This is a genomic window from Lacrimispora brassicae (assembly GCF_054772055.1).
On sequence record NZ_BRYH01000053.1, the window covers coordinates 1 to 57,671 of the forward strand.

At 46.1% G+C, this 57,671-nt stretch carries 48 protein-coding genes and 9 tRNA genes (1 of these 57 running past the window's edge); 49 read left to right on the top strand and 8 right to left on the bottom strand.

All coding sequences use genetic code 11. The features are described 5' to 3' along the window. Positions 1-7 precede the first annotated feature (7 nt). The 8 genes from ACYVD3_RS23635 (at position 8) to ACYVD3_RS23670 (ending at position 943) form a co-directional block, all read left to right on the top strand. A tRNA-Asn gene (locus tag ACYVD3_RS23635) sits at positions 8-80 on the top strand. A gap of 49 nt (positions 81-129) precedes the next feature. Then, positions 130-201, top strand: a tRNA-Glu gene (locus ACYVD3_RS23640). A 6-nt stretch (positions 202-207) separates the two neighbouring features. Then, positions 208-280: transfer RNA gene (locus ACYVD3_RS23645), tRNA-Thr, on the top strand. A 38-nt stretch (positions 281-318) separates the two neighbouring features. After that, a tRNA-Ile gene (locus tag ACYVD3_RS23650) sits at positions 319-392 on the top strand. Positions 393-421: 29 nt separating this feature from the next. After that, positions 422-495 (top strand) — tRNA-Asp (locus ACYVD3_RS23655). Positions 496-565: 70 nt separating this feature from the next. Further along, positions 566-638 (top strand) — tRNA-Val (locus tag ACYVD3_RS23660). A gap of 116 nt (positions 639-754) precedes the next feature. Further along, positions 755-840, top strand: a tRNA-Leu gene (locus ACYVD3_RS23665). 29 nt (positions 841-869) lie between these two features. After that, a tRNA-Arg gene (locus ACYVD3_RS23670) sits at positions 870-943 on the top strand. A 301-nt stretch (positions 944-1,244) separates the two neighbouring features. On the opposite strand, the gene ACYVD3_RS23675 is transcribed toward ACYVD3_RS23670, so the two are convergent. Both ACYVD3_RS23675 and ACYVD3_RS23680 read right to left on the bottom strand, forming a co-directional pair. Beyond that, complete coding sequence (locus tag ACYVD3_RS23675; RefSeq protein WP_460644964.1) at positions 1,245-1,418, bottom strand: hypothetical protein; 174 nt, start codon at positions 1,416-1,418, stop codon at positions 1,245-1,247. Positions 1,419-1,447: 29 nt separating this feature from the next. Then, positions 1,448-1,684 (bottom strand): hypothetical protein, encoded by a 237-nt coding sequence (locus tag ACYVD3_RS23680; RefSeq protein WP_024345630.1) that lies wholly within the window; start codon positions 1,682-1,684, stop codon positions 1,448-1,450. An 859-nt stretch (positions 1,685-2,543) separates the two neighbouring features. Here ACYVD3_RS23680 and ACYVD3_RS23685 point away from each other — a divergent pair. The 16 genes from ACYVD3_RS23685 to ACYVD3_RS23760 all read left to right on the top strand — a co-directional run bounded on the left by ACYVD3_RS23685 (position 2,544) and on the right by ACYVD3_RS23760 (position 20,895). Beyond that, positions 2,544-2,617: transfer RNA gene (locus ACYVD3_RS23685), tRNA-Arg, on the top strand. 247 nt (positions 2,618-2,864) lie between these two features. Continuing rightward, entirely contained in the window at positions 2,865-3,644 is a 780-nt protein-coding gene (locus ACYVD3_RS23690; protein ID WP_460644965.1) for a serine hydrolase, read from the top strand. Between the two features lie 18 nt (positions 3,645-3,662). Next, positions 3,663-4,748 carry a dipeptide epimerase gene (locus ACYVD3_RS23695; RefSeq protein WP_460644966.1) on the top strand — a complete coding sequence of 362 codons (1,086 nt, stop codon included), beginning with the start codon at positions 3,663-3,665 and terminating at the stop codon, positions 4,746-4,748. Between the two features lie 61 nt (positions 4,749-4,809). Further along, complete coding sequence (locus ACYVD3_RS23700; RefSeq protein ID WP_460644967.1) at positions 4,810-6,744, top strand: peptide ABC transporter substrate-binding protein; 1,935 nt, start codon at positions 4,810-4,812, stop codon at positions 6,742-6,744. Positions 6,745-6,882: 138 nt separating this feature from the next. Further along, a complete protein-coding gene (locus tag ACYVD3_RS23705; RefSeq protein WP_460644968.1) occupies positions 6,883-7,824 on the top strand; it encodes an ABC transporter permease in 942 nt (313 codons plus the stop codon). Then, the gene (locus ACYVD3_RS23710; RefSeq protein WP_460644969.1) at positions 7,821-8,807 is read left to right on the top strand and encodes an ABC transporter permease; all 987 of its coding nucleotides are present in this window, start codon (positions 7,821-7,823) and stop codon (positions 8,805-8,807) included. The genes ACYVD3_RS23705 and ACYVD3_RS23710 overlap by 4 nt, the downstream gene beginning before the upstream one ends. A gap of 11 nt (positions 8,808-8,818) precedes the next feature. After that, positions 8,819-9,871 carry an ABC transporter ATP-binding protein gene (locus ACYVD3_RS23715; RefSeq protein WP_460644970.1) on the top strand — a complete coding sequence of 351 codons (1,053 nt, stop codon included), beginning with the start codon at positions 8,819-8,821 and terminating at the stop codon, positions 9,869-9,871. Further along, entirely contained in the window at positions 9,871-10,803 is a 933-nt protein-coding gene (locus tag ACYVD3_RS23720) for an ATP-binding cassette domain-containing protein (protein ID WP_460644971.1), read from the top strand. Before ACYVD3_RS23715 ends, ACYVD3_RS23720 begins: the two co-directional genes overlap by 1 nt. A gap of 392 nt (positions 10,804-11,195) precedes the next feature. Next, entirely contained in the window at positions 11,196-12,104 is a 909-nt protein-coding gene (locus tag ACYVD3_RS23725; RefSeq protein ID WP_460644972.1) for a C40 family peptidase, read from the top strand. Positions 12,105-12,214: 110 nt separating this feature from the next. Further along, positions 12,215-13,060, top strand: a complete 846-nt coding sequence (locus ACYVD3_RS23730; RefSeq protein ID WP_460644973.1) for a serine hydrolase — start codon at positions 12,215-12,217, stop codon at positions 13,058-13,060. Between the two features lie 138 nt (positions 13,061-13,198). Further along, on the top strand, positions 13,199-14,383 hold the full coding sequence (locus tag ACYVD3_RS23735; protein ID WP_460644974.1) for an ABC transporter substrate-binding protein: 1,185 nt from the start codon (positions 13,199-13,201) through the stop codon (positions 14,381-14,383). Positions 14,384-14,518: 135 nt separating this feature from the next. Continuing rightward, positions 14,519-16,231 (top strand): ABC transporter permease, encoded by a 1,713-nt coding sequence (locus tag ACYVD3_RS23740; protein ID WP_460644975.1) that lies wholly within the window; start codon positions 14,519-14,521, stop codon positions 16,229-16,231. A 23-nt stretch (positions 16,232-16,254) separates the two neighbouring features. Then, on the top strand, positions 16,255-17,331 hold the full coding sequence (locus ACYVD3_RS23745; RefSeq protein WP_460644976.1) for an ABC transporter ATP-binding protein: 1,077 nt from the start codon (positions 16,255-16,257) through the stop codon (positions 17,329-17,331). A gap of 50 nt (positions 17,332-17,381) precedes the next feature. After that, on the top strand, positions 17,382-18,410 hold the full coding sequence (locus ACYVD3_RS23750; protein WP_460644977.1) for an ABC transporter substrate-binding protein: 1,029 nt from the start codon (positions 17,382-17,384) through the stop codon (positions 18,408-18,410). 14 nt (positions 18,411-18,424) lie between these two features. Further along, positions 18,425-20,119: a sensor histidine kinase gene (locus tag ACYVD3_RS23755; protein ID WP_460644978.1), complete on the top strand. Its 1,695-nt coding sequence runs from the start codon at positions 18,425-18,427 to the stop codon at positions 20,117-20,119. Then, a complete protein-coding gene (locus ACYVD3_RS23760) occupies positions 20,119-20,895 on the top strand; it encodes a response regulator transcription factor (protein ID WP_460644979.1) in 777 nt (258 codons plus the stop codon). Before ACYVD3_RS23755 ends, ACYVD3_RS23760 begins: the two co-directional genes overlap by 1 nt. A 48-nt stretch (positions 20,896-20,943) precedes the next feature. Here the strand turns inward: ACYVD3_RS23760 and ACYVD3_RS23765 are convergent, their stop codons facing one another. Both ACYVD3_RS23765 and ACYVD3_RS23770 read right to left on the bottom strand, forming a co-directional pair. Continuing rightward, entirely contained in the window at positions 20,944-21,615 is a 672-nt protein-coding gene (locus ACYVD3_RS23765; protein ID WP_460644980.1) for a YjjG family noncanonical pyrimidine nucleotidase, read from the bottom strand. A gap of 4 nt (positions 21,616-21,619) precedes the next feature. Then, the gene (locus tag ACYVD3_RS23770; RefSeq protein ID WP_460644981.1) at positions 21,620-22,258 is read right to left on the bottom strand and encodes a YczE/YyaS/YitT family protein; all 639 of its coding nucleotides are present in this window, start codon (positions 22,256-22,258) and stop codon (positions 21,620-21,622) included. Between the two features lie 76 nt (positions 22,259-22,334). Between ACYVD3_RS23770 and ACYVD3_RS23775 the strand changes: the two genes are divergently transcribed. The 8 genes from ACYVD3_RS23775 (at position 22,335) to ACYVD3_RS23810 (ending at position 30,935) form a co-directional block, all read left to right on the top strand. Then, positions 22,335-22,958: a cyclic nucleotide-binding domain-containing protein gene (locus tag ACYVD3_RS23775; protein ID WP_460644982.1), complete on the top strand. Its 624-nt coding sequence runs from the start codon at positions 22,335-22,337 to the stop codon at positions 22,956-22,958. A gap of 177 nt (positions 22,959-23,135) precedes the next feature. Further along, a complete protein-coding gene (locus ACYVD3_RS23780) occupies positions 23,136-23,906 on the top strand; it encodes a M48 family metallopeptidase (RefSeq protein ID WP_460644983.1) in 771 nt (256 codons plus the stop codon). Next, entirely contained in the window at positions 23,878-24,948 is a 1,071-nt protein-coding gene (locus ACYVD3_RS23785) for an MCP four helix bundle domain-containing protein (protein ID WP_460644984.1), read from the top strand. The genes ACYVD3_RS23780 and ACYVD3_RS23785 overlap by 29 nt, the downstream gene beginning before the upstream one ends. Then, a complete protein-coding gene (recJ, locus tag ACYVD3_RS23790) occupies positions 24,908-26,626 on the top strand; it encodes a single-stranded-DNA-specific exonuclease RecJ (protein WP_460644985.1) in 1,719 nt (572 codons plus the stop codon). The genes ACYVD3_RS23785 and recJ overlap by 41 nt, the downstream gene beginning before the upstream one ends. Positions 26,627-26,645: 19 nt before the next feature. Continuing rightward, positions 26,646-27,770 carry a Gfo/Idh/MocA family protein gene (locus ACYVD3_RS23795; RefSeq protein ID WP_460644986.1) on the top strand — a complete coding sequence of 375 codons (1,125 nt, stop codon included), beginning with the start codon at positions 26,646-26,648 and terminating at the stop codon, positions 27,768-27,770. Positions 27,771-27,843: 73 nt separating this feature from the next. Next, a complete protein-coding gene (gene glyA, locus ACYVD3_RS23800; RefSeq protein WP_460644987.1) occupies positions 27,844-29,091 on the top strand; it encodes a serine hydroxymethyltransferase in 1,248 nt (415 codons plus the stop codon). 246 nt (positions 29,092-29,337) lie between these two features. Further along, a complete protein-coding gene (locus ACYVD3_RS23805) occupies positions 29,338-30,123 on the top strand; it encodes a MotA/TolQ/ExbB proton channel family protein (protein WP_460644988.1) in 786 nt (261 codons plus the stop codon). Positions 30,124-30,134: 11 nt separating this feature from the next. After that, positions 30,135-30,935, top strand: coding sequence for an OmpA/MotB family protein (locus ACYVD3_RS23810; protein ID WP_460644989.1), 801 nt, complete (start codon positions 30,135-30,137; stop codon positions 30,933-30,935). A gap of 94 nt (positions 30,936-31,029) precedes the next feature. Here ACYVD3_RS23810 and ACYVD3_RS23815 read toward each other — a convergent pair whose 3' ends face one another. Further along, on the bottom strand, positions 31,030-31,200 hold the full coding sequence (locus tag ACYVD3_RS23815) for a DUF1540 domain-containing protein (RefSeq protein ID WP_460644990.1): 171 nt from the start codon (positions 31,198-31,200) through the stop codon (positions 31,030-31,032). A 294-nt stretch (positions 31,201-31,494) separates the two neighbouring features. Between ACYVD3_RS23815 and ACYVD3_RS23820 the strand changes: the two genes are divergently transcribed. The 7 genes from ACYVD3_RS23820 (at position 31,495) to ACYVD3_RS23850 (ending at position 40,737) form a co-directional block, all read left to right on the top strand. After that, positions 31,495-32,397: an SDR family oxidoreductase gene (locus ACYVD3_RS23820; protein WP_460644991.1), complete on the top strand. Its 903-nt coding sequence runs from the start codon at positions 31,495-31,497 to the stop codon at positions 32,395-32,397. A gap of 192 nt (positions 32,398-32,589) precedes the next feature. Further along, entirely contained in the window at positions 32,590-33,354 is a 765-nt protein-coding gene (locus ACYVD3_RS23825) for an FAD binding domain-containing protein (protein ID WP_460644992.1), read from the top strand. 12 nt (positions 33,355-33,366) lie between these two features. After that, entirely contained in the window at positions 33,367-33,834 is a 468-nt protein-coding gene (locus ACYVD3_RS23830) for a (2Fe-2S)-binding protein (RefSeq protein WP_460644993.1), read from the top strand. A gap of 1 nt (position 33,835) precedes the next feature. Next, positions 33,836-36,109, top strand: a complete 2,274-nt coding sequence (locus tag ACYVD3_RS23835; protein WP_460645066.1) for a xanthine dehydrogenase family protein molybdopterin-binding subunit — start codon at positions 33,836-33,838, stop codon at positions 36,107-36,109. A gap of 242 nt (positions 36,110-36,351) precedes the next feature. Beyond that, on the top strand, positions 36,352-37,056 hold the full coding sequence (locus tag ACYVD3_RS23840) for an ABC transporter ATP-binding protein (RefSeq protein WP_460644994.1): 705 nt from the start codon (positions 36,352-36,354) through the stop codon (positions 37,054-37,056). Further along, positions 37,056-39,401 (top strand): ABC transporter permease, encoded by a 2,346-nt coding sequence (locus tag ACYVD3_RS23845; protein ID WP_460644995.1) that lies wholly within the window; start codon positions 37,056-37,058, stop codon positions 39,399-39,401. The genes ACYVD3_RS23840 and ACYVD3_RS23845 overlap by 1 nt, the downstream gene beginning before the upstream one ends. A 4-nt stretch (positions 39,402-39,405) precedes the next feature. Then, entirely contained in the window at positions 39,406-40,737 is a 1,332-nt protein-coding gene (locus ACYVD3_RS23850; protein ID WP_460644996.1) for an efflux RND transporter periplasmic adaptor subunit, read from the top strand. Positions 40,738-40,795: 58 nt separating this feature from the next. On the opposite strand, the gene ACYVD3_RS23855 is transcribed toward ACYVD3_RS23850, so the two are convergent. Further along, complete coding sequence (locus tag ACYVD3_RS23855; RefSeq protein ID WP_460644997.1) at positions 40,796-42,214, bottom strand: cell wall-binding protein; 1,419 nt, start codon at positions 42,212-42,214, stop codon at positions 40,796-40,798. A 362-nt stretch (positions 42,215-42,576) separates the two neighbouring features. Here ACYVD3_RS23855 and ACYVD3_RS23860 point away from each other — a divergent pair, with 362 nt between their 5' ends. Together ACYVD3_RS23860 and ACYVD3_RS23865 are read left to right on the top strand one after the other, a co-directional pair. Continuing rightward, on the top strand, positions 42,577-43,035 hold the full coding sequence (locus ACYVD3_RS23860) for a DUF6323 family protein (protein WP_460644998.1): 459 nt from the start codon (positions 42,577-42,579) through the stop codon (positions 43,033-43,035). After that, positions 43,025-43,873 (top strand): DUF6179 domain-containing protein, encoded by an 849-nt coding sequence (locus ACYVD3_RS23865; RefSeq protein WP_460644999.1) that lies wholly within the window; start codon positions 43,025-43,027, stop codon positions 43,871-43,873. Before ACYVD3_RS23860 ends, ACYVD3_RS23865 begins: the two co-directional genes overlap by 11 nt. An 81-nt stretch (positions 43,874-43,954) precedes the next feature. On the opposite strand, the gene ACYVD3_RS23870 is transcribed toward ACYVD3_RS23865, so the two are convergent. Next, positions 43,955-48,217 (bottom strand): acyl-CoA dehydratase activase-related protein, encoded by a 4,263-nt coding sequence (locus ACYVD3_RS23870; RefSeq protein WP_460645000.1) that lies wholly within the window; start codon positions 48,215-48,217, stop codon positions 43,955-43,957. A 254-nt stretch (positions 48,218-48,471) separates the two neighbouring features. Between ACYVD3_RS23870 and ACYVD3_RS23875 the strand changes: the two genes are divergently transcribed. The 5 genes from ACYVD3_RS23875 (at position 48,472) to ACYVD3_RS23895 (ending at position 55,486) form a co-directional block, all read left to right on the top strand. Continuing rightward, the gene (locus ACYVD3_RS23875; RefSeq protein WP_460645001.1) at positions 48,472-49,413 is read left to right on the top strand and encodes a magnesium transporter CorA family protein; all 942 of its coding nucleotides are present in this window, start codon (positions 48,472-48,474) and stop codon (positions 49,411-49,413) included. Between the two features lie 122 nt (positions 49,414-49,535). After that, positions 49,536-50,381: a rhomboid family protein gene (locus ACYVD3_RS23880; RefSeq protein WP_460645002.1), complete on the top strand. Its 846-nt coding sequence runs from the start codon at positions 49,536-49,538 to the stop codon at positions 50,379-50,381. Between the two features lie 15 nt (positions 50,382-50,396). Continuing rightward, complete coding sequence (gene pyk / locus ACYVD3_RS23885; protein WP_460645003.1) at positions 50,397-51,833, top strand: pyruvate kinase; 1,437 nt, start codon at positions 50,397-50,399, stop codon at positions 51,831-51,833. A 497-nt stretch (positions 51,834-52,330) separates the two neighbouring features. Next, positions 52,331-53,602 (top strand): diaminopimelate decarboxylase, encoded by a 1,272-nt coding sequence (locus ACYVD3_RS23890; RefSeq protein ID WP_460645004.1) that lies wholly within the window; start codon positions 52,331-52,333, stop codon positions 53,600-53,602. Between the two features lie 1,233 nt (positions 53,603-54,835). Next, on the top strand, positions 54,836-55,486 hold the full coding sequence (locus ACYVD3_RS23895) for a class I SAM-dependent methyltransferase (protein WP_460645005.1): 651 nt from the start codon (positions 54,836-54,838) through the stop codon (positions 55,484-55,486). 180 nt (positions 55,487-55,666) lie between these two features. On the opposite strand, the gene ACYVD3_RS23900 is transcribed toward ACYVD3_RS23895, so the two are convergent. Next, complete coding sequence (locus ACYVD3_RS23900; RefSeq protein ID WP_312441204.1) at positions 55,667-55,867, bottom strand: cold-shock protein; 201 nt, start codon at positions 55,865-55,867, stop codon at positions 55,667-55,669. 479 nt (positions 55,868-56,346) lie between these two features. Here ACYVD3_RS23900 and ACYVD3_RS23905 point away from each other — a divergent pair, with 479 nt between their 5' ends. From ACYVD3_RS23905 to ACYVD3_RS23915, 3 genes are all read left to right on the top strand, one after another. Next, entirely contained in the window at positions 56,347-56,673 is a 327-nt protein-coding gene (locus tag ACYVD3_RS23905; RefSeq protein ID WP_460645006.1) for a hypothetical protein, read from the top strand. A 190-nt stretch (positions 56,674-56,863) separates the two neighbouring features. Further along, on the top strand, positions 56,864-57,259 hold the full coding sequence (locus tag ACYVD3_RS23910) for a hypothetical protein (RefSeq protein ID WP_460645007.1): 396 nt from the start codon (positions 56,864-56,866) through the stop codon (positions 57,257-57,259). Positions 57,260-57,584: 325 nt separating this feature from the next. Beyond that, positions 57,585-57,671: the start of a hypothetical protein gene (locus ACYVD3_RS23915; RefSeq protein WP_460645008.1), read on the top strand. It continues 294 nt past the right edge of the window; 87 of the gene's 381 nt are visible here — the first part of the coding sequence; its start codon is at positions 57,585-57,587; its stop codon lies beyond the right edge, outside the window.

Below are 57,671 nucleotides of genomic sequence, written 5' to 3' on the forward strand. Positions count from 1 at the left end.
TCAGTAATCCTCGATAGCTCAGTTGGTAGAGCAAACGGCTGTTAACCGTTGGGTCGTAGGTTCAAGTCCTACTCGGGGAGTTCGTGATACTCAAGAGAAGACTATGAGGAGAACGAAATATAAGTGTATGGCCCCATGGTCAAGCGGTTAAGACATCGCCCTTTCACGGCGGTAACACGAGTTCGAATCTCGTTGGGGTCATTTAATGCCGATGTGGCTCAATTGGCAGAGCAGCTGATTTGTAATCAGCAGGTTATCGGTTCGAGTCCGATCATCGGCTTTTAAAAAGTTTAATACATTTGCAGATTATAATGTTTAGGACCTTTAGCTCAGTTGGTTAGAGCAACCGGCTCATAACCGGTCGGTCCTGGGTTCGAGTCCCCGAAGGTCCACTGACACTGAACTAAATATTTGATAATCTGGCCTGGTGGCTCAGCTGGTTAGAGCGCCGCCCTGTCACGGCGGAGGTCGTGGGTTCGAATCCCATCCGGGTCGTTCTGTGCTTTAAAAGTACAGGCTTTACAAACCAGCAGGTAAGTTGTATAATACTTACCACATCGTATATGGGATCTTAGCTCAGCTGGGAGAGCATCTGCCTTACAAGCAGAGGGTCATAGGTTCGAGCCCTATAGGTCCCATTTCCATGAGAACGATACGAAATACGCTTTGCGAATTTCGCTCGTTGTCGCGGCAGTCGTCAACTGAACATGCAAGCATGTTCGCTTGGTTCATTGCTCGCGCAAATCATGAGAATGCCGGCGTGGCGGAACTGGCAGACGCACAGGACTTAAAATCCTGCGGGACTAATCTCCCGTACCGGTTCGATTCCGGTCGCCGGCATTTGCCTAATGAGGCAAATAAGTGAATATGTGTGTGTAGCTCAGCTGGATAGAGCACTTGGCTACGGACCAAGGTGTCGGGAGTTCGAATCTTCTCACGCACGTACAGAAAACCCTTATTTTATAAGGGTTTTCATAATTTAAGGCATCCTGTGAAAGGTGCCTTTTTCGTATTTGATTAACGTTTGATTAGCATTTTTATTTTGCCAGTACGGTTTAGCTCCCGTCTGTTCCCCTCAAAAAGTCTGGTATTTACCGGTTTTTTTATTTTTGGTGTGCATTGATTCAAAATGCCGGATAATTTTATATTTGAATATTGTTATGGGTGATGTAAGCAATCCAAATGTATTTCGTGGAGGATTGTATCAGGGTTACGTTTGCATTATGATGCCCGATGTATTGGCGTTATATATCGCTTTGGGACATATTCTTTTTAGATGAATCGGTAAAAGAAGTAATAGGGTCATCATCTGTTATTTTAACATCATCATTTACGGCATTCATCATATTTGCCATAGCAATTGCTTCTTCATGTGGAAACCCCAAATCTATCCATGCTTGTACTTCATCGTTTAACATTCTTTCTACCTCCAATACAGCGTCTTGGATTATCTGTGACTCACAATCATTGCAGCGATATATCCTAATCCGAAGATCACTCCCGCAACCAACCATGATAAGGCACATTTAATTATTGTCATCGTTGTCATTGCGGCGGTCAGCATCCCTGCGTCTGCTGCCGAAACACAAACCATAATAGGTTTAATGAATAGAGTCCAATATCCGATGTATACAGCTAAAATTATTCCTGCAAAAAATATTCCGATGGACAAATAGCTCCTCATAAATTCCCCTCCTTGTTTTGCCCCTGTTATATATTATTCATATTATGCCCAAGGGTAACATTATTATAATTAAGCTGTGTTTTCAATCTTGTCGTTTTTAATAGAAAAACAGTCTTCTTTAAGACTTCCTTTTTATTTCTCATATACCCTTTCCTTTGTAAATACAACCCGTTCATTATGAGTTGAGTTGTAAGGCCAGAAGGAGAGGATCGATGAGATAAGTTTCATTCTATTGTTATGAAAGCTATGTTCCCTTTCCGTATATGGTTGCATCCTATTCAAACCGTTTCAGCGTGAAGAGCGTTTCAACGGCACATATGCGCAGGTTACCGTGCCTCCCACCTCTGCTTAGTTGCCTCATTGCTTTGTCGTTTTCATTGCGTTTGGAAGGTCATTAATTAGCAAAATAGGATTTGTTAAGTGACGGTAAAAGATGTAGTATCTATATATGAATACCAGAAGGATAATACCAGAACAGGAATACCAAAACAGGAATACCAAAACAGAAATACCAAAACAGTAATGCCAAAACAGTAATGCCAAAACAGGAGCACTAAAACAGGAATATCAGAAGACGAGCATTAAAACAGTATTACCAAACTAAAAATATCAAACTAGAAACACCAAAACAGAAACACCAAAACAGAAACACCAAAACAGATATACTAAAACAGAAACACCAAAACAGAAACACCAAAACAGAAACACCAAAACAGAAACACCAAAACAGAAACACTAAAACAGATACACCAAAACAGGTCAGGAATGCAGAATTGGAATCATCTCAGACCAGGGAAGAATGAATTCACCACTTTACAAATTTAATAAAAGGGTGTATATTAACCATGTACTAAAAAATGCGCCGGTAGCTCAGTTGGATAGAGCGTCTGGCTACGGACCAGAAGGCCGCGAGTTCAAATCTTGTCCGGCGCATAAGAAGAACAGTTTTATTTTATTATAGAAAAAACTGTTCTTTTTTTTATCTGTTTGGAGAATTTCATCGGAAGACAGTATTTATATAAATTATAGCTTGATTTTTTTTCAGAATTTATTATACTAAAGTTAGGGCTTTATGGGCGTTAGAATCAGGTGCGATGAGGTAGCTGTAGACAATAGGTGCAGTGCCTCTTTTTTTATATCAGATTATTAAATTTGGCCGGCAGGGAGTTTATTCATATTCATGAAGGATGAAATAGTAGAGAAGCTGGAACGGCTTCCTGGGAAAATCAGCTTTTTATATGAGAATTTAGAGACAGGAGATGGGCTTGCCTATCACCAACAAGAGCCGATGATGGCGGCCAGCGTTATTAAGCTGTTTGTCATGGCGGCCGCATTTGAAAAGGAAAAAAAGGGAACCTTTCACATGGATGAAATGTTTGCTGTGAAAAAGGAGGACCGGGTTCCTTCCTGCGGTGCCCTTACCTATCTTCATGATGGAATCCTGGTGACGGGAATGGATCTGGTCACTTTAATGATCATTTTCAGTGACAATACGGCGACAAACGTTCTGATTGATATCCTTGGAATGGAGGAGATCAATGAAATAATCAGAGGGCTTGGGTTCCGGCAGACTCTTCTTCAGAGAAAAATGTATGATATGGAAAGGTCAAGCAGGGGGATCCAGAATTACATAACTGCGTATGAAACAGGCAGGCTTTTAAAAATGATGTATGACGGGATCCTTATAGACCGGCAGTCCAGTGAAACAATGATTTCCATTTTGAAGAATCAGCAGCTTTGCAGCAAGATTCCATTTTATCTGCAGGCTCTCCCGGAAAGTCCGGAGATCGCTCACAAGACGGGCGAAGATACTGGTATTACTCATGATGTGGGCATTGTTTATGGAAAGGAACCTTTTTTGGTTTGCTTCTGCGGAAATGAGACGGATACTCCGGCCTTTGAAAGGGTTATGGCTGAGATATCTCTGGATTTGTATGAGAAGACCAATAAAGGAATTTAGGAAACAGAGGGAAAGTAAATGAAGATTGTAAAGATAGAGACGGCAAAGGTCAGCATTCCTCTTGTGACACCGTTTAAAACAGCCCTTAGAACGGTTGACAGCGTAAATGATATTGTGGTGAGGATCACAACGGATGACGGTCAGACAGGGTTTGGTGAGGCACCTCCTACTGCAGTAATCACAGGGGACACTCAGGGTTCTATCCTCACTGCTATTCAGGAATTTATCGCTCCGGCCCTCATTGGCATGGAGATCGAGAATCTGGACGGGATCATGAGGAAGCTTCATGGCTGCATATTAAAGAATAGTTCAGCAAAGGCAGCGGTGGATATGGCTGTTTACGACCTTTTTGCAAAGTCCTGTAAGAAACCTTTGTACAAGGTTCTGGGAGGCGGACAGAGGGAGATTGAAACAGATCTGACCATCAGCGTCAATGATGTTGAGGAAATGGTCAGTGACAGCTTAAGGGCAGCTTCGCAAGGCTTTCGCATCCTGAAAATTAAGGTAGGGAAAGAGAGCAGGAAGGATGTGGAGCGGATCAAGGCCATTCGCCAGGCGGTGGGACCGGATATTAAGCTGCGCATTGATGCCAACCAGGGCTGGTCTGCCAAGGAAGCGGTCCGGATCATCAGGACGTTGGAGGATATGGGAATTGATATGGATCTGGTGGAGCAGCCGGTAAATGCCCATGACTTTGAAGGGATGAAGTTTGTGACCAGTCAGGTATATACTCCCATTCTGGCAGATGAGAGCGTTTTTTCATCTGAGGATGCCATACATATTATCAGGGAACGGGCGGCGGATCTCATTAATATTAAGCTTATGAAGACAGGGGGCATTTATGAAGCTCTGAAAATCTGTGCCATTGCGGAGAGCTTTGGGATGGAGTGTATGATCGGATGTATGCTGGAGAGCAAGATCGCGGTCAGCGCGGCGGCCCATCTGGCGGCAGGAAAGGGGATCATTACCCGGGCTGACTTAGATGGACCATCTCTTTGCAGGGAGGATCCTTATACTGGAGGACCTATTTTTGACGGACCTAAGATTTTTATGAATGAAGATCCTGGTATGGGAATTATTAAGGTTCCTGCATTTGGTGAGTGATAGGATGATAGGATACTAATCCCCTATGGGTTAGAAATATTAGAAAAATGGAGGAGAATTTATGAAGAAAAGAAGATTAATGGCTGCGATGCTATGCGCAGTTCTTGCTGCTTCCACGGCACTAAGCGGCTGTGGCGGGAAAAAGAACACAGGAGATGGTTCCCAGGCGGCAGGAAATGAAAGTGGGGCGGCGGAGAGCGGAAAGGCGGCTGTGTATACCAGATTATATGGCTCAGAGGTTACAACTTTAAATTATCTTGTTTCCGCATCAACAGAAGACCAAAGACCTGGGGCAAACTGCGTTGACACCTTAATTGAGTATGACAATAAGGGGCAGATTAAACCCGGACTTTCTACGGAATGGAGTTATGATGAAGCTTCTTTGACATGGACCTTTAAGTTACGTGAGGCCAAGTGGGTGGACAATACCGGGGCCGAGGTTGCAGACGTGACGGCCCAGGATTTTGTTGATGCCATGAAATATGAGCTGACCCCTGAGTATGAAAGTGCAAACGTACAGAACCTCTTTGGAGTCATAGCGAATGCGGAGAAATATTATAATGGATTGGCATATAAAGGCGGGGCAGATGAGGACGGGAAGGTCTGGGATCCTATTGATTTTTCAGAGGTAGGAGTAAAGGCAGTTGATGACCATACCCTTACTTATACTTTGGAGAAAGAAGTTCCATATTTTCTTTCCTCCCTGGCCTATGTAGTATATATGCCGGCTTATGGCCCGCAGCTTACGGAACTGGGAAAAGATTTTGGTACAGGTGCAGATAAGATGTATTACAACGGTGCTTTCTATCTGGAAGAGTTTTCTCCCCAGGAAAAACAGGTCTATAAGAAGAACTCTTTAAATTATGATGCAAATATAGTTTATCTCGATGAAATTCAGAGGATCTATAATGCAGAATACAATACCATTGGGCCTGAGATGGTAAAACGCGGAGAGGTTGATTATGCAGAAATCTCTTCTGATATCCTGGATGATTGGTTAAAAGGAGAGGATACTAAGAATTTGATCAGTCGTGAGCGGCCAAAGACCAGTTATTCTTATTTCTACTGCTTTAATTTTAACCCGCAGTTTGATGCTCAGTATGAGCCGGATAACTGGAAAAAAGCTGTAAATAATGAAAATTTCCGCAAGGCGTTGTTTGCAGGTTTAAATAAGACAAAAGAGGTATCTGTTCTGGAACCGGGTACTCCTGACGATTTTGTAATCAATTCTATTACACCTGCCAACTTTACATTTAATGCAGACGGGGTGGATTACACCACCATCGGCGATATGGCCTCCCTTGGACAGACCTTTGATGAGACAAAGGCAAAGGAATACCGCGACCTGGCAAAGGAGGAGCTTGGGGCTGAGGGGGTTACCTTCCCGGTAAAGGTGCTCATGCCTTATAATCCTTCTGAAATCAACTGGGATAAAGAATGCCAGGTAGTGGAGCAGCAGATGGAAAGTCTGCTTGGCACGGATTTCATTGATATCATTGTGGAGGCCGGCCCTGCGGATGGATTCTTAACGGAAGTGCGCCGAAACGGCAAGTTTGCATTGATGAAATGTAACTGGGGCGCTGATTATGCGGACCCGGAAACCTGGACCGACCCGTTCTACCAGTCAAAGGGTGAGGAGGGATATGACCTTGGATATAAATACGGAAATATTGCAAAGGCCATTGAAGAAGGAACCCCTTCCGCAGATGCAGCAGTGGAGTACTTTTCTCTGGTGGAGGCAGGCAAGGATATAAAGGTAGATATCAATGCCCGTTATGAGGCATTTGCCAAAGCGGAAGCCAGCCTGATCAACCATGCATTTGTTCTGCCCCTTAGTATTTCAGTGAGCAGATATGTAGCTGACAAGCTGGATGTATTTGAAGGCCAGTATGCGCCCTTTGGTGTATCAAACTTAAGATATAAGGGTCAGCATCTTCAGGACCATTACGTTTCCATGGATGAGTTTAAGGCCAAAAGGGAAGCAAACGAGAAATAAACGGCAGGTATATACGCCGGACCATTGGCTCTAAAGCCATGGTCCGGCGGAAAAATACCGTCTGAAAAGGATGTGCCGGAGGACACGTCTTCTTCCGAGAGTATTTTTAATAGAAAACACAAAGGAGCCGAGAAACTGATGTTAAAGTATTTAGGTAAAAGAATCGCTCGTTCATTTCTTACGCTGATCATCATTCTGACCGTGGTGTTCTGTTTGCTTCGTCTGATGCCAATTGAAGGATATTTCCAGAATTTTGACAAGATGACGCCTCAGCAGATCCAGGTGGGCTTAAAGGAGATGGGGCTTACGGATCCTCTTCCGGTCCAGGTGATCCATTTCTTTAAAGACCTTCTTCACGGGGATTTAGGCGTGTCCAGAATCTACCGTTCCAATGTTCCCGTATCTGATATTTTAGCGGACAAGGTCCCTGTTTCTGTGAAGCTGGGTGTCTGGTCCATGGCCGTATCTCTTCTTGTGGGACTTCCTTTGGGAGCCTTGATGGCACGGTATAAATACAGGTGGTTTGACAGGATCGGAACCTTGTTCATTGTTTGTATCCAGGCGGTTCCTGCAGCCGTTTATTTTCTCTATATCCAGCTTTATGGAACCAGGCTGGTGGGAGTTGGGCTGCTCTTCCAGATTGATGATCCCAAATACTGGATTCTTCCGGTTGTGTCCATGTCCCTTGGAAACATGGCCTTTTACGGTATGTGGCTGAGGCGGTATATGGTGGATGAAAGCAATAAGGATTATGTGAAGTTAGCCAAGGCAAAGGGGATGTCAGAAGGGGGAGTCATGTTCAAACATATCTTCCGCAATGCCTTTGTTCCTTTGGCTCAGTATATTCCCACCGCATTTTTAAATACAGTGATCGGCTCCATTTATATTGAATCCCTGTACAGCATCCCGGGAATGGGAGGGCTTCTTGTTGCGGTGATCAAAAAGCATGATAATACCATGGTCCAGGGCATTGTTCTGCTCTATGCCTGTGTAGGCGTTCTGGGACTTTTGATGGGTGATTTGCTGATGGTAATGCTGGATCCAAGAATCAGTCTGGGAAAGAAGGAAGGTGACAGATGATGAAACAGTTTTCTTACCGCCATACAAAGGAAGCGGAATTCATGGAAAATATGGAGGAAGCAGAGCTGTTTTCCTTTGCAGGCTTTAACCAGGAGGAAGCGGAGAAGACCGGGTACAGCAATTATTCCTACTGGTACAGTACCTTTCGCGCCTTTTTAAAGAACCGGGGGGCCTTTGTCCTTCTGGTGCTTTTGATCCTTCTTTTGGCATTTACTTTTTTGCAGCCTTATCTGCCGGGGCAGTATGATCCAAACATGATCATCAACGATGCAAAGGGGATGCAGTTTCGCAACAGTCCTCCTGGAAAAGAATTTATTCTGGGGACCAATTCCATTGGACAGGATTTATGGGCGAGGATCTGGGCGGGAACCAGGACTTCTCTGATCATTGGACTGTCTGTGGCTCTTGCGGAAGCGGTCATTGGTATAACCGTTGGAGTGATCTGGGGATATGTGAGAAAGGCAGATTTCATCCTTACGGAAATTTACAATATCATTGACAACATTCCCAATACCATTGTTTTGATCCTTATTTCTTATATATTAAAGCCCAGTGTGAAAACTCTGGTATTTGCCATGTGCCTGACCGGATGGATCCAGATGGCCAGGTTTATCAGGAACCAGATTCTCATTATCAGGGACAGGGATTATAATGTTGCCAGCCGTTGTCTGGGGACACCTGTCAGCAGGATCATTGTAAAGAATCTTCTTCCTTATCTGGTGTCAGTCATTATGCTTCGCATGGCACTTACCATTCCGGCTGCCATCGGCAACGAGGTATTTATTACTTACATCGGTTTGGGGCTTCCGGTAAATATTCCAAGCTTGGGCAATTTAATCAACGAAGGGCGGGCCTTAATCACCAGCCCGGCTTTGCGCTACCAACTGGTTTACCCAACGATCATTCTTTCCTTTGTTACCATATCGTTTTATATCATTGGCAATGCCTTTTCGGATGCCGCTGATCCCAAGAATCACGTATAAGGAGGGAAAGTATGAACCAGGAAAAGATTTTAGAGGTAAACGAGCTGGATATTAAATTTGAACTGAGGGGAAAAATACTTCATGCCATACGCGGGATTTCCCTGGATTTATATAAGGGAGAGATTCTGGCTATTGTAGGGGAATCGGGAAGCGGAAAGTCTGTTTTTACCAAATCCTTTATGGGACTTTTGGAGAGGAACGGGCACGTGGATGGTGGAAAGGCTGTTTATTACGGGGCTGATGACAGGAAGGCAGTGGAGCTGACCGCCGTAAAAAGGGAAAAGGACTGGCTGAGTATACGGGGCCATGAGATCGCAATGATCATGCAGGATCCCATGACCAGTTTAAATCCCTTAAAGACCATTGGGGTTCAGATCATGGAAGCCGTGCTGCTTCACCAGAATGTGGGACGTTGGGAGGCAAAGAAGCGGACCCTGAAATATTTGACAGATGTGGGGATCCAGGACCCTGAAAAAAGGTTTGACCAGTATCCTCACGAATTTTCCGGGGGTATGCGCCAGCGGGTGGTGATCGCCATTGCCATTGCCTGCAATCCTCAGGTTCTCATTTGTGACGAACCTACCACGGCTCTTGATGTGACCATACAGGCCCAGATCCTGGATCTTTTAAAGGAACTGCGGCATAAATACAGGCTTTCAGTGATCCTGATCACCCATGACTTAGGAGTGGTGGCCAACATCGCGGACCGGGTGGCTGTTATGTATGCAGGAGATATTGTGGAGATCGGCACCTGCGAAGATATTTTCTATGATGCAAGGCATCCTTATACCTGGGCATTGCTTTCCTCTCTGCCTCAGGTAGGATTAAAGGGGACGGATTTGTTTTCCATTCCGGGAACTCCTCCCAATCTTTATACAGAGATAAAAGGAGATGCTTTTGCCCCCCGTAATCCTCAGGCTCTTAAGATTGATTTTGTGAAGAGGCCTCCTTATTTTCAAGTATCCCCCACCCATAAGGCAAAGACCTGGCTGTTGGATCCCAGGGCGCCGAAAGCAGACCCGCCGCCTGTGGTCAGCAAAATCAGAAATGGAGGTCTGTTTTAATGGAACGTGAAGTGTTATTGGATGTAAGGGATTTGGATGTGACCTTTGGAGAGCGCAGAAAGAGATATGAAGCGGTGAAAAAGGTAAACTTTAAAATATACAAAGGTGAAACCTTTGGGCTGGTGGGGGAATCCGGATCAGGGAAAACCACCATTGGCCGGGCGGTCATGAGGATCGTGCCAAGTTCCGGAGGAGATATCCTTTATAAAGGGGAGAAGATCAACGGAAAGATACCGGTGGAACTGGACCGGAAGGTCATTAAGGAAATACAGATGATCTTTCAGGATCCTCAGGCGTCTTTAAATGAAAGGGCAAAGGTGGATTATATCATCAGTGAAGGGCTGATGAACATGGAAAAGGGATTAGGGGAGGAGGAACGGAAAAAACGGGTGGATCAGGCCCTTCTGGATGTGGGCCTTCTTCCGGAGTTTGCAAGCCGTTTTCCCCATGAGTTTTCCGGAGGCCAGAGGCAGCGGATCGGAATCGCCAGGTCTCTTATCATGAATCCGGATTTTATCATTGCCGATGAACCGATTTCTGCTTTGGATGTATCTGTCAGAGCCCAGGTTTTAAACCTCCTTGGAGATATGAAGAAAAAACGGCAGATCACTTATCTGTTTATTGCCCATGACCTATCTGTCATGCGGTTTATTACGGACAGGATCGCAGTCATCCGAAAGGGAGAGATCGTGGAAATGGCGGAAACGGAGGAGTTGATCACCCACGCCCTACACCCCTATACCAGGGCGCTGCTTTCGGCTATCCCCATGCCGGATCCAAAGCATGAGAAGGAGAAAAAGCTTCTGGTCTATGATCCTGACCTTCACGATTATTCCTGGGAGAAGCCTTCCTGGAGAGAGATAAGGCCGGAGCATTTTGTGCTGGCAAACAGGAAAGAAGCAGAAGAATATAAAAAACTGTACAGAGATTGATTAAGGAAAAACCGGAAGAAACCCTTATTTGCTATGGTTACTACAGATATTCCTGATCTTGAAGGATGCTTCGGAAAAATTATAATATGCTCCTCCTGGGGCAGGCGGCTTAAGGAATAAAAGCTGCCTGTCACAGGGCGGAGCGTATTTTTTATGGGATGAAAGAAATGACATGGGCGCAGGGAATTCTGTCTGTTATATTTTGAGGTATCATTGACATTCCTCATATCTGACCATATAATAATGAAAAATGCGGTACATATCAGTAGGGCTACAGGTAGTAGGTTACAGGTGTGCCCGGTTCCCCAGCGGATGCGGTACTTTAGAGGCGGACATTTCTGCCATAAAGTGCCGGATGGAATATAAAAGGAAGGACAGGAGGAGATAACAGGATGACGATGGAAGCTTACGGGATTGTAAAAATACCGGTTGCCACTATTTGGGAGGGACGGTCGGAGATAAAAGAGAACAGTCTTGGAGAAAGGGTGTCAACTATTTCTGATGAAGGGCTGTATGGGATGGGGCTTCTTATCACCGGGGAGGAAGCGGATGGATTTTATCCGGTTCGAACCTTTTACGGTTATTCCGGTTTTATCAGGAAAGAGGACATTAAAAGGGTGAGCCTTAATGAGCTGAAGAACTGGGAAGAGGGAGGGCTTATGGTCGCTGATGGAGTCTACGTGGATATCCTTTCCCTTCCCAAGGTTCAGGGGATAAGCCTTTTAAGCCTTTTCCGGGGTTCTCTTGTAAAGGTGCTTTTCTTTGATTCGGAAAAGGAGGGCTGGGCCAAGGTGGAACTTTTGGATGGTCGTGTGGGCTATATGAGAAACCAGAATTTAAGGCTAAAGGAATTTTCCCAGTCCGGATTGTGGACGGGAGAGCTTCCACAGAAGAAAATTGTGGATGAAGCCTCTTTCCGGAAGGCGGTAGTGGAGACGGCTAAGGAGTATTTAGGTACCCAGTACCGCTGGGGAGGAAGGTCCACCGCAGGAATCGACTGTTCCGGGCTGACCTCGGAAAGCTATCTGTTAAACGGGATACTGACCTACCGGGATGCCAGGATAGAACCGGGCTTTCCTGTACATGAGATTCCAAAGGATGAGATGCTTCCTGGGGATCTTATGTATTTTCCGGGACATATCGCCATGTACATGGGAAATGGAGCCTACATTCATTCCACGGGAAAGGTTGGCAGCGGCGGTGTGGTGATCAACAGCTTAAACCCGGAGGCAGAGGACTACCGGGCGGATCTGGCGGAAAGCTGGTATGGGTCGGGAAGTATTTTCGGCAATCCCCTATGAAGGCCTGCTCCAGGTTTGGGAGATATGGGTGTCAAAAATAACTGCGCTCCGGCGCTGAGCCTGTTTTCCAGGCTCGTTATTTAATAAGTTAAGAGAAAGGGTCGGATAACATGGATTCCAGACTTACATTAGAGAAACGAATTGAAGCGGAGATCATGAGCTATGACGGGAAAATGGGAATCTATCTGGATGATTTCCACGGAAATGTGATCGCCGTTCACGCAGATGAAACATTTGAAACGGCAAGCGCCATTAAGACTTATATTCTGGCATGTTTGTTTGATGAGGTGGAAAAAGGAAATAAAAGCCTTGAGGATATGATCGAATACAGGGAAGCGCATGTGGTGGATGGAAGCGGCGTCCTTGGGGCCCTGGAGCCGGGAGCAATGCTCCGGGTTAAGGATGCGGCCACTTTTATGATAATTGTAAGCGATAATATTGCAACCAATATGATCATTGATTATCTGGGGCTGGATACGATCAACCGGTGCATCAAAGCCCTTGGCTTCAAGGATACAGTGCTTTACAACCCCATTCATTTTGAAACCTACAGAAGGCTGGGAACCAGCACGCCAAGGGATTATGCCGGTTTTTTCACCCGCTTGGCAAAGGGGGAGCTTATCAGCCGTACGGCCGATGAAAAGATGCTGGAAATCTTTAAGAAACAGCATTATAACAGTATGATCACCAAGGATTTTCCACCGTTTTATATGGACAGCGATAATACGGATGACATTCTGATCACCGTTGCCTCTAAAAGCGGGAGTATGGATGCCTCCAGGAATGACGGCGGCCTTGTGTTTACCCCTTACGGGCCTTATGCCATCGTCATGTTCCACAAGGAATTTTCTGATGCCATGTATTATCCGGCCCATCCTGCCACCGTATTTGGGGCAAGGGTCAGCCGGATGATCCTGGATCAGTTTCTGGCATTGGAAGGAAGATTTTTAAAATAAAAGATGCAGTGTATAATTTTACTAAAAAAAATTGGGATAAGTTCAAGAATCACGACATTATTACTGGTTTTTCGGTATTTGCTCTGAGGTTTTTCTGCTATGATAAAATTACAGAAAAAGAACGGAGGGATATCTATTATGAAAAAAAGAACAGCATTTCTGCTGGCGCTTACAGCGGCGCTCAGCTTAACCGCATGCGGCTCCAAGCAGGAGGCCACAAAGGCGGAGACTGCAAAGGAGGCACAGACCACGGTTGCCGAGGCAACTACGGCAGCAGGAGAAGAGAAGAAGGAGTCAGGTGCAGACGGGGATTTATCTGCTTTAATTGAAGCGGCAAAGGCAGAAGGGGAATTAACCGTGTACGGCTCCTGTGAAGAGGAACATCTGGCGGCAGTCTGCCAGAATTTTGAAAAGACTTATGGCATTAAAACAAAGTTCCAGAGACTTTCCACCTCAGAGGTTTATACCAAGGTTTCCGAAGAAGCCGGGAAGCCTTCGGCAGATGTGTGGTTTGGGGGAACTACAGATCCTTATAATGAGGCGGTTGCCGCAGGGCTTTTAACGCCTTATGATGCGGTCAATGCCAAGAACCTTATAGGAGACCAGTATAAGGATCCTACCAATTGCTGGTACGGAATTTACAAGGGGATCCTGGGCTTCATGGTGAATACGGAAGAGTTAAAAAGACTTGGGCTGGAGGCTCCAAAGACCTGGGATGATCTGACAAAAGAAGAGTATAAGGGGCTAATCATGCTGTCCAACCCCAATACTGCAGGTACGGCAAAGCTGGTGATCAATACCATGATCCAGATGAAGGGACATGACGCTGCAATGGAATATTTCAATAAGCTGGACAAGAACATTGCACAGTATACAAAATCAGGTTCCGGCCCGTCCAAGATGGTTGGACCTGGGGAATGTGTCATTGGAATCGGTTTCCTTCATGACGGCATTTACCAGATCCTTCAGGGGTATGACAACATTCAGTTGATCGTTCCTGAGGATGGAACTTCCTTTGAAGTAGGAGCGACTGCGATCTTTAACGGCGCTGTCCATCCCAATGCAGCAAAGCTGTGGATCGAGTATGCCCTGTCACCGGAATGTGTGGACATTGCAAAAGAAAACGGCGCTTATCAGTTCCTGGTTTTAAAGAATGCCACACAGCCGGAAGAAGCTGAGCGGTTTGGCCTGGATATGAACAATACCATTGATTATGATTTTGCAGATGCAAAGGAAAACAGTGCAAAATATGTGGAAGATTTCTTTGGAGCCCTGGGAAGCTCTGCTGACAAAGCGGATGCCAGCCGTTTCCTGACACAGTAAGGAGACAGGGGCAGGAGATAAACGTCCGGTTGTATGGAGAAACATGCTGCGTAATGCGTAAGAGACCATTACGCAGCATTTTTTACTTAATGAGCGCCAGGACGCCTGCCTGGAATGACGAAAGGAGGATTTTTTATGGCCAGTTTGCAGAGCGCCCGGCTGGAGCGCAGAAAGTTTTTTTCAGATCCGGTTTTGGTCAGCATGATTGCTGTTCTGCTTATTTTTCTTGCACTGTTTATTCTTTATCCTCTGCTTATGCTGTTGGTAGACAGCTTTTATGCGGAGGGAACTGTCACTCTTGACGTGTTTAAAAGAGTCCTTAATCTGGAACGGTTCCGGAATGCTTTTAAAAATACCCTTGTTCTTGGATTTGTCACCGGCACCGCTTCTACGGCAATCGGACTGCTGTTCGCTTATGTTGAGGTGTATGTGAAGCTGAAAACCAGGGTTTTAGAAAAGCTTTTTGGCCTTGTCTCCATGCTTCCGGTGGTATCCCCGCCTTTTGTTTTATCTTTGTCCATGATCATGCTTTTTGGAAGGAGCGGCTTAATCAGCCGGTCCCTGCTTCACATATATGATTCCAATGTCTATGGGCTCAGGGGAATTGCCATTGTTCAGACTCTGACCTTTTTCCCGGTATGCTATTTAATGCTGAAGGGACTTTTAAAGAACATAGACCCTTCTTTGGAAGAGGCCACCAGGGATATGGGAGCGACCAGATGGAAGGTGTTTTCCAGCGTTACCTTTCCCCTTCTCCTGCCTGGACTTGGCAATGCCTTTCTGGTGACCTTTATTGAGTCTGTGGCGGATTTTGCAAATCCAATGCTGATCGGCGGGTCCTATGATACCCTTGCTACCACCATTTATTTACAGGTAACGGGAGCCTATGATTCCACAGGTGCGGCGGCCATGTCCGTGGTCCTGCTGCTCCTGACAGTGGTGCTGTTCCTCATCCAGAAATATTATCTGGAAAAAAAGACGGCAGCTACCTTAACAGGTAAGGCTTCCCGCATGAGAATGCTCATAGAGGATAAGAGCGTGACCGTTCCCCTGACTTGTATTTGCGGCCTGGTTGCAGCCTTTGTGCTGCTGATGTACATCATGGTTCCTTTTGGCGCCATGTTTACCCTTTGGGGAAGGGATTACAGCTTAAGTCTTAAGTGGTTTCAATATATGTTCAAGACCAGCGGTTTAAAGGCGTTTAAGGACTCCTTTGTTCTGTCCCTGATTGCTGCGCCTCTTACGGCTTTTCTCTCCATGGTGATTTCTTATCTTGTGGTTAAGAAGCGGTTTAAGGCAAAGGGTTTTATTGAGTTTGTTTCCATGCTGGCCATGGCTGTTCCCGGAACGGTTCTTGGTATTGGATATATCCGGGGATATGCAAACGGACTGTTCCGCTCCGGCATCATGAGCGGCCTGTATGGGACAGGGCTTATCCTGATCATCGTATTTATCGTCCGAAGCCTTCCTACGGGCACCAGAAGCGGAATATCTGCTCTGCGGCAGATCGACAAATCCATAGAGGAATCCGCTTATGACATGGGAGCCAATTCTGCCAAGGTATTCATGTCCGTGACCCTTCCTCTTATTAAGGATTCTTTTTTCAGCGGTCTGGTGACGGCGTTTGTGCGCAGCATCACTGCGATTTCCGCCATCATTCTGCTGGTGACGCCTGAATTTCTGCTGATCACCTGCCAGATCAATGAGCAGGCGGAAAAAGGAAATTACGGCGTGGCCTGCGCCTATGCCACCGTATTGATTTGTATAACCTATGGGGCGGTCCTCATTATGAACGCTTTGATGAAATTCTTCGGCGTCAGCAGGGCTGTAAAGGAAGTCCAGGACTAAAGTGATAACAGGAGGAAGAGAAAATGGATAAACAAAAAAAGGGCGTTCGGCTGGAGCGCATTTCAAAAATATATACAGATCCAAAAACAGGCAAGGAGTTTTATGCGGTTAAGGATACTTCCCTGGATATTGAGCCGGGAACCTTTGTCACTCTTTTGGGACCATCGGGCTGCGGAAAAACCACCACCCTACGCATGATTGCAGGTTTTGAAAGCCCTGACGAAGGGGAAATATATCTGGGAGGAGAGGCCATCAACCATCTGACACCCAATAAAAGGGATACGGCCATGGTGTTCCAAAGCTATGCCCTTCTGCCTCATTACAATGTGTTTGACAATGTGGCCTATGGACTTAAGATCCGGAAGGTCCCAAAGGAAGAGGTCAGGGAACGGGTTATGAACATATTAAAGCTGGTGGAAATGGAGGGAATGGAAACCCGCATGACGAACCAGCTTTCCGGCGGGCAGCAGCAGAGGGTGGCACTGGCAAGAGCCCTGGTTATTGAGCCGGGAGTTCTTCTTTTTGACGAGCCTCTGAGTAACCTGGATGCCAAGTTACGGGTAACTATGAGAACGGAGATCCGAAAGATTCAGCAGAAGGTGGGGATTACGGCCATCTATGTGACCCACGACCAGTCTGAGGCCATGAGCATTTCCGATAAGATCATCATTATGAGCAAGGGCAAGGTGGAGCAGATCGGAAGCCCCAGGGAGATCTATTATCATCCAGCCTCCAGATTTGTGGCGGATTTTATCGGTGAAGCCAATTTCTTAAAGGCAAGGGTTTTGTCGGAAGAAGGAGAAAAGGCTATGATTTCCGTGGCAGGCGGGGAGTTCCAGGTAAACAACTTTGCGGGGGCCCATACAGGGGATGAAGCAACTTTGGTGATCCGGCCGGAGGGAGCCATTCTGGCGGAGGAAGGCCTTTTAGAGGGCCTGGTCACCCTGTCCACCTTTATGGGTTCTTATCAGTACTATCAGGTTATGGTGGGGGATATGGAAATCCAGATTACGGATTATAACCCGGTCAACCGGAGAATTTATGAAGTGGGAGAAAAAGCTTGTCTGAATTTTGATCCAAAGGGTGTTTACATCCTGTAGCACTGTGTTAGAATCATATTAATAAGTTTGAAGGGCAGGGAGCAGGGATTATGAAAAGCCGGATGGGATATGCCGCGGCCCTTCTGTGCATAAGCTGTCTGGCAGGCTGCGTTGGCAGTTCCGGGACAGTGCCCGCAGAATTTCAGGGGGATGAGGAAATGGTGGTATACTGCCCTCATCCCCTGGAATTCATTAATCCCATTGTATCGGAATTTGAGGAGCAGACAGGGATTAAGGTGGAGGTATGTACAGGAGGCACTGGGGAACTGTTAAAAATGGTGGAAGACAGGAAAGAGCCCCAGTGTGATATCTTCTGGGGAGGTTCCCTTTCTACCACCATGGCAAAAAGTGAGCTGTTTGAGCCTTATATCAGCAAAAATGAGCCAATGATTCAGGAAGATTACAGGAATAAAGAAGGAAATCTGACCCGGTTTACGGATGTTCCCAGCATTCTCATGGTGAATACCAATCTGGCAGGAGATATTTCCATAGAGGGGTATGAAGACCTTCTTAAGCCGGAGCTTTTTGGAAAGATTGCCATGTGCGACCCTTCTACCTCATCTTCGGCCTTTGAACATCTGATCAACATGCTTTATGCCATGGGAGACGGAGATCCTCAGGCAGGCTGGGGGTATGTGGAAGCCTTTTGCAGAAACCTTGAGGGAAAGCTGCTTCAAAGCTCCTCGGATGTATATCAGGGAGTGGCTGAGGGGCGCTATACGGTGGGGCTCACCTTTGAAGAAGGGGCCGCCCATTACATTGGCTCCGGATATCCGGTCAAGGTGATATACATGAAGGAAGGAGTCATATCCAAACCGGATGTGGTATGCATCGTCAAGGGTTCCAAGAAACTGCCGGAGGCAAAGCAGTTTGTGGATTTTGTGACGGGAAAGGATGCCCAGACGGTCATCTCTGAAAGCCTTGGAAGGCGTTCTGTGAGGACAGATGTGAATGAACCGGAATATCTGCTGGATAAGCAGGCCATCCATATCATTTATGACGAGGAAGCTGTGGTAAAGGAGAGGAAGAAGGAGTGGCTGAATCGTTTTTCAGAGATTTTTCAGGACACCCTGGATTAGAATAGGGAGGGAGCATGAAAAAGGGACGATATTTCAAAGAGGAGCTGCGCCGCCTGATCTTGGGGTATGCCATCATTCCGGCGGCAGGTTTTACCCTGATCTGTACGCTGGTTTTTCTTGCGGTCCTTCTCTACGGAAAAGAAAGCGGGAATGAGTCTCACAATGCTTTTGTGGCGGAGGAACTGGAAAAGGTTCTTACAGGATATGAAGAAAACCTTGTGGCGCTTTCGGATTCTGATCTGCTTCTTAACGTGGGTTTAAGCGCAGCCGGGCAAAGGTTGGTGTTTGAGGAATTTTACCGGATGTCCGGCCAGTTGGGATATAAGGCGGAGCTGTATGTTTTTGACGGAGAAAAGCAGGTGCTTTTGTCCACCAGAAAGGAGATCCCGGAATATTTATCAGGCAGAGAGGGCGTGCGCTGGGGAATGTTCGGGGCAATGGACGAAAACCCCGGAGAAACCAGGGTGCGCTTAATGGAGGCATGGAAAGGCTCGGACCGGGATATTGCCATGGGCATGGCAATGATGCGGGAAGGGAAAAGGGCAGGATATCTGGTTTTTACCATTAACAGCAGCCAGTTTAAGGCGGTGCTGGACCGGTCGGACAGCCAGACCATCATTGCAGACCGGTTTGGATGGGTTTATTTAAGCAGCAATTATAATCTGGTCAGCAGCAGCAACCAGGTTATTAATACCCTTAAAATGGCTGGCCGGTATCTGCCCCATGATAAGAAGATGTATCTGGTATCCGTCCATCCGGCCTATCACCGCATGTTTCTGGTCTATTCCGTAACGGATATCCAGAATATTGTGGTTTCCCTGGGCCTTAGCAGCGCTCTTATTATCACCGCTCTTGTGCTCATGACCATTTGGGTGCTGATCAGCACAAAAAAGGTGACGGAGCGGGAAACCAGGGATTTCTACCGTCTCCTTCGTGTTATGGAGATGGCCAGAGATGGAAATTTAGACACTTCTCTTGAAATAGAAAGTGAAAATGAATTCCGGATCATAGCCGATGCCTACCGGGAAACCATTGCCAGCTTAAAGCAGCAGATGGAGAACAACCGGAGGATGACGGAGCTGGTGGCAGCCGCACAGAATAAGCAGTTGGAATCCCAGTTTAACCCTCATTTTCTGTTTAATACTCTGGAAAATATCCGGTATATGTGCCTGATCCAGCCGGAGACAGCCGGGAAAATGGTGTTCAGCCTGTCAAATCTCCTGCGCTACAGCTTAGATGGCAGCAGGGCAGAGGTTACTCTGGAAGAAGATCTGGAGCATCTTGAAAATTACCTTATGATTTTAAAATACCGGTTCAACCGGCGGTTTTCCTATGTGGTGGATGTGGAAGAGTCGGCATTATCCTGCCGGATTCCCAGACTGGTGCTGCAGCCCATGATTGAGAATTCTGTAAAATACGGGTTTGGCAACCAGGAAAATTTAAAGGTAGAGCTTAAGGCCTATATTCATGAAGAACGGCTGATCATGATCTGCAGGGATGACGGAATCGGGATGACTCCAGGGGTTTTAAGTGAGATTCAGGCGCTTTTGGAACAGGAGGAGAACAACAGAAGGCATTCCGGGCTTTATAACATACACAGGAGGTGCAGGATCCTTTACGGAAGGCCCTATGGGGTGGAGATACGCAGTGCGGAAGGGCTTGGTACAACCCTGGTGGTGACCATTCCTGCACAAAGGGAGGAATTGTAATGTTACGGGTGATGATAGCGGAGGATGAGGATATTATCCGCAAGGGTCTGATCTATACCACAGATTGGATGGGAATGGACTGTGTTGTGGTGGCAGAGGCGGCCAATGGGCAGGAGGGGCTTTTAAAGATACTGGAGCATAAGCCGGATGTGGTCATTGCAGATATCTGTATGCCGTATATGGATGGGATCGAGATGATAAAGGAAGCTTCCAAGAGTGTGAAGTTTAAAAGCGTTCTTCTCACCAGCTATGCGGAATTTGAATATGCCAGAAGAGCCATTGCGGCCAAGGTCAGCGAATACTTATTAAAGCCGGTGGATGAGGAAAAACTTGGATCCATTATGAAAAGGCTGGGAGAAGAGATCGCAAGCAGCCGCCAGGTGGAATACGTGATGGAGCAGGCGGAATCAGAAGCTGGGATCATGAACCTGGAATACTATATGCAGTTGGATCTTTCGGAAAACATGTATGTTTCCAGGGCGATCCAGGAGATCAAATCAGGGTATGGGGATAAACTGAGCGTGGAATCCATATCCGATAAGCTGGGGGTCAGTGCCAGCTATTTAAGCCGGAAGTTCAAGGAGGTGACCGGCCAGACCTTCCTGGATTTTTTAAATAAGTACCGGATCTCCCAGGCCATTGTTCTCTTAAATACCGGGCAATACCGGATCGGTGAGGTTTCCGATGCAACAGGATTTACAGATTACAAGCATTTTTGTGCGGTATTTAAAAAGTACACGTTAAAATCACCGTCAAAGTTCATGAAAGGGATCTGACAGAAAGCCCGGCAGCAAAAGCTGCCGGGCAGTTGAGGATCATATGAGTTAAAGATTTAACAATTCCGAGAGATCATTAATGATGTAAGTTGCCCTGGAGCCTGCAGGATGGCCGGAAGGGCTAAAGAGACAGGAATCAATGCCGGCGTTTACCGCACCTTGAATGTCAGAGGATATGCTGTCTCCCACCATGATGGTTTTGTCCTTTTCCAAGTGGGGGATATTTGTAAAACAATACTGGAAAAAATGAGGAGATGGCTTTTCATACCCGGCTTTTTCCGATATGAACATTCCGTCGAAAAGATGGAGGATGCCGGCCAGCTCAAGCCTTTGTATCTGGGTGGAGTAAACGCCGTTTGATGCGCAGTATAAGTTTTTTCCCATCTGTTTTAACCGGACCAGGGTTTCCTTGGCGTTGGGGATCAGATCAGAGCCGTTTCCAAGATGGCTGCGGTAACGCCCTTCCGCCTCCTCTCCGCTGATCTCCACGTCATAAAGGCGGAAGAATTGGGAAAAACGGGTATTGAGCAGTTCATCCCTTCCGATCTTTCCCTGCTCCAGCAGGTCCCATAAACGCCGGTTCATCTTTTTATATTGGGGAAGCATATCCTCTATATAGTTTAAATCATAGGATTGGATCATCTTTTTAAATCCCTGCTCTTCGGCGGCGTCAAAATCCAGCAGGGTATTGTCAATATCCAGTAAAAAAGTCTGGTACATGTGTTTATTCCTCCGTGTTTAAATGTTTCTTGAAAAAATTATAGCAGATTCCCAGCAGGGGTGACAGTAGAAAAATGCTGATAACGGTTCCTTCCCTTATTTGCAGGGGGGCATGTGATAACAGGGTCAGGCAAAGAGTGACAATCAGAAATATCACGTCAAAGCTCATGCGGATGGCAGCAAAATTCTTTTTACGGGATTCGCTGATCACAAGGCAAAGGCTTTCTAAGGGGAATTTTACGATCCCGATTGCAAGGACAGCCCCCAGGCTGATGGAAGCGATCCCAAGCCCGGAAAAATAAAGCATAACCCTGTAAAAATAGCTTTCCACGGTAAAAATAGAAAGGAAATGATATAAAAACAGGTTGATAATGTATCCGTTTCCAATGGTGGCAAGGATCTGCAGGGCGTCTTTATAGTTTAGACGGGAGCGCCTTAAAAGTAAATAGGAAATGAAGAACAGCAAATTGATCCCATTAAGTATGGTGCCCACCTTCATTTCAATGGTGTAAGATAGTGTCACTGCCAATGCGTTTAAGACGCTTTGACCGATGGCTGCCTTTAACTGCAGCGATATGCCAAAGCCAAAGAACACAAATGATAGGATGGTTCCGGCCAGGTCGATTGTTTTTTTTCTGCTCATTGTTTTCACCTCGGGAATATGATACCATAAAAAACAGGGTTCCGACTATGAGAATTATCATATGGAGAATAAAAAGATGAAAAAACACTGGACATGTGAACTACCGGACAGCCTGGCAAAGGCCGGGAAGGAAAGGCGTTTTCCGGCGGGAAGGAATATCTTTCATGTGGATGAGAAGATCACTCACTGCTACCTGATCCTTTCCGGAATGGTGAAAATCTATATTGACCATGAAAATGGGCGCCGGTCGATTCTTGATTTTGCAGGAAAGGGTGACTGGCTGGGAGAGCTTTCCTTATTTTGCTGTGAGGATTATATCAAGGAGAATAAGGTGATGGACGATGTGGTCTGCCTGGAATTTGAACTGGACCAGTTAATGCAGGTCTGCAAAAAAGAGGCAGAAGCATCGTTCTACTTTGCGTCCTATATTTCCAATAAACTGATGGTCAGAAGTTACCGGATGAGTGAATACTTAAATTATTCCCTGGAAAAAAGGCTGGCTTCTTTTATTCTTATATATCAGCAGAATGGGAAATATGCCATACCCCATACAGATGTTTCGGAATATATGAATATCAGCTACCGCCATGTGCTTTTTGTCATAAAAAAATTTTGTGATGACGGAATCCTTAAAAAGGATAAGGGATACCGGATCATGGATTATGAAAAGCTGGAAGAGATTTCCCACGGTTTTCCATGAGGCGGAAGGGTGGTACAAAGGAAGACTGCAATAAGGGAACCTGCCGGGTTCTCTTATTTTGCATTTCAGGCCATTAAGATATGTATTGTTTCTTTTGCATTTATTCGCTATAATTGGGGATACGGGTTTAAGTATATGACAGATAGAAGATAAAGGGAAAAGGTTGGAATCAGATCTATGGAAGCGGGCAATCATGACAGCAGAAGGGAAATGGGCATGGTCTCCTTTAACGATGGAAGCACATGCTCTTACCGGATCATAAAATCGGACAGGCGCACCCTGGCCCTGCAGGTCACGAAAACGGGAGAGGTTTTCGTAAGGATTCCAAGGCGTCTGGCCTTTGGAGCAGGGCATGAGCTGGTGCAGAAAAACAGGGACTGGGTTTTTACCCAGGTGGCAAAGGTCCGGAAAGCAGGGGAGCAAAGGGAAGCCTTCCATTGGACGGAAGGGGCTTCCTTGCTGCTTTACGGACACAGCCGGGTCCTTTTAGTAAAGCCTGATCATAAGAGAAAAACCTTTTGTGTACAGGATACAAAGGAGAGTCTGGTGGTTTTCTGCCCGGCGGGACCCAATGAGGAAACGGGGCGGGAAGCTGCCTTAAAAGGGGCGGTGGAGCTTTGGTACAAACAGGAAGCCAGGCGGTATCTGGCGGAAAAAACAGCCAGGTGGTCTGCAGTTATGAAGGTGGACTATGGGAGGATTGCCATCCGGAATCAGGCGACCAGGTGGGGAAGCTGCAGCGCCAGGGGAAATTTAAATTTCAACTGGAGGCTTGTGCTTCTTCCGGAAGAGCTGGCCGATTATGTGGTGGTCCATGAACTGGCCCATCGGATTCATATGAACCATTCCCATAGATTTTGGGAGGTCGTGGAGAGAGAATTACCGGATTACCGGTTAAGAAGGAGAGAATTAAAGCGCTATGAAGCTGAAATCTATCAGAAATATTAATATTAAAACAAAGCTCCTGCTCTTAGGGGGGATCAGTATTATGGGATTGATTTTCATGGGGACGGAATCCGTCATAACCGCCAGGCAGATCAATGAAGCCAGTACGGAAATCTCCCAGTCCTGGGTGCCGGCCATCATCATTGCCGAGGAACTGAATACCAGGACATCAGACTACCGCATTAAGGAATATAATCACGTCATCACCGTCCATGACAGGGATAGGGACCGCCTGGAAGAGGAAATGGACCAGATCCGGGAAGACATTGCCCAGGGTTTTAAGGATTATGAGCGTTATATCGCCAATGAATCGGACCGGAAACTGATGGAGGAGGCGGAAAGGGAATGGAATAAATATTTAGATTACAGCCGCCGCTTACTTGTGGTAAGCCGTGAAAACCGCACCCAGGAAGCGTTTGATATGATCATAGGGGAGTCCGGACAGCTATTTGATGATGCCAGCAACGGGCTTTTAAAGGTGGCGGATTTTAACCGCAAGGGAGCTGAGACGGCCAGCATTCATGGAGACAGGCTCTATGAGCAGCTTGCAAAAATAAAAATCATAACCATCTGCCTGATCAGCGGGGTGATTTCCCTTTTGGTGATTTATATCATCACTGCCATTGACAAGCCTGTAAAAGCCCTTGTGGAAGGGACCAGGAGAGTTGCCAACGGAGATTTAGAGGTATACCTTCCTTACCGTTCTGAGGACGAGATCGGTATTCTGACCCATTCCGTCAACCAGCTCATTAAGCGGCTTAAGTATATCATTGATGATGAGAAATATCTGTTCAGGGAGATCGGAAGTGAGAATTTTGAGGTAAAATCCACCTGTGAGCATGCGTACCGGGGAGATTTTGCTCCCATCCTCTACTCCATTACCAGCCTGATGAGCCGGCTTGATGCGGCAAAGAAACGAAAGGAAAGAGGAGAGTCAAAGAGTACGGAAGAAAATGAAAAGGAGGAACTTTCCGGCAGAGCTATTTGCAGGGAGATAACCAAACATGGCAGAAGAGAAATGGATGCTTCAGACAAAGAGGGCTGATTTTGATGAAATGGCCAGATGCCACCACATTTCACCGGTGACTGCAAGAATCATACGAAACCGGGAGGTAATGGGAAGGGAAGCAGTAGAAAAATATTTATACGGAGAGTTAAAGGATCTATACAGCCCTCATCTTTTAAAGGATATGGACAGGACCGTGGAGATCCTTATGGAAAAGACGAAGCAGTTAAAGCCCATAAGGATCGTAGGCGATTATGACATTGACGGCGTCTGCTCCACCTATCTTTTGTATCAGGCCCTGTCTCAAGTGGGAGCTGCGGTGGATTATGAGATCCCGGACCGGTTAAAGGATGGATATGGGATCAATGAATCCATTATCCGGGCAGCCGCAGGGGATGGCATTGATACCATACTTACCTGTGACAACGGGATCGCCGCAGTGGAACAGATCCGGCTTGCAAAGGAGCTGGGTCTTACGGTCCTCATTACGGACCACCATGATATCATGAAGGAGAACGGCAGGGAGGTCCTTCCTCCGGCAGATGCGGTGGTGAATCCAAAGCAGGAGGCGTGTTCCTATCCCTATCCTGAGATCTGCGGGGGAATGGTGGCTTATAAGCTGGTTCAGGCTCTTTATGAGGCATTTCACGTGCCAATGGAGAAATGGCTGGAAATGGTGGAATTTGCTGCCATTGCAACCGTAGGCGATGTGATGAAGCTTCAGGATGAGAACCGGATCATCGTAAAGGAAGGGCTGAAACGGATGGGGCGGACAAAGAGCCTGGGACTGTTAAAGCTCATTGAGAGGAACGACCTGGATAAGGATCAGATCACCGCCTATCAGATCGGATTTGTGATCGGACCATGTTTAAACGCGGGAGGACGCCTTCAGACGGCCAAGCTGGCATTGTCCCTGCTTCTTAGCAGAAACGAAGAGGAAGCGGATCAAATGGCCCTGGAATTAAAGGCGCTGAATGACCAGCGCAAGGACATGACAAAGCAGGGGACAAGTGAGGCTGTGGAGCAGGTGGAAGCCCTTTACGGCGGGGATAAGGTTCTGGTGGTATATCTGCCTGAATGTCATGAATCACTGGCGGGAATCATTGCAGGACGGCTGCGGGAATATTTTCAAAAGCCTGCCTTTGTCCTGACGGATGGGGAGGAATCCGTCAAAGGCTCCGGCCGTTCCATTGAAACCTACCACATGTTTGATGCCCTTGTAAGCGTAAAGGAATTGCTGTTAAAATTTGGGGGCCATCCCATGGCGGCCGGCTTATCCCTCCTTAAGGAGCATGTGGATGAATTCCGGAAATCTCTCAATGAACAGGCAAGGCTTACAGAGGAAGATTTCATACGAAAGGTATGGATCGATGTTCCCATGCCCCTGGAATACATAAACGAGCCTTTGATCCAGGAACTGGAGCTGCTGGAGCCATTTGGCCAGGGCAATGAAAAGCCTTTGTTTGCCCAAAAGGGGCTTCATATCCGAAGTGTCCGTGTTTTGGGAAAGAACAGGAATGCCGTGAAATTTTCCCTTGCCACGGATCAGGGAACGCCCATGGATGCCATGCTGTTTGCTGACGGGGATTCCTTTCTGGAAGAACTGGAAAAAAGCCGGATCCTGGATGTGGTCTATTATCCTTCCATAAATGAATACAACGGAAATAAAACGCTGCAGATTATCATAAGAAACTATAAGATTCCAAAGGGTGTATGACGGAGAAAGGGACAGATCAATGGAAGAAATCAGGGCGGTTGTCATTGGATATGGCGGCATGGGAAGCCAGTATGCGGAAATGCTTCATAAAGGAGAAGTAAAAGGCATGTGTCTTTCCGGGGTATGCTGCCGCAATGAAAAAGGGCAGTCAAGGATCCGGCAAGCCTACCCTTACGCGGCTGTCTACGGAAATGTTGATGAGGTATTTGCCCATAAGGATACATTTGATGTGGCGGTGATCGTGACGCCTCACGGAACCCATGTGGAGATGGGAATCCTGGCGGCCCGGGCAGGAAAGCACATCCTTATGGACAAGCCTGCAGGAGTGTCAGTCCCAGAGGTGAAGAGGCTCCTTGAAGCGGTAAAGGAGTCCTCAGTCAGTTTTGGGATGATTTTTAATACCCGCATGAAGGGGGTCTATGAGAGGGCCAAGGCATTTCTGGAGGAGGGAAGGCTTGGCAGGGTCACACGGGCGGTATGGGTGTGCAATACCTGGTACCGGACCCCTGCTTATCATCATTCCGCTCCCTGGAGAAGCACCTGGAGAGGCGAACACGGAGGGCTTTTGATCAACCAGTGCCAGCACTATCTGGATATCTGGCAGTGGCTTTTAGGAATGCCTGATGAGGTGTATGCCTCCATTGATATGGGAAAATACAGTGATATTACGGTTGATGACAGCTTTGATTTACAATTCTTTTACAAAAGCGGCCTTCGTGGGACCTTTATAAGCGCCACCGGAGAACATCCGGGGACCAACCGGCTGGAAATATGGGGAACCAGAGGCAGGCTTACCATTGAAGAGGGGGCGCGCATTTTCTTTGATGAAAATATGATACCCACGGATGAATTTGCAAAGGTGAACAAGGAAATATACGGGAAGCCGGTACACTCCCTTAAGGAGCTTCCGGCAGAAAACCGTGAGGGAATGGAATACCGGCTTGTTTTCCGGAAATTTGCGGACCATCTTCTTTACGGAAAGGAAATGGCTGCCGGGGGAGAAGACGGGCTGAGGACCGTTATGATGGCTAATGGAGCATATCTTTCCTCCTGGCTGGATAAGCGGATCTCCTTCCCGGTGGATGATACGCTGTACCAGAAGATGTTAAAGGCCAAAGAGGAAGATGAGAAAGCCTTGACATAGTGGTGAAAAATGTCTTATAATCTACCACAATGGAAATGTGGTAAAATTCAAAAGGAAAAGTGAGGGATTGCACATGGTAAATCAGGTAATGAAATTTATCACCGGCTATGATAGGGAAGTGGGAGAAGCCATTGAAAAGGAGTGCGCAAGACAGAGGAGAAATCTGGAATTGATCGCATCGGAAAACATTGTTTCAGAACCGGTCATGATGGCCATGGGAACTGTACTTACCAACAAGTATGCGGAAGGGTATCCTGGAAAGCGCTATTACGGCGGCTGCGAGGATGTGGACATTGTTGAGACCATTGCCATAGAGCGGGCAAAAGAGTTATTTGGCTGCGATTATGCCAACGTTCAGCCTCATTCCGGTGCCCAGGCCAATATGGCGGTGTTTCTCGCCATGCTTCAGCCGGGGGATACGGTTATGGGCATGAATTTAAACCATGGGGGTCACTTAACCCACGGAAGTCCCGTCAACTTTTCCGGTTTGTATTTTAATATTGTTCCTTACGGCGTCAACGATGAGGGATTTCTTGATTATGATGAGATGGAGAGGCTTGCGCTTGTGCATAAGCCGAAGCTCATTGTGGCCGGAGCCAGCGCATACGGAAGGATCATTGATTTTAAGAGATTCCAGGAAGTTGCCCATAAGGCAGGAGCTTATCTTATGGTGGATATGGCCCACATTGCAGGCCTTGTTGCAGCAGGACTCCATCCAAGCCCCATCCCTTATGCGGATGTGGTGACAACCACCACTCATAAGACTCTTCGGGGACCCAGAGGCGGTATGATTTTGGCAAATCAGGAAGCTGCGGACAAATTTAACTTCAATAAGGCTATTTTCCCGGGAACCCAGGGAGGTCCTTTGGAGCATGTGATCGCAGGCAAGGCCGTCTGCTTTGGGGAAGCCTTAAAGCCTGAGTTTAAGACCTATCAGGAGCAGGTGGTGAAAAATGCAAAGGCCCTGGCGGCTGCCCTGATCGGGCAGGGATTCAACATCCTGACAGGTGGTACGGATAACCATTTAATGCTGATTGATTTAAGAGGAATGGAGGTAACAGGAAAGGAACTGCAGAACCGATGTGATGAGGTTTATATTACCCTGAACAAAAATGCGGTGCCCAATGACCCCAGAAGTCCCTTTGTGACCTCCGGTGTCCGTGTGGGAACTCCGGCCATCACCTCAAGAGGCTTAAAGGAAGAGGATATGGAAAAGATCGCAGAGTGTATCTGGTTAACTGCCACGGATTTTGAAAACAAAGCTGGCTATATCCGGGATGAAGTGACAAAGATCTGTGACAAATATCCGTTGTATGAATAGAGAAATATAAAATAAGAGGCTGCTATGTAAGAGTTTATATGGGATATCGTGCATGAAATGAGTTATGATGCATGGTATCTGATATAACTTCTTTCATGGCAGCCTTTTCTTATTTTCCGGATCTTTAACGATTATTTAATACAAGAGCAGCAATAAATATATTATACTATAACAGGTTGTCCACACTGGTATTGCTGAGTTCAGCCGCATACATAACTACTAAACCGGATATACAAAGGAGAAACTATGGAGTTAACTACCATACTAGGCGTTATAATCGGCGTTATTGCCGTTGTGGGCGCTATGATTTTTAAGCACATTGAGTTTACTGTTCTTATAAACCCGGCAGCCTTTTTTGTTATTTTTGTGGGTACGATTGCTACGATTTTGAATTCCTATCCAGGGCAGAATATTAAAGCCATCGGATCCCTGTTCAGGATCCTTTTTACAAAGCAAAAAGAACTCTCTGAAGCTGAAATGATTGAATTAATGTATGTTTTATCAAAGCAGGCCCGTTCAGAGGGTCTTTTGTCCCTGGAAGTTAAAGCAGAAGAGCTTCAGGATCCTTTTTTAAAAAAAGGCATCCGTTTGCTTGTTGACGGCGCTGGAGAAGATCTGATCGAAGATATTTTAGAAACCGAAATTGCCGCAATAGAAAAGCGGCATGAAATCAATGCAAGCATCTTTTCTTCAGCCGGTACCTATGCTCCTACTCTGGGTGTTTTGGGTGCAGTATTCGGGTTGATCGCTGCGATGGCCTCGATCAATGATACGGAAAGAATGGCTGAAGCAATTGCTGCGGCATTTATTGCAACGATTCTTGGTATTTTTACCGGCTATGTATTGTGGAATCCATTTGCAAAAAAGCTTAAAGTAAAAAGCCAGCAGGAAATAATGGCAAAAGAAATTATTATAAAAGGTGTTATATCCATGCAGCACGGTGATTCCCCCTTTATACTCAGGGAAAAGTTACTTGCCGCTCTTCCCAAATCTAAGCAGAAAAAAATTATTGAGCAGGAAAAAAAGGAATAGGGTGATCACGTATGTCAAAAAAGAGAGAGCACGTACATCAGGAAGAGGAAGCCGGCGAAGCATGGCTGCTGCCATATTCGGATTTGATGACCCTGCTGCTGGCAGTTTTCATCGTACTTTTTGCCGTCAGTAAGATTGATGTTCAAAAAGCACAGCAGATTTCCCAGCAGTTCGCAGGAACTATGATGAATAAAGACTATGCTGCCGGAGCGTCGTCGGGAACAGGTTCCGGCGGAGACGGCGTACAGGAGGGCGGCGCACAGACAGGCGGCCCGTTAAATATTGAAACACAAAGTGAGTTGGAGAGCTTTTTGGGTGAGTATGAACTCAAAAAGCTGGAATCCTTAAAAACCGAACTTGATACAAAACTATATACCAATGGCATGGATCAGTCCGTATCAACCATGATTGACATGCGGGGACTTGTAATCAGATTAAATAATGCCATACTTTTTGACTCGGGAAGTGCACAAATCAAAAAACAAAGTGAGGATACATTGATTGAGGTGGCAAGCCTTCTCAATACCACTGATAACTACATACGTATTGAGGGCCATACCGACAACGTTCCCATTAGCCGCAGTACCTATCCTTCTAACTGGGAATTGTCTACTGCAAGAGCTGTCAGCGTTGTAAAGCTTTTTATTAATAAATGTAATTTTTCACCAGATAAGCTTATTGCTGTGGGCTACGGCGAATTTAAACCTGTTGCTGACAATGCAACTGCTGAAGGAAGATCGAAAAACAGACGCATTGATGTTATTGTTCTAAGTGAAAAATACAATAATCTTGAAGAACAGCTTGTAAAGTAAGGACAGTGCTTGTATATTTGTTCAATTACATTAAAAATACTGCGTGGCTTTTATGCCGCGCAGTATTTTTTTGGAGGAAATTAAAGTTGACAGCTTATGCCTGGTTTTTGAAAGATTCGCAGTCAGTACACTCTTTTTTCGTAGGATTCTTTTCATGAGTTCCTACTTTAATTTTCTCCAGGGTGCAATAATCTTCACTCTTTGCATGGTAAGTGCAGTTGTCGATGGAGCATTGGATACATTCGTTTTTTCCGTTTACTAACATGGGTAAACCCTCCTTGATTGATTATTACATCTATTATTGTGAGCGAAATCGGCAGAAATATTATGGCAATTTTTTCTTAAAAAGGGTGCGTTATAGTTTTGTTAAACAAAATTTTTTTTTGTGCTATCCTTCCATTTGTTAAAACAGCATAAAGTTTTGCTGTCAACCAACTATGGAGGTGTAGTATATGGATCACTGCACTTTATCTCCAGACGTTCTATTGGAAAGAGGCCATACAGGTTATTGGAGCCGGGAAAGGAATGTGGTATACTGTTAAAAACAGGAGGGAAAAGGATGAAGAAAAAATTAATGGTCACAGGATCCCAGGGCTTCCTTGGAGGGAGAATTGCCGCATATTATGAAAAGAATTATGATGTGGTCAGGGTGGGCCATAGGGATCTGGACATTACAGATGAAGCATCGGTGACGGAATATCTAAAGAATAAAAATCCTGGTGTGGTGATCCATTGTGCCGCGGTATCCGACACCAGAGTATGCCAGGAGCGCCCGGAGCTTTCTGAGGCAGTGAACCGAAAGGGAGCTGTGAATATGGCCAAAGCCTGCAGGGAGAATGGCAGCAGACTGATTTTTATGAGCTCTGATCAGATCTATGGGGGCAGCAGGAAAAAAGGACCTAATAAGGAATCCGATGAAGTTCCCCTTATCAATGTTTATGGGACTCATAAAAAGCAGGCAGAGGATGAGATCCTTAAGATCCTGCCTGACGGAATCTGCCTTCGTCTTTCCTGGATGTATGATTTTCCAGTGAGAGGCTTTAAAAGCAGCTCCAATCTTTTAACCAACCTCTTAAGATCCATGGTGCAGAACCGCTCCATAAGTCTGTCGGTTTACGATTACCGGGGGATTACCTGGGTACAGGAGGTAGTAACAAACATGGAGCCGGCCATGGACCTGCCAGGCGGAATCTATAATTTTGGCAGTGAAAGCACCCTTTCTACCTATGATATAGGAAGCCGTGTCTTTCAGATGCTTGATAAAAACGGAAACAGAGGGGAGTTTGTGATCCCGGATAAAACAGGGAATCAGGACAATCCCAGGAACTTAACCATGGACTTAGGAAAGCTTAAAGCTTTTGGAATTGATTTTTCTGAAACAGCAGCAGGATTTTTAAAATGCCTTAATTCCTGCCCCGAATATGTCCAGGCATTAATAGGAGAATCTATTGTCGAATTTTGACGAATTTAATAAAAAATCTGTAAAACCATTGTCAAAACCGGAAGGAGTGTGATATACTCCTTCCGGTTTTCTAATATATGATACGGTATTTATAATATACACTAATAAATAAAACGACGTTTTACTGATAGGTAAGGGAAAACCGGTTAGAAGACAATAAGGGAAGGCTTGGGAGTCAGGAGGACAGTTCCAATGATTCGATTTAAAAATTATGTAAAAGCGGAAAGCCTGGAGGAGGCCTTTGTGCTGAATCAGAAGAAAAGCTGCATCATAGGCGGAGGCATGATGTGGCTGAAGGTACAGAACCGGGTGAGGATGACCCTGGTGGATTTATCCGGACTTGGGCTTGACAGGATTGAGGAAAAGGAAGATGAGTTTTCCATAGGCGCTATGTGCACCCTGCGCCAGTTGGAGACCCATGAAGGGCTGAACACTTGCTTTCACGGAGTTTTCAAGGAGTGCACCCGTTCCATTGTGGGGGTCCAGTTCCGAAACGGGGCCACCGTAGGAGGGAGCGTGTACGGCCGGTTTGGATTTTCTGATATTACCACCTGCTTACTGGCCCTTGACACCTATGTGGAGCTGTACCGGGGAGGCCTGGTTCCTTTAGAGGAATTCTGCCGGATGAAGGGCGACCGGGATATTCTGGTCCGCATTCATATTAAAAAGGATGGAAGAAAAGCGGCCTATGGATCCCAGCGCATGTCAAAGACGGATTTTCCCGTGATTGCCTGCTGCACAGCCAGGAAAGAAGGAACGCTCTATGTTTCCGTAGGGGCCAGGCCTGGAAAGGCGGAGCTGGTGGTTCTTGAGGATACCCGGGACTGCCCTGAGGAAGAGCTTGCAAAAAGGGCATCAGAAGGCTTTTGTTATGGCACCAACATGAGAGGAAGCAAAGAGTACCGGAAGCATTTGGCTGAAATATATATCAGACGGCTTTTAGAAGGGCTGGATTAAGAGGAGGGGTAAATGGAAATAGAATTCACACTGAACGGAAAACTGACCTATGAGGTGATCGCAGATGACACCACCTTATTCCACCTTCTTAGAAGGAAGGGCTGCTACAGCGTAAAATGCGGCTGTGAAACGGAAAACTGCGGGCTTTGTACGGTGCTGGTCAATGGGAAATCAAGGCTTTCCTGCTCCTTTTTAGCGGCCAGGGCAAATGGCTGTGAAGTGGTGACCCTGGAAGGGGTGGAACAGGAAGCAAAGGAATTTGGGGCGTATCTGGCTTCGGAAGGAGCGGAGCAGTGCGGATTTTGCAGCCCAGGGCTTATTATGAATGTGCTTGCAATGGAAAAGGAAGAAATAACCCTTGATGGCCAGGGAATCAAAGAGTATCTGGCAGGAAATCTATGCCGGTGCAGCGGTTATATGGGACAGCTTCGGGCCGTGAAGAACTATTTAAGCAGAGGGGAGAATAGGGATGAATTATAAAATGCGTACGGTCAATACTTCTGTGAAAAAAAAGGATGCCATGGCCCTGGTGACCGGAAAGCCTGTGTATACCGATGACCTGGCTCCCGGGGACTGTCTCATTGTAAAGGTGCTCAGAAGCCCTCACGCCCATGCACTGATCAGGGAAATCCATAAGGAAAAGGCGGAGAAGGTGGCTGGAATCGCCTGTATCCTGACCTACAAGGATGTGCCTCAGAAACGCTTTACCATGGCTGGACAGTCTTATCCGGAGCCAAGCCCCTATGACAGGCTGATCCTGGACCAGAGGATGCGCTTTGTAGGAGATGCGGCTGCCATCGTGGCCGGTGAGACGGAAGAGGCGGTGGACCATGCCATGCGCCTTCTTAAGGTGGAATATGAGGTACTGGAACCGGTGCTGGATTTTAAGCAGGCAAAGGACCACCCGGTGCTCATCCATCCCCAGGAAGACTGGAAGAGCCTCTGTCCCGTAGGCGCGGACAATAAAAGGAATTTGTGCGCTTCCGGCAGGGAAGAGCATGGCGATGTGGATGAGGTTTTAAAGCAGTGCGATTATGTGGTGGAACAGGTTTACCATACAAAGGCAAACCAGCAGGCAATGATGGAGACCTTCCGGGCCTATTCCTATCTGGATGCCTACGGGCGTTTGAATATGGTGGCATCCACACAGGTTACCTTTCATGTGAGAAGGATCCTGGCCCATGCCCTGGATATTCCAAAATCCCGGATCCGCATTATCAAGCCCCGGATCGGCGGCGGCTTCGGTGCAAAGCAGACGGTGGTAGCTGAGGTATATCCGGCAATCGTGACCTTGAAAACCGGCAAGCCGGCCAAGATGATCTACAGCCGGTATGAGAGCCAGATCGCCTCTTCTCCCCGTCATGAGATGGAAGTCCATGTACGGGTGGGCGCGGATAAGGCGGGGATCCTTCAGGCCATTGATGTGTATACCCTGTCAAATACAGGAGCTTACGGAGAGCACGGCCCTACTACGGTGGGGTTATCCGGCCATAAGACCATCCCACTTTACCGGACGCCAAAAGCTTTCCGTTTTACATATGACGTGGTTTATACCAACTGCATGTCTTCCGGTGCTTACCGGGGATACGGGGCCACTCAGGGAATTTTTGCGGTAGAATCTGCGGTCAATGAGCTGGCAGAGAAAATGGGAATGGATTCTGCAAAATTAAGGGAACAGAACATGGTAAAGGAAGGGGATGTCATGCCTGCCTATTATGGGGAAACCCTAAGAAGCTGCGCCCTGGACCGGTGTATGGCCCGGGCCAAGGAGATGATCCGCTGGGATGAGAAGTATCCCGGGGTTGACATGGGAAATGGAAAGGTGCGGGGCGTAGGCGTTGCAATGTCCATGCAGGGATCCGCAATTTCCGGCTTGGATGTGGCCTCTGTGGAGCTGCGCCTTAACGATGACGGCTTTTATACCCTTTTGATCGGTGCTTCCGACATGGGAACAGGCTGTGACACCACCCTGGCCCAGGTGGCAGCCGATTGCCTGGAGTGTGATTTAGATGAGATCGTGGTCCATGGGACGGACACGGACATTTCCCCCTATGATTCCGGCTCTTACGCCTCCAGCACCATGTATCTCACGGGAATGGCCGTGGTAAAGGCCTGCAGTGAAATGCGGGAAAAGATCATAAGAAAAGGGGCAGAGTACCTTGGCTGCCAGGAGGATTCCCTGGAGTTTGACGGAAAGAGGGTATACCAGCAGGAGGGAGAACTGGAAATATCCTTAAAAGATATTGGAAACAGGGTCATGTGCTTTAATGGGGATATGCTCTCCGCCGGAGCCTGCCATACCTCTCCCGTATCACCGCCTCCTTTTATGGTTGGCATGGCTGAGGTGGAAGTGGATAAGGAGACCGGTGAGGTAGAGCTTTTGGATTATGTGGCTGTGGTGGACTGCGGGACAACCATTAATCCCAATCTGGCCAGGATCCAGACCGAAGGAGGAATTGCCCAGGGCATTGGCATGGCCATGTATGAAGAGATCACTTATTCCCCTAAGGGGCAGATGCTTCAAAATTCCTTTATGCAATATAAGATTCCCACCAGACAGGATGTGGGGAATATCCGGGTGGAATTTGAAAGCAGCTATGAGCCTACGGGGCCTTTTGGGGCAAAATCCATTGGTGAGATCGTCATCAATACGCCGTCTCCCGCCATTGCAGATGCAGTGGCCAATGCGGTAGGAGTGAGAATCAGGGAACTGCCTGTTACGGCGGAAAAGGTATACTGGGGGCTGAAGCAATAAACAGCGGCTATAAGCAGTGTTTTTTGCCGGAGGCTTAAGAAAAGGATAAAGGGAGAGTACCGGATATTATGGTTTCGGTATTCTCCCTTTGTTTCTTTTTTTCTTTGGCTTAAGAATATTTCATAAGAGTTTTATAATAATTATGATAGTTGATAAAAAGAATCAGCAGTCTCTATTGACGCAGGATTGCATTGATAATAACATGGGTGTATGATGGGAGAAAAGAAGGGAGGGAAGGATTTATGGGAGTTTTGATACGGGCTGAAGAAGTCTGCAAGGATTATGATGCAGGTGAGGTCAAGGTGCAGGCTTTGAAGAATGTATCTTTTGAGATTCTCCGTGGGGAGTTTATTGTGATCCTGGGACCAAGCGGGTCTGGGAAAAGCACCCTTTTAAATATATTGGGAGGAATTGAAACGGTTACCGGGGGGACTGTCTATTATGACGGGACACCCCTTTCATGGGGAGATTTAAAGAGCCTTACGGCCTATCGCCGGGCCCATGCCGGGTTCATCTTTCAGTTTTATAATCTGATGCCCGGGCTGACCGCCTTAGAAAATGTACAGTTGGCGGCAGAGCTTTCCAGGAACCCTTTGGACCCGGAGACACTGCTTATGCAGGTGGGGCTTTCGGACAGGGCCGGCCATTTTCCCAGCAGGCTTTCAGGAGGGCAGCAGCAAAGGGTAGCCATTGCCAGGGCCTTGTGCAAAAATCCTGATATTCTTCTCTGCGACGAGCCTACGGGAGCCTTGGACAGCGGCACAGGAAGCCAGATATTAAGGCTGCTGTCGGATTTTAACAGGCAGTATGAAAAGACGGTGGTTCTGATCACCCACAATGAAAACATTGCAGGGATCGCAGATCGGGTTTTTTATTTTAAGGATGGGTGTCTGGAAAGGATCCGTGTCAATGAACGGCCCTTAAAGCCGGAGGAGGTGGTCTGGTAGTGAAAAGCTTCCGCAAGAATGTGGTCCGGTGCGCCAGGCAGAATCCAGGGTCCTTTTTGGGAGCGGTTTTCATCATTGCTATCGGCATATTTGTCTATGTGGCCATGATGGACACCTTGAGAAACTTAGGGGACCAGGTGCAGCGTTACTATAACAGCAGCGCTATGGCAGACGTGTTCGCTCAGGTTTCTGGAATATCTGAGGTGGACTTAGAACGGTTAAAGGAGATTCCTGGGATCGAAGAAGTTTCAGGGAAAATGGCCGTTGATGTAAGGTTGTTTGCCCCTTCCCAGACGGAGATCGTAACGGTGCATTTACTCTCTTACGACCCTTCAGACCCTTTAAACCGGCTGATGATAAAAGGGACGGGGACAGGAAAGGACAGCGTTTATCTGGGAAACCGGATGGCCGGACTGTATGGATACGAAAACGGGACACCTCTCACCCTGATGATCAATGGGAAAAGCGTCAAATGTGAGCTGGCCGGGACCTGCTATGGGCCGGAATACATATATGCCATTCCTCCCGGAGGCGCCATGATACCTGATGGGGAGATCTATGACATCGCCTGTGTGGAAAAGGGCAGACTGGAGGAATTGACAGGGAAAACAGATTCCATGAATGAGCTGGGATTCCGGCTGGCCAAGGGATATACCTATGAGGATGTGCGCTACCAGCTCATGGACCGCCTTTCCGGATATGGCCTGCTCTCTCTTTCTTCCAGGGAAGACCAGGCCAGCTATAATATGGTAAAGGGTGAAATCAATGAGCTGTATTCCATGGGAACGGTGCTTCCCTTCCTGTTTATGTCGATTTCCGTATTCATGCTTTATGTGGTGTTAAAAAAGATGATAGACAGGGACCAGAGCCTCATAGGCACCATGAAATCCTTTGGGATGAGAGATGGGGAATTAATCATGGCATATCTTTATCAGGGAGCGGAGGTTGGTGTTTTAGGCGCTCTGACCGGAAGCGTCCTGGCGGTCCCCTTTGGCCGGTATATGTTTCATATATATGTGGATTTCTTTAATCTGCCGGACACGGTTTATCACAGCTACATGAATACAAGGATAAGCGCCATGGGGATGGCGGTGGGAACCGGACTCCTGGCGGTTTATTTAGGAGTCAGGGGGATATTAAAGATCACTCCTGCCCAGGCCATGAGGGCAAAGGCTCCTGCGGCAGCAGGGAATTTAAGGCTTCCCGCTTTTTTTGCCTCCAGACTGGGCGCCATGGAAAAAATGGGACTTCGCTCTGTGGTGAGAAACCCTTTTCGGGGATTTTTGATCATTTTGGCCATTGCATTCCCTTTTTCCATGTCTTCCGTGCTTTTCTCCTTTAAAGGGGTAGCTGAACAGATGTATTTCGACCAGTTCAGCAAGGTGCAGACCTATGATATACAGATTTCTCTGGACCGCATGGTATCTCCCATCCGGGGGGAATCGGCAGGAGAAGGAATCCGGGGAGTGAGGAAAAGCGAAGCAGTCATCCAGAAGGCAGTGGAATTAAAACATGAAAATCTGTCGGAATTTGCCATGGTTTACGGCCTGAACCAGGGGTCTGACATGTGGAGGATCATGGATCTGTACGGCGGGTTTTATGAGCCGCCGGAGGATGGGATCCTCATAAACAGCCGGATCGCAAAAAAGCTTCATCTGAAAGAAGGGGACCTTATGGAAGTATCCGTTCCCGGCCTGACCCCGGAGGGGGTGAAGGTTCCGGTAAAAGCTGTCATAAAGGAGAGCCTGGGAGGCGGCTGCTATATGTCGGCAAAGGGATTTTACCGCTTTTTTGGTTCTGTTCCAATGGCGGGAACCGTTCTTTTAAAGGTGGAAAAGGGAAGGCTTCATGAGGTCCGGGAAGAGCTTTTAAAAACCAGCCGGGTGACCTGGATGGTGGATACCAGCCGGATCGTTGACAGCTACCGGGATATGATGGGCAGCATGATGGCAATGGTTCAGATGTTTTCTTTTATGGCCGTGGCTGCAGGCGGGATCCTCATTTATAATATTTCCATGATCAATATCAGGGAACGGATCGCAGAGCTTGGAACGCTTATTATCATGGGAGGAACGGATAAGGAAATCGGAAGGATCCTGCTGTTTGAACAGGCGGTCTACTTCATCCTGGGAATTGTTTTAGGAGTGTTTGGAAGCATTGGGGTGAAATACCTTGTGGAGCATCTGGTCATATCCGATTCCTATACCATTGATCTGGCCATACGGCCATCCTGTTATGGGATAGCATTTCTTACCTGCCTGGCAATGGCAGGGGCATCCTTGCTGGCCCAGACACGGTTTGTTAGAAAGATAAGACTCACGGATATTTTAAAGGAAAGGGAGTAAGCTTATGAAGATCCGAATGGAAGGCAGGAAAAAGAAATTATGCTTTCTGGCTGCAGGGATTGCCCTTGTGCTGGTCATAGGGTGGACTGCAGTCAAAGATTTTAAGGGGACCCCGGTGGACACCGCGGAGGCTTCCTATGAAACCGTAGAGGACCGTTACACAGAGGAAGGCACCATTACGGCAGGAGGGGAATACCGCCTGGTTTCAGAGGTATCAGGACCGGTAAAAGAGGTCAAGGTCAGGGAAAATGATGGGGTGAAGGCAGGAGATATCCTGTTTACCATTGATGATAAGGACTTATTGCATGAAAAATCCCTTTGTGAAAGCGCTCTGGCAGGGTATAAGGCCAAGCTGGAGCAAAGCCGGATCGGTCAGGTGATGACGTCATCGCCTCAGGAGTATCTGGATTCCATAAGAGCGGAGGTGGCGGCAAAGGAAGCGGATTATCAGGCGTCAAAAACCCTTTTTGACGCTTCTCAGTCCCTGTATTCAGCCGGCAGCATTTCCAAAATTGAGTGGGAGAAGGACCGGGCTTCTTATGAATACGCTTCTCTGGCATGGGAGCAGGCAAAGGGTCGCTATGAGGAGAGCCGCCGGTTTTTAGAAAGCTTAAAGGCGGGAGGCATTGATGAAACCACCATTAACGGGAGGTTTTATGAAAGCGTGGAGGAACAGCTAAAGGCCCAGATCAAATCCCAGGAGACAACAATGGCGCAGTTGGAAGACAGGCTGAAAAAGTGTGTGGTGGCTGCGGACAGGGATGGAATCATCACTTCCCTGCCGGTCAAGGATATGTCCTACATCCAGGCAGGAGCGGCTGCCGTGACCATAAACGGACGGGGAAAAGCCCAGGCAGAGTCTGACGTGCTCACCAGCATTGCGCCTTATCTTTCCCCGGGAGATAAGGTGACGGTTGTTCTGCAGCTTAAGAATCAGGATAAAATGTATGGCGGAACCATAAGCCAGGTCTATGATTATGCCTCCAAAGGGACCTCTTCCCTGGGAATGGATGAATACAGGGTCCACGTGAAAATGGATATGGATGAGGCTCCGGACCTGGAAGGAAAGGAAGGGTATGGGGCCAACATCCGTTTCACCCTGTACCAGGGGGAAAACAAGCTGGTGATCCCTTCAAGTGCTGTGTTTCACCTGGATGACAGGAATTACGTCTTTGTGATTAAAAACGGAAAGGCAGAAAAGCTGCCGGTGGAGATCGAATATAAGACCGCATCCCAGACAGTCATAAAGGAAGGGCTGACGGAAGGCCAAAGGGTCATTGACCATGTGGATTCAGAAGAAATCTATGAAGGGGCAAAGGTATATGCAGGTTCATAAGGAATAAAAAGGGAGGCAGCATGGAATATCCGGTGCTGCCTCCCCTTTTATATAGTTTTTATTTTATCTTTTCGTATCCGGATTCCTTGATGGTTCCGTCACTGTTTGTCTTGTAGTATTTGTCGTCGCCATCCTGGACGTTTGTCTTGCTCTTTGCAAGCTTTCCGGTTGTACCCACTAAATACTCTTTGCCATTGTATTCCACTACTTTATATTTTTCATCTTTGTCAGCTTTGATCAGTCTGCCCTGTACGTAGATGCTGTCATCGGTGATGGAATTGTAGCCGGCTCCCTTGTTGCTTCCAGCCTTGCGGAAGTTGTAGGTGTATTTTTCGCCGTCGATATCAATGGTGGTCTTACCGGTTGTCATGGCGCCTTCCTTTGGAGATGTGCCGAAGTAGTAAACCTCTGCTGCATCATCTGCTGCCGGGAAATCGCTTTCTGTTTCGATCTCGGTGTAGGTTGCGATGGTTTTACCTGATTCAAAGGTCAGCTTATAAAGACCCTGAAGCATTTCTCCCTTTTCGTTGAACCCGTAGCTTAAACCGTTGATGCTCTTGATCTGGCTTGTGGTAAGCTGTCCGTTGCTGGAAGAATAGAACCAGTATTCTGTGCCGTCATCATAAGCTTCCGGATCAACATCTTCTCCAGGAACGGTCTTGAACCAGCCTTTTGCAAGCCAGCACTGTTCAGGAAGATTGTAATACTGGTTTGCGGAACTTGCGGTGGAAGCAGAGGCAGTTTCATACCATTCTGATTCAGCGGCCCCGTTTTCATTGAAGAGGTATTTTAAACCGTTGATGGTCTTGGTGGTATCCTTTACTTTCTTGCCGTTGGTGCCGAAATAGAACCAGTAAGCTCCGTTAAAGTTATCTTTGTCGTTTTCAGAATCTTCCACTTCAATGGATCTCCAGCCATTTGACTGAGCGCCGTCAGAGGAATCTCCTAAGTAATAGATCCCGTCCTTCCATGCATCGTCTCCGGTCTGGCGTGTGGATTCTTCATTGACCCAGCCAAAGAGCATCCGTCCTTCTGTATCAAAGGCATAGTCATGGAAATCTCCGTTGGCCACCTTTACGGATTTAAAGGAGGTCTTGCCGGAAGTAGGAGCCTTAAAGGCTTTTCCGTTGCTTCCAAAGTAGTACCAGTAAGTATCAGGCTCATCCTCTTCATCCTGGTCGGAATTGATTTCACGCCATTCATTTGTAACCATGGCACCGGATGAATTTACAAAATAGTAATTGTCATCGGATTCGATTAAGCCGCTGGTAGCCATCTGCCCGTCGGAATCAAGGTAAAACCAGTTGTCACCGGATTTACGCCAGGACTCGGTTGCCAAGTCTCCGTTGGAGTCTAAGTATACCCAGGTGTCATTTTCCTGAGCCCAACCCTGTGCTGCAAAGGAGGTCATGGATGCACCTATGGTAAATAGCGCTGCAGCGCAGGGAATCAGCCATTTAAGTTTCTGTTTTCTCATGTTTGTTCTCCTTTCATAAGAACCCCTTTTTGTTGCTATCTCAGCGTTTTTTGCTGATGGAATGACTTTAAACCATGGAGTAAGTCCAAGGTCAAGGGATGTAAAAAAGGCGTAAGAATGCGTAAGAAATGCCGGAGAAGTTAAGAAAACCGTAATCTTACCGCATTCTGGAAATTCAGTATACTACTGGAAAAAAGAAATCAAAGGCGTATGTTTCTGGGCCCGAAAGGGCAGAAAAAAAAGACAGGAATCCCTGTCTTTTATGTAATTATTATACTACAAAAACAACTTTTTTTCAAGTCTTGTAATTCCTTCCTGATTGGAGTAGACTTGGTATTTATCAGAAGAAGGGAGTGATTTTTATGGATGACAGGAAATGGCTTCAGACTGCAAACGACGGCTTTCAGATTGCCAGGGTAAAAGCAGCCAACGATTATACGAAAAAGTTTGGCCTTACTCTGACGGATGAGGAAACAGCCTTACTGGTAAGGGAGAGAAAGGATGCATTAAAGGAACAGGAACGGGTGGAATTCGGAGAGGGGATACTTCCGAAGCTGATTTTTGCGTTCTGCGATTCCCCCTATATTTATCAGGACAATTATGTGGATACCCTGGGAAGGCTTCAGGATATGTTTTATCTTTATAAAAACGAGTCATTGGATGAGATTACTGATGATGAACTGATTGAATTCATGAGGGATCAGTTTGACGGACCATGTCAGGGGTCCCTTGACCATCTGGAGGACACCGGACTGGAAGCTTTTGCCAGACGGGTCCGCTTTGGAGAAGATTTATGTGAGGAAGAAGACGATGAATTTTAAGACGGAGGAATTGATTCCCATAGTGGCAGAGCTGGCAGATAAATATACGGGAAAGGAGAGCACCTCCATCCCCTATGAAAAGGCAAGGCAGCTTATGGGAGCCGTCTTGTACTGCATTCGTGAATATGAAGCATCTCCAGGGGAAAGGCAGGAGCTTCTTTCCCCTGACAGGCAGCCGGATGCAAAAACGGTCTATTGTCTGGGGTATGAAGCAGTACTTAAGAAGGTAAAAGAAACCCAGATCCTGTACAACAAAATTATACCGGATTTTAATTATTACGGGAACCGGTGTTATTACGATACCTTTGTAAAAGGCATTCCTTCCTTTTTTCTATATTATGATCCCCGTTTTCAGCCCCAGAATCACATCCTTACCCTGGATTACCCGGTTTTGTATCCAATGGATTCCTTATGTGGAATTGATGTCGTCAGCGCCTATGTCAAGTGTGTCAGCCTGGAACAGGCTTTCCTTGGAAACTTGCCTGAGGAGTATATACTCCATGTGCTGAGAGCCTATTCTCCGGATCATGGGGAGCTGTTTATCAACCTTGCAGGCATTGTGCTGCGGAATATTTTAGGCTGTGGGATGGCCGGAAAAAGGGTTCATACACAGGGCTATACCCCTGAAGAACTGAAACGGCTGATGGATTATGTAAGGCAAAATCCCCTGGACTCATTGGAACAGAATCTAAAGGAAATGGTTGATGGACTTATATGGTCAGGATATGAGGGGGAGGAAGAATTAGGGGATTATCTAAAGTCCTGTCTCCATGATTACAGCTTTGAACTGAAACATGCAGTGGAAAACCGGTGTCTGGATTCCATTCTTGCCATATAGAATGAGAGGGAATGGTTATTATTTATCCGGAAAATAAAAAAGATACCGGGAAGATGGTTCGTTTTCTTCCCGGTATCTTTTTTACACCGTTTCCGGCGGTTTTTCTTCTTTGATCATATTTTTCTGAGCAGTTGAAAGCATCAGTTTGATACGGTTTAACTGGTTTACCTCACTTGCGCCCGGGTCGTAGTCCACGGCAATGATATTGGAGTCAGGATAAGCTTTCCGCAGCTCCTTGATGACGCCTTTTCCAACGATGTGGTTGGGAAGGCAGCCAAAGGGCTGGGTGCACACAATGTTATTGGTGCCGCTGTGGATCAGTTCCAGCATCTCACCGGTTAAAAACCAACCTTCGCCGGTCTGGTTTCCAATGGATACAAATTCCTTTGCCATGTCCGCCAGATTTCCGATATGGGCCGGGGCTGTAAAGTGCTTGCTCTTTAACAGCTCCCGCTTAGCCGTTTTGCGGAAAAATTCCAACAGGGAAATCCCCATATTGGACAGGGCAGCAGTGGTTTTCTTGCCGCCTAAATTCGCGGCTTTAAAGTTATTGTTGTAGAAACAGTACAAAAGGAAGTCCATTAAGTCCGGCATGACTGCCTCCGCGCCTTCTGATTCCAAAAGCTCTACAATGTGATTGTTGGCCAGAGGAGAAAACTTTACCAGAATTTCGCCTACGATTCCCACCTTAGGCTTCTGGACGGAGTTTCTTGGAAGATTGTCAAAATCCCTGATAATCCCTTTTAAATTGCGGGAGAAGGTTATCATGTCCGGGGATTTCCTGGACAGAGACTCAATACACCGTTCTTTCCATTTCTCATGAAGGGAATTGGCTGAGCCTGGTACCTTCTCATAAGGGCGGGTGGCATATAAAACCCTCATAAAGACGTCGCCGTATACTACCGCCTCCATGGCCTTTGTCAGCAGAGGCAGGGTGATGGTGAATCCTGAGTTTGTCTCCATGTTGTTTGCATTGACGGAGATGACCGGGATATGGCCCATACCTGATTTCTCCAGGGCCCGTCTGATGAAGCCGATGTAATTGGAAGCCCGGCAGCCTCCTCCGGTCTGGCTCATGAATACTGCGGTGCGGTCTAAATCATATTTCCCGGAAAGGAGTGCATCCATGATCTGGCCCACAACAATGAGGGAGGGGTAGCAGGCATCGTTATTTACATATTTTAATCCCGTATCAACGGCGGAGCGGTTGTGGTTCTGAAGGACCTCCACCCGGTAGCCAAAGGAACGGATGGCAGGTTCAATTAAGTCAAAATGAATGGGTGACATCTGGGGGCAAAGGATGGTGTAATCCTTTTTCATCTCTTTGGTAAACACGACCCTGTGATAAGCGCTGGAAACTACCTTTTGCTCATAATGGCGCTTATCCCGTACCCGAAGTGCTGCGATCAGGGAGCGGATCCTTATCCTGGCGGCACCCAGGTTGTTGACCTCATCGATCTTTAAAACCGTATAGATCTTGCCGGAGCCGGTTAAGATGTCATTAACCTGGTCTGTAGTAACCGCATCCAGACCGCAGCCAAAGGAATTAAGCTGGATTAAGTCCAGGCTGCTTTCCTTTTTTACGAGAGCAGCGGCCCGGTAAAGCCTGGTGTGGTACATCCACTGGTCTGTAACCACCAGAGGGCGTTCGATTTCAGCCAGGTGGGAAATAGAATCCTCCGTAAGCACTGCAAATCCATAGGAGGTAATAAGCTCCGGAATGCCGTGGTTGATTTCCGGATCAACATGATAGGGACGGCCGGCCAGCACGATTCCCCGGCGGTTGTTGTCCTCCAGCCATTTTAAGGTTTCCTCTCCCTTTTTCTCCATATCGGCCCTGGAAACCATAAGCTCTTCCCAGCCCTTTTTGGCGGCAGCGGTAACCTCAGAGGCCGGAATCTGGAAATCGGCTGCAAATATTTCCGTCAGGCGCCCGATGAGTATTTCTTCATTGGTAAAGGCCATGAACGGGTTTAAGAAGCGGATATTTTCCGTCTTAAGACCTTCCACGTTGTTCTTGATATTCTCTGCGTAGGAGGTGACGATGGGGCAGTTAAAATGGTTTCCTGCCTCAGGAGTCTCATTCCGTTCATAGGGAATGCAGGGATAAAAAATAGTTTTGATCCCCTGTCTGATCAGCCATTCAATGTGGCCGTGGACAATCTTTGCGGGGTAACATTCCGATTCACTTGGTATGGATTCAATGCCCAGTTCATAGATCCTTTTAGTGGACTGGGGGGACAGCACGGTCCGGAATTTCAGTTCCTTAAAGAAAACAGCCCAGAAGGGGTAGTTTTCATACATGTTTAAGACCCTGGGAATGCCGATGGTGCCCCGCTCTGCAAGATCCTGGCTCAGTGGCTCGTAATCGAACATACGGCGGTTTTTATAATCAAAAAGGTTGGGTATTTCCCGTTTTGCTTTTTCTTTGCCAAGGCCCCGTTCGCAGCGGTTTCCCGTAATGAACTGGCGGCCTCCGTCAAAACGGTTGACAGTCAGTACACAACTGTTGGTACAGCCCTTGCAGCGGGTCATAGAGGTTTCGTAATGCAGCCCCAGAATCTTATCCAGGCTCAGCATGGTGGTTGTTCTGGATTCCTCATACCGTTCTCTTGCGATAAGGGCGGCGCCAAAGGCTCCCATAATGCCGGAAATATCCGGCCGGATGGCTTTACAGCCTGAGATTTTTTCAAAGCTTCTTAAAACGGCATTGTTGTAGAACGTACCGCCCTGGACTACGACATGCTGGCCCAGATCGGAAGCATTTGTGATTTTGATTACTTTATACAGGGCGTTTTTAATGACGGAATAAGCCAGTCCTGCGGAAATATCGGATACCTCGGCCCCTTCCTTCTGGGCCTGCTTTACGTTGGAATTCATGAATACCGTGCATCTGGTCCCTAAGTCTGTAGGGTTCTTGGCAAATAAAGCTTCCTGTGCAAAATTCTCTATCTGGTAGTTCAAGGAATTGGCAAAGGTCTCAATAAAGGAGCCGCAGCCGGAGGAACAGGCCTCGTTTAACTGGACGCTGTCCACGGTGCCGTTTTTGATGCGGATGCACTTCATGTCCTGTCCGCCGATGTCCAGGATGCAGTCTACCTTTGGTTCAAAAAAGGCTGCTGCATAGTAGTGGGCGATGGTTTCCACCTCTCCTTCATCCAGGAGGAAGGCAGACTTTAAAAGAGCTTCTCCGTATCCGGTGGAACAGGACCATACGATCTGGCTGTCCTTTGGCATCTGCTCCCGGATTTCGCCCATGGCCCGGATGGCCGTTGCAAGAGGGCTTCCGTTGTTGCTGCTGTAAAATTTATATAACAGGGTGCCGTCTTCGCCTACAAGAGCCACCTTTGTGGTGGTGGAGCCGGCGTCGATCCCTAAAAAGCATTTCCCATGGTAGGAGGATAACTCCCCCTTTTTTACACAGTAGCTGTTGTGGCGGTTTATGAATGCGTCAAAATCAGCCTGGCCTGTAAACAGCGGCTCCATGCGCTTTACTTCGAATTCCATCCGGATGCCGGAGGATAAGCGGTTGATCAAATCATCCAGGGATACAATCCCTCCCTGGACTTCTTTTGCATTCATGGCTGCGCCGGTGGCAGCAAATAAGTGGGAATGCTCCGGAGCGACGATTTCATCTCCGGATAAATGAAGGGTGCGGACAAAGGCTTTCTGAAGCTCCGGAAGAAAGTGAAGGGGGCCTCCCAGGAAGGCCACATGGCCTCTGATTGGCTTTCCGCATGCCAGACCGCTGATGGTCTGGTTTACCACTGCCTGAAAAATGGAAGCCGCAAGATCTTCCCTGGTTGCCCCTTCATTGATAAGCGGCTGGATGTCTGTCTTTGCAAATACTCCGCAGCGGGCTGCAATGGGATAAATGGCCTTATAATTGGCCGCATATTCGTTTAAGCCGGAAGCGTCGGTCTGCAAAAGCGCCGCCATCTGGTCAATAAAGGACCCGGTGCCGCCGGCGCAGATCCCGTTCATCCGCTGGTCAATGCCGCCGGTGAAGTAAATAATTTTTGCATCTTCTCCCCCAAGTTCGATTGCCACGTCGGTCTGTGGGGCATAATCCTTAAGAGAGGTGGCAACAGATACCACTTCCTGGACAAAGGGAACCTTTAAATGCCTGGACAGAGTTAAGCCGCCGGACCCTGTGATGGCCGGACATAAGTCCGTGGGGCCCAGCTTATCATAGGCCTTTTTTAAAAGCCCTGCCAGTGTTTCCTGTATGTTTGCATAATGCCGCTCGTAATCTGCGAACAAGATTTCATGGTCTTCATTTAATATTGCTATTTTAACGGTAGTGGAACCGATATCGATTCCTAATGTTTGGTATGTAATCATATGCGCGGGGGTAACCCCTGCCTCCTTTTGTGTAAAAGTAAGTTTCTGGCTCACCGAACATCAGTTTAACATAAAATAAGAAATAATACAATTGCAATAACGTGCTAAAAATATGTTAAAACTAGTAAAATTTGTTTAAGTTCACGAAAAGGGTTTTCATTTCGTTTGACAAATATGGTCTGGGAAATTATAATGTATAAGTCAAAGTCTGCCAACGTTTCCAATAAGATTTTTCAGTGAAAGGGAGAAAAGCTATGATTCAGATTTATAAAACAGAAGAAGGCCTGATTCAGCAAAAGGATGAGCTTTCTCCGGGTTCCTGGATTGCCCTTACAAACCCTACTGCCACGGAGATCCTGGAAATTGCCAATACCTGTAAAATCGACCCCGATGACTTAAGGGCGCCCCTTGATGAGGAAGAGCGTTCCCGTATCCAGACAGAGGACCATTACACCCTCATCCTGGTAGATGTTCCCTCCATAGAGGAGCGTGGCGGCAAGGATTGGTACGTGACAATACCAATGGGCATTATAACCACGGAAGAAGCCATCGTTACGGTATGCCTGGAAGATACGACTGTTCTCAATGCATTTATGGACGGCAGGGTGAGGGATTTCCATACGTACATGAAAACCCGCTTTATCCTGCAGATCCTGTATAAGAATGCATCTTTGTACCTGCAATACTTAAGGATCATTGATAAAAAGAGCGGGGTGATCGAAGAGAAGCTTCACAAATCCACCAAGAACCGGGAGCTTATTGAACTTTTGGAACTGGAAAAGAGTCTTGTGTACTTTACCACATCCCTGCGTTCCAATGAGATGGTGCTTGAAAAACTCATGAGAAATGAAAAAATCAAAAAGTATCCGGAGGATACGGAGCTTTTGGAAGACGTTATCGTCGAGAACAAGCAGGCCATTGAGATGGCTAACATCTACAGCGGAATTTTAAGCGGGACAATGGATGCCTTTGCTTCCGTCATATCCAACAACTTAAATATTGTAATGAAGTTTCTGGCAACCATCACCATTGTCATGTCCATACCAACCATGGTGGCAAGCTTTTATGGAATGAACGTCAATTCCAGAGGCATCCCCTTTGCAGACAGTCCCTATGGTTTTGCCATTGTTTTAGGCCTGACGCTGGGCCTGACACTGATCGTGGCGTGGATTTTTTCCAAAAAGGATCTGTTCTAGCTTGTAAGTGATGAAACATCCTGCGGGTATACCTTTATGCCGGAAAAGCGTGGGCAGAAAAGAGGAAACACCCTGCGGGTATACCTTTATGTCCAAAAAGCATGGGCAGAAAAGAGGAAAGCATGAAATTTTTTAATAATTTTGAACGCAGATTCAGAAAGTATGCGATTCCGAATCTGATGTACTATATCATCGGTATGTATGGTGTTGGGCTGTTGATGGAGACGCTCACACCGGGATTTTACTGGCAGTACCTGTCTCTTGACGCAGGGAAGATACTTGGCGGTCAGGTGTGGAGGATTGCAACCTTTATGATCTACCCGCCGGGCGGCGGCATTTTCATGAGCCTGATCAGCATGTATTTATACTACATGCTGGGAGTGAACTTAGAGAGGATCTGGGGAGCATTCCGTTTTAACGTTTATTTCTTCATGGGAGTCATCGGTCATGTGGCTGCGGCGCTGATCGTCTATATTTTCATGGGAAAGACGGTGTACTTAACAACGGAATTTCTCAATTATTCCCTGTTCTTTGCCTTTGCAGCCACATTTCCGGATCTGGAATTCCTTTTGTTTTTCGTGATTCCAATAAAAGCCAAATGGCTGGCCATCTTTAACGGAATCTATTTCCTGTATGGCTTTATTACCGGCAACATTGCCACCAGAGTCACTATTTTCATGTCGTTATTGAACTTTATCCTCTTTTTCCTTTTGACTCGGAATTTAAGCCGGTTTAACCCGAAAGAGATCAAAAGAAAGCAGAATTTTAATAAGCAGATGAAGATAAAGCCCCAGGGCTGGACACACCACAAGTGCGCCGTATGCGGGCGGACTGAAAAGGACTCCCCAAACCTGGAATTCCGTTATTGTTCAAAATGCGAAGGCAGTTATGAGTACTGTTCCGAGCATTTGTATACACATAAACATGTAACACCGTCCAACCCCACAACCGGTGATACGACCAACTAGCTACGGAGGATAATGATGAAAAGAACCAAAATTATTTGTACTATGGGACCTAATACCAATGACCGCACACTGATGAAGGCACTTGCTGAGCATGGCATGGATGTGGCCAGATTCAATTTCTCACATGGTGACTATGAAGAGCAGAAGATGCGCCTGGATGCACTAAAGAGCATCCGCGAAGAACTGGACCTTCCGATTGCAGCGCTTCTTGATACAAAAGGGCCGGAGATCCGTACCGGACTTTTAAAGGATGGCAAAAAGGTGAATTTAAAAGAGGGAGATACCTACGTCCTGACAACAGAAGAAACCGTTGGCGATGAAACAAAAGGTCATATCAATTATGACGGCCTCAATGATGATGTGATCCCCGGAAACCGTATCCTCATTGACGATGGCCTGATCGAACTGGAAGTCCTTAAGGTAAAGGGAAAGGAAATCACCTGTAAGATCATCAACGGAGGCGAGCTGGGAGAGAGAAAGGGCGTCAACGTGCCCAATGTGAAGGTAAAGCTTCCGGCACTTACGGATAAGGATAAAATGGATATAAAGTTCGGCATTGAGCAGGGCTTTGATTTCATTGCAGCTTCCTTTGTCCGCACAGCAGATGCCATTTATGAAATAAAGAAAATATTAGAGGATAACGGTTCCAATATTTCCGTTATCGCCAAGATCGAAAATGCAGAAGGTATTGAAAACCTTGATGAGATCATCGAAGCCAGCGACGGAATCATGGTTGCCCGCGGCGATATGGGAGTTGAGATCCCGGCACAGGAGGTTCCGTTTATCCAGAAACGGATCATACAGAAATGTAACGAAGCCTGCAAGCCTGTTATTACGGCGACTCAGATGCTGGATTCCATGATCCGTAATCCCCGCCCAACCAGAGCTGAGGTAACGGATGTGGCAAACGCTGTTTATGACGGAACGGATGCAGTGATGCTTTCCGGTGAGACCGCCATGGGCAAATATCCGGTTGAGGCTCTTTCCATGATGGCTTCCATTGTGGAGGAGACAGAAGGCCATCTGGATTACAGTGCATATAGAGAGCGCAAGGTTTCAGCCGTCAATATCCACAATGTATCCAATGCAGTATGCTATTCTTCTGTTTCCACTGCTCATGACTTAGGAGCAAGTGTGATCGTGGCACCAAGCATCACCGGCTTTACTACAAGGCTCCTGTCCAAATGGAGACCGGAAAGCCAGATCATCGGCTTATCCCCAAGCTCTTCCGCCCTTCGCCAGATGCAGTTATACTGGGGCGTACAGCCGCTCCATGCAAAACGTGCGGAATCCACCGATGTTTTAATTTATTCCTCCATGGAGCTGTTAAAAGCAAAGGGGATCGTAAAGACAAATGACACGGTAGTTGTAACTGCCGGCGTGGTGAGCCCGGTGAGAAAGAACGAACCGGCAGCCCATACCAATATTATGCGTGTCGTGACCGTAGATTAATAGATTTCCACGAAAGCAATGAGCAGTGCGAAACAGGGCAGCGGAAAATTTTCGTCGTGCTCGCACGTAAGAAAATTTTCCGCTGCCCTGTTTCATAGGGCGACAGCCCGTGAGCGAGTAAAACCGCAGGTTTTGCGAGCGCGCACTGCGGACTTATCCACCCCTATATACTGTACCACATTAGTCTGGCTGTCCGGTTTTGCGAGCGCGCACTGCGGACTTATCCACCCTACTATGAATATTTATACAAAAAAAAGTGTAGACAAAGGAGTCTATCCCCGGTACAATGAAGCTTACCAGCAGATGTGCCTGAGACAGGCTCTTTTTGGATTCATAGGAAATTGCGCCCCATGGGTCAAAAAACGGGATCCTATAGATGTAGACAAATATAGACAACCCACAAATACCCCATGGGTGCCGAAACCACCGCGCCCCGGCGCGAGTCTGCAAAACAGACTCTTTATTCATATGGTAAGCTACGAGAGGAGAAAAAAACTATGGAAAAGAGACCATTTGTTACGAAGGAAAGGTTAGAGGAGATTGTGAAAGAGTATCCGACACCTTTTCATTTATACGATGAAAAAGGGATCAGGGAGAATGCCAGGAAGCTGAAAGAGGCGTTTTCCTGGAATAAAGGCTACCGGGAGTATTTTGCGGTAAAGGCCACGCCCAATCCCTTTATCCTGAATATTTTAAAAGATTACGGATGCGGAGCCGACTGTTCATCCATGACAGAGCTTATGATGTCCGATACCCTGGGCTTTTCAGGACCCGATATTATGTTTTCTTCCAACGACACGCCTGCTGATGAATTTCAGTATGCGGATAAAATCGGAGGGATCATCAACTTAGATGACATCACCCACATTGAGTTTCTTAAAAAAGCCATCGGACATATTCCGGAGACCATTAGCTGCCGTTATAATCCGGGTGGCATATTTAAGGTCAGCAACGACATCATGGATAATCCGGGGGACTCCAAATATGGGATGACCACAGAGCAGATGTTTGAGGCCTTCCGCATATTAAAAGGCTATGGAGCCAAACACTTTGGAATCCATGCATTTTTAGCCAGCAATACGGTGAGCAATGAATATTATCCCCTTCTTGCAAAGGTGCTTTTTGAACTGGCAGTAAAGCTTAAAAAAGAGACAGGGGCCCATATCTCCTTCATCAACCTGTCAGGAGGGATCGGGATTCCTTACCGTCCGGGACAGGAGTCCAATGACATCAAAGCCATTGGAGAAGGGGTCAGAGAGGTATATGAGGAAATTCTGGTACCGGAAGGAATGGGAGATGTGGCGATCTACACAGAGCTTGGACGCTTTATGCTGGGGCCTTACGGCGGGCTGATCACAAGAGCCATCCATGAGAAGCACACCCATAAGGAATACATCGGCGTGGATGCCTGTGCGGTGAACCTGATGAGGCCGGCTATGTATGGGGCCTACCACCATATCACTGTCATGGGAAAAGAGGGAGAGGTGTGCAGCCATAAATACGATGTGGTAGGAGCTCTTTGTGAAAATAATGACAAGTTTGCCATTGACAGAAAGCTGCCGGAGATATCCACAGGAGATCTGCTTTTCATTCACGATACAGGCGCTCACGGTTATGCCATGGGCTATAATTATAACGGGAAATTAAAGTCCGCCGAGCTTCTCTTAAAGGAAGATGGATCCGTGCAGATGATCCGCAGGGCTGAAACTCCCAGGGATTATTTTGCCACCTTTGATTTCTGCGATGTGTTAAAGGACATAAAATATTGATTTTTTCATAAGAACCATAAGAAGACAGAAGAGAGGGTTTCCGGAAATACAGGAAACGCCTCTCTTATTTTTTGCCCAGGCAATGAGCCAGACGAATATGCCTGCATATTCATTTGGAGAATGTCGCGCCATCTAAGAAAAACTCCAAAAATGCGTTTTCCTCAGATAAATAGAAAAATCCCTGTGCCACATGACACAGGGAAATTTTTCTTAGGATTTTCGGATTTCAAAAAGGGTGAAAGGATATTAAATACATTGTGCATTTCTTACTGTCATTAGTATAGCACACCGGCTCTAGAAAAGTTTGTATATTGTTTGAATAGATTATGAAGATTTTCTTAATTCAATCGATCCGCCAAAAAATCAGATGTAGTTGAAATCGCGAAAATAACAGAATTCTCCCGAAATTTCCCTGGTGGCAGATGTGGAGGCTATAGAGGCACCTAAGCCAGCACCACCGGAACTTTCCATCCTAAAAAACAATGACCAGCGGGCTGCATTCATAGATGCCTATGGGACATGGCTGTTATAGACCGAGACAAAGAAAACCGGAGAACGGTATTACCGGTATGATTTTTCGGACAAGATCGCCATTTGTGGTAAAGGTGTTCTGAAAGCATTCCTGGTCAAGCTGCAAAGAATCCAAGGATTATGAACACGGTGCAGAACATTATGATCTCTTTGGTGTGAAATCAGAGTGGCATAGTGGTAAAAATGCTTATGTGGAAGACAGCACCAGGACCTTTTATAAAGGCAATACAAACAGGTCTGCTTTGGTGGAATATTTAAAAGAATTTCGGAAAAAGAATTAATCTCCCAAAAAGGGAATAGCCGACAAAAGTCTGGGAAGATTTCATCGGCTGAAGTATGAAAATGAAATGCCTTTTCTTAAATAGAATATCATGCATTCCTGAAGTTAACCTGAAAAAATTATTGTTTTGTAAAGAGGGAGAAGCACCGGCAAGATCGAAAGATCCTGCCGGCGGTAATAAAGGTTTCCACTGAAAAAACAAGTAGGGGAAATTAATGTAATACCTGTTTTTTCTCTAAGGTTATAATAACTAATATCTAAGTAAAAGAGTTGTTAATGTAATGAATTGTTGTTTTCATGTAATTAAATTAGGATTTGATGGATTACAGTACTTTGAAAACTTAATATTGATAGTTAGTAGCTTTTCCAGTAATATAATATAAAGTAAGAAAATTATTGGTAATAAGTGAGGTGAATATGTCATGAGTGATATTGTGCACAAGTGGTATGAAGATAAGAAAAATGTAGATGAAATGGTCTATTGGAACAAAGGAGAACTTAAAAAATGGGAACGGGTAGTCGCTGACTTTTTTCCGAAAGAAGCAAAAATTCTTGATATCGGATGTGGAATGGGGAGAGAGGCATTTGCGCTTTTTGATTTGGGATTTTCTATTATAGGCATTGACATTTCAGAAGAAGTTATAAAACAAGTTGCAAAATTATCCTTAAAGAACTGTTATGATATTGATTTCTTGGTATATGATGGGTATACATTACCATTTGATGATGCTTCTTTTGAAGTAATCATTATATGGGCGCAAACATTTGGCTTATTGTATGGGGATACGTATAAGAGTAACTTCCTAAATGAGTGTAAGCGGGTTCTTAAAAAAGATGGCTTACTAAGTTTTTCCGGCCATGATTATGATTATTTAATGGAACACCATAAGCAATATCTAAGAGGCAGAAAGTTTTATCCATATGCCAATACTGAAATTTATTGGGAAGCATTTTTACCCCAAGAGCTTTTAAGTTACGGTGAAAATGCTGGATTTTCTGTGGTGCTTTGCGAACGCGGAAAAATACATAAGACAGAAGATGGAGTCGTAATACATTGCTTGTGTAGAAAATAAACAAAATACAAAAATGACATATACCAATTTGTAATTGTAAAGACTACTAACTATCAGTAACTAAGTTAGTGGTTTTTTTATGCAGTAAATTACTCAACAAAACTGAGATTTAATAAATAATGGAGGTAAAAGAGGTAAATAAAAAAGACCGCTTATAAGCAGTCTTTTTTATCACTTAGTTTATGCAGTTTGAACATTAACGGCCTGTAATCCGCGATTACCTTCTGTTACATCAAATGTTACAGACTGTCCCTCATCTAAGGTTTTAAAACCGTCCATTGCGAGACCAGAGAAATGAACGAATATATCGTTGCCCTGCTCGTCGCAGATAAAACCAAAGCCTTTTTGTGGATTAAACCACTTTACTGTACCTTTTGTCATGAAAGATACCTCCTTAAAATATTAATATTGTATTTTTACTAAAACTAAAAATCGCATATATATGTAAATCATCAATAGAATAATGACTTACGTATACATGCGAAATCAAGACCTTATCTAAAATACTACTTTAATATAACACAAGGGTTTAAATAAGTCAAGAGAAAATTATGGGAAAGAAGAAAAGATTGAGAAAAACATCAAAAGAGCGCCGGGAGCACTGACAGTCTCAAAAATGCAGAGAGGTCAGTGACCATGAATATATAGAACTTTTGAGGCAGAAAGAGGACCGAGCAAGGAAGAAGATATTGACAGCGGAGAGGTGACAGTTTGGGAAATGTAAGGCATTAAACTATAGTAGGTATGGGATCAGTAAAAATCGCTTCTGGGAATTATATTACTGGTGCCTGCAGTATGGAGAGTAGAAAGACGAGTTTAAGTATAAAACAAATACGGTAGAAGCCATGGAGATCACCGGCATGGCTACCAGCCACAATCCCGGCTACACTACACAGCGGCTTGCGATCAGGAGAGTCATGCTGGAAAAGAATTGTCAGATGATAGAGCAGACGACCATCAAAGCTGGTCCGGATATTTATCAGTATCTACTTAATGCAGTGACGGAGGAGGACATGACATATCGGTATTTGAAAATGATCATGAAGATTTCCTGTAGTCCAATACTTATTATAATTGGTGAAGAAAATTCTACTGGTTGTTGGATAAAAGAAAATTTTAAAAAGATTGGTAATCACGGGACATGTCAATATGGTATAAATGGCGAAACAAACCCTGAAACATTGTGACTAAAAGGATGATTTTAACAAAGCTTTTTTGTCTGGAGAAATAAATATTTACTTCTAGCCTGATGCATGCTAGTATCATTATACGTATTTTTACATAGAATGTTTTTGTTGGGCAATATAAATTGGTTATAGGGCATTTATGTTGCAAATTTATACTTTTAAATTGATTACATAAAGGAGACTTTAAAGGATGGCTATGAAAGAAGAAAATGTGATTGAGCATTTAAATAAATATGGAATAAAAGGAAAACTGGGGTCTTCAATTTGGACAATGCCAACTTCCCTGACGGGAGGATTGAATTACATCAATGTAAATTTTAGCTACCAGGTTCTAAACTTTGCAGATGAACAGATAGCTATAATCGGTATCAACCAAGCGACAAATAAAATTGTTGATGATACGCCAAGCGTTATCCCTATGAATATGGTAACGGAAGTATCTTTTAAAAAGGGTTTTTTATTTAACAAAATGACTATATATACATCAGAAGGCAGTTTAGGATACAAGGTAATGAAAAATATTATGAATAAAAAATGGCATAAAATAAACTATGAAAATCTTGTTGTCAGATTTCAAAACAAGTAAGATTATTATTTACCTAAAGTATTATCATATAGAATTTAATTAACGAAGTCATAATATGAGCAAAGCTGGACATTTTTATGAATTTATAGTAGAGCAGTTAATTTAAAATCAATATATGTAATTGAGGCATCCACCAGGTGTCTCTTTCTTTTCCCCAGAGGCGGTTAATCCCGTCTCTTTTTTGATGCTCAAAACGACACTTATCCACAATAATGTGGAAACAATTGTGGATTACCTGTTAATATCTGAAAATACGACACAAAACTGCAAATTATTACAGGCTTGCAGTCATCTATTATACACAGATCAGAAAGGAAGTGAGTTCATGGGAAGACCATTGAAGATTAAAATGCCAGAAGAGATGGAGCAGATATGGGAGGATTATAAAAACGATTGTGACAACCAGGAAGTT

What these genes read in the sequence shown, in the direction of transcription:
- ACYVD3_RS23805 (WP_460644988.1), top strand. Translation starts at nt 29,338, where the DNA reads ATGGAGTTAACTACCATACTAGGCGTTATAATCGGCGTTATTGCCGTT.
- ACYVD3_RS23820 (WP_460644991.1), top strand. Translation starts at nt 31,495, where the DNA reads ATGAAGAAAAAATTAATGGTCACAGGATCCCAGGGCTTCCTTGGAGGG.
- ACYVD3_RS23855 (WP_460644997.1), bottom strand. Translation starts at nt 42,214, where the DNA reads ATGAGAAAACAGAAACTTAAATGGCTGATTCCCTGCGCTGCAGCGCTA.
- ACYVD3_RS23755 (WP_460644978.1), top strand. Translation starts at nt 18,425, where the DNA reads ATGAAAAAGGGACGATATTTCAAAGAGGAGCTGCGCCGCCTGATCTTG.
- ACYVD3_RS23680 (WP_024345630.1), bottom strand. Translation starts at nt 1,684, where the DNA reads ATGAGGAGCTATTTGTCCATCGGAATATTTTTTGCAGGAATAATTTTA.
- ACYVD3_RS23870 (WP_460645000.1), bottom strand. Translation starts at nt 48,217, where the DNA reads ATGATTACATACCAAACATTAGGAATCGATATCGGTTCCACTACCGTT.
- ACYVD3_RS23780 (WP_460644983.1), top strand. Translation starts at nt 23,136, where the DNA reads ATGGAAGCGGGCAATCATGACAGCAGAAGGGAAATGGGCATGGTCTCC.
- ACYVD3_RS23675 (WP_460644964.1), bottom strand. Translation starts at nt 1,418, where the DNA reads ATGTTAAACGATGAAGTACAAGCATGGATAGATTTGGGGTTTCCACAT.
- glyA (WP_460644987.1), top strand. Translation starts at nt 27,844, where the DNA reads ATGGTAAATCAGGTAATGAAATTTATCACCGGCTATGATAGGGAAGTG.
- ACYVD3_RS23825 (WP_460644992.1), top strand. Translation starts at nt 32,590, where the DNA reads ATGATTCGATTTAAAAATTATGTAAAAGCGGAAAGCCTGGAGGAGGCC.
- ACYVD3_RS23860 (WP_460644998.1), top strand. Translation starts at nt 42,577, where the DNA reads ATGGATGACAGGAAATGGCTTCAGACTGCAAACGACGGCTTTCAGATT.
- ACYVD3_RS23695 (WP_460644966.1), top strand. Translation starts at nt 3,663, where the DNA reads ATGAAGATTGTAAAGATAGAGACGGCAAAGGTCAGCATTCCTCTTGTG.
- ACYVD3_RS23750 (WP_460644977.1), top strand. Translation starts at nt 17,382, where the DNA reads ATGAAAAGCCGGATGGGATATGCCGCGGCCCTTCTGTGCATAAGCTGT.
- ACYVD3_RS23910 (WP_460645007.1), top strand. Translation starts at nt 56,864, where the DNA reads ATGGCTATGAAAGAAGAAAATGTGATTGAGCATTTAAATAAATATGGA.
- ACYVD3_RS23875 (WP_460645001.1), top strand. Translation starts at nt 48,472, where the DNA reads ATGATTCAGATTTATAAAACAGAAGAAGGCCTGATTCAGCAAAAGGAT.
- ACYVD3_RS23710 (WP_460644969.1), top strand. Translation starts at nt 7,821, where the DNA reads ATGATGAAACAGTTTTCTTACCGCCATACAAAGGAAGCGGAATTCATG.
- ACYVD3_RS23775 (WP_460644982.1), top strand. Translation starts at nt 22,335, where the DNA reads ATGAAAAAACACTGGACATGTGAACTACCGGACAGCCTGGCAAAGGCC.
- ACYVD3_RS23850 (WP_460644996.1), top strand. Translation starts at nt 39,406, where the DNA reads ATGAAGATCCGAATGGAAGGCAGGAAAAAGAAATTATGCTTTCTGGCT.
- ACYVD3_RS23840 (WP_460644994.1), top strand. Translation starts at nt 36,352, where the DNA reads ATGGGAGTTTTGATACGGGCTGAAGAAGTCTGCAAGGATTATGATGCA.
- ACYVD3_RS23725 (WP_460644972.1), top strand. Translation starts at nt 11,196, where the DNA reads ATGACGATGGAAGCTTACGGGATTGTAAAAATACCGGTTGCCACTATT.
- ACYVD3_RS23740 (WP_460644975.1), top strand. Translation starts at nt 14,519, where the DNA reads ATGGCCAGTTTGCAGAGCGCCCGGCTGGAGCGCAGAAAGTTTTTTTCA.
- ACYVD3_RS23770 (WP_460644981.1), bottom strand. Translation starts at nt 22,258, where the DNA reads ATGAGCAGAAAAAAAACAATCGACCTGGCCGGAACCATCCTATCATTT.
- ACYVD3_RS23745 (WP_460644976.1), top strand. Translation starts at nt 16,255, where the DNA reads ATGGATAAACAAAAAAAGGGCGTTCGGCTGGAGCGCATTTCAAAAATA.
- ACYVD3_RS23880 (WP_460645002.1), top strand. Translation starts at nt 49,536, where the DNA reads ATGAAATTTTTTAATAATTTTGAACGCAGATTCAGAAAGTATGCGATT.
- ACYVD3_RS23785 (WP_460644984.1), top strand. Translation starts at nt 23,878, where the DNA reads ATGAAGCTGAAATCTATCAGAAATATTAATATTAAAACAAAGCTCCTG.
- ACYVD3_RS23720 (WP_460644971.1), top strand. Translation starts at nt 9,871, where the DNA reads ATGGAACGTGAAGTGTTATTGGATGTAAGGGATTTGGATGTGACCTTT.
- ACYVD3_RS23765 (WP_460644980.1), bottom strand. Translation starts at nt 21,615, where the DNA reads ATGTACCAGACTTTTTTACTGGATATTGACAATACCCTGCTGGATTTT.
- ACYVD3_RS23705 (WP_460644968.1), top strand. Translation starts at nt 6,883, where the DNA reads ATGTTAAAGTATTTAGGTAAAAGAATCGCTCGTTCATTTCTTACGCTG.
- ACYVD3_RS23835 (WP_460645066.1), top strand. Translation starts at nt 33,836, where the DNA reads ATGCGTACGGTCAATACTTCTGTGAAAAAAAAGGATGCCATGGCCCTG.
- recJ (WP_460644985.1), top strand. Translation starts at nt 24,908, where the DNA reads ATGGCAGAAGAGAAATGGATGCTTCAGACAAAGAGGGCTGATTTTGAT.
- ACYVD3_RS23830 (WP_460644993.1), top strand. Translation starts at nt 33,367, where the DNA reads ATGGAAATAGAATTCACACTGAACGGAAAACTGACCTATGAGGTGATC.
- ACYVD3_RS23760 (WP_460644979.1), top strand. Translation starts at nt 20,119, where the DNA reads ATGTTACGGGTGATGATAGCGGAGGATGAGGATATTATCCGCAAGGGT.
- ACYVD3_RS23715 (WP_460644970.1), top strand. Translation starts at nt 8,819, where the DNA reads ATGAACCAGGAAAAGATTTTAGAGGTAAACGAGCTGGATATTAAATTT.
- ACYVD3_RS23900 (WP_312441204.1), bottom strand. Translation starts at nt 55,867, where the DNA reads ATGACAAAAGGTACAGTAAAGTGGTTTAATCCACAAAAAGGCTTTGGT.
- ACYVD3_RS23795 (WP_460644986.1), top strand. Translation starts at nt 26,646, where the DNA reads ATGGAAGAAATCAGGGCGGTTGTCATTGGATATGGCGGCATGGGAAGC.
- ACYVD3_RS23865 (WP_460644999.1), top strand. Translation starts at nt 43,025, where the DNA reads ATGAATTTTAAGACGGAGGAATTGATTCCCATAGTGGCAGAGCTGGCA.
- ACYVD3_RS23905 (WP_460645006.1), top strand. Translation starts at nt 56,347, where the DNA reads ATGGCTACCAGCCACAATCCCGGCTACACTACACAGCGGCTTGCGATC.
- ACYVD3_RS23895 (WP_460645005.1), top strand. Translation starts at nt 54,836, where the DNA reads ATGAGTGATATTGTGCACAAGTGGTATGAAGATAAGAAAAATGTAGAT.
- pyk (WP_460645003.1), top strand. Translation starts at nt 50,397, where the DNA reads ATGAAAAGAACCAAAATTATTTGTACTATGGGACCTAATACCAATGAC.
- ACYVD3_RS23815 (WP_460644990.1), bottom strand. Translation starts at nt 31,200, where the DNA reads ATGTTAGTAAACGGAAAAAACGAATGTATCCAATGCTCCATCGACAAC.
- ACYVD3_RS23690 (WP_460644965.1), top strand. Translation starts at nt 2,865, where the DNA reads ATGAAGGATGAAATAGTAGAGAAGCTGGAACGGCTTCCTGGGAAAATC.
- ACYVD3_RS23700 (WP_460644967.1), top strand. Translation starts at nt 4,810, where the DNA reads ATGAAGAAAAGAAGATTAATGGCTGCGATGCTATGCGCAGTTCTTGCT.
- ACYVD3_RS23890 (WP_460645004.1), top strand. Translation starts at nt 52,331, where the DNA reads ATGGAAAAGAGACCATTTGTTACGAAGGAAAGGTTAGAGGAGATTGTG.
- ACYVD3_RS23735 (WP_460644974.1), top strand. Translation starts at nt 13,199, where the DNA reads ATGAAAAAAAGAACAGCATTTCTGCTGGCGCTTACAGCGGCGCTCAGC.
- ACYVD3_RS23730 (WP_460644973.1), top strand. Translation starts at nt 12,215, where the DNA reads ATGGATTCCAGACTTACATTAGAGAAACGAATTGAAGCGGAGATCATG.
- ACYVD3_RS23810 (WP_460644989.1), top strand. Translation starts at nt 30,135, where the DNA reads ATGTCAAAAAAGAGAGAGCACGTACATCAGGAAGAGGAAGCCGGCGAA.